The 57,671-nt window shown below is 71.7% G+C and carries 41 protein-coding genes and 2 tRNA genes (2 of these 43 cut by a window edge); 30 read left to right on the top strand and 13 right to left on the bottom strand.

Annotation, left to right across the window (positions count from 1 at the left end):
- On the bottom strand, window positions 1-1,031 hold the 5' portion of the coding sequence (locus ACIOC1_RS11430) for a mechanosensitive ion channel domain-containing protein (protein WP_391046747.1). 37 nt of this gene lie to the left of the window's left edge; only the first 1,031 of its 1,068 coding nucleotides appear in the window; its start codon is at window positions 1,029-1,031; the stop codon falls past the left edge of the window.
- A gap of 232 nt (window positions 1,032-1,263) precedes the next feature.
- Between ACIOC1_RS11430 and ACIOC1_RS11425 the strand changes: the two genes are divergently transcribed.
- Window positions 1,264-1,800 (top strand): HNH endonuclease, encoded by a 537-nt coding sequence (locus ACIOC1_RS11425; protein ID WP_075016193.1) that lies wholly within the window; start codon window positions 1,264-1,266, stop codon window positions 1,798-1,800.
- 135 nt (window positions 1,801-1,935) lie between these two features.
- On the opposite strand, the gene ACIOC1_RS11420 is transcribed toward ACIOC1_RS11425, so the two are convergent.
- Window positions 1,936-5,439 (bottom strand): beta-N-acetylglucosaminidase domain-containing protein, encoded by a 3,504-nt coding sequence (locus tag ACIOC1_RS11420; protein WP_401853445.1) that lies wholly within the window; start codon window positions 5,437-5,439, stop codon window positions 1,936-1,938.
- Window positions 5,440-5,812: 373 nt separating this feature from the next.
- On the opposite strand from ACIOC1_RS11420, the gene malQ reads away from it, so the two are divergent.
- Both malQ and ACIOC1_RS11410 read left to right on the top strand, forming a co-directional pair.
- Window positions 5,813-8,050, top strand: a complete 2,238-nt coding sequence (malQ, locus tag ACIOC1_RS11415) for a 4-alpha-glucanotransferase (RefSeq protein ID WP_401853443.1) — start codon at window positions 5,813-5,815, stop codon at window positions 8,048-8,050.
- A 48-nt stretch (window positions 8,051-8,098) separates the two neighbouring features.
- A complete protein-coding gene (locus ACIOC1_RS11410) occupies window positions 8,099-8,350 on the top strand; it encodes a hypothetical protein (protein ID WP_188282296.1) in 252 nt (83 codons plus the stop codon).
- Window positions 8,351-8,552: 202 nt separating this feature from the next.
- Here the strand turns inward: ACIOC1_RS11410 and ACIOC1_RS11405 are convergent, their stop codons facing one another.
- Window positions 8,553-9,068, bottom strand: coding sequence for a MarR family transcriptional regulator (locus ACIOC1_RS11405; protein WP_355337179.1), 516 nt, complete (start codon window positions 9,066-9,068; stop codon window positions 8,553-8,555).
- A gap of 137 nt (window positions 9,069-9,205) precedes the next feature.
- On the opposite strand from ACIOC1_RS11405, the gene ACIOC1_RS11400 reads away from it, so the two are divergent.
- Window positions 9,206-10,540: an MFS transporter gene (locus ACIOC1_RS11400; protein ID WP_355337181.1), complete on the top strand. Its 1,335-nt coding sequence runs from the start codon at window positions 9,206-9,208 to the stop codon at window positions 10,538-10,540.
- Between the two features lie 303 nt (window positions 10,541-10,843).
- Here ACIOC1_RS11400 and pepN (ACIOC1_RS11395) read toward each other — a convergent pair whose 3' ends face one another.
- Together pepN (ACIOC1_RS11395) and ACIOC1_RS11390 are read right to left on the bottom strand one after the other, a co-directional pair.
- Window positions 10,844-13,417, bottom strand: a complete 2,574-nt coding sequence (gene pepN / locus ACIOC1_RS11395) for an aminopeptidase N (RefSeq protein WP_401715539.1) — start codon at window positions 13,415-13,417, stop codon at window positions 10,844-10,846.
- A gap of 447 nt (window positions 13,418-13,864) precedes the next feature.
- On the bottom strand, window positions 13,865-14,164 hold the full coding sequence (locus tag ACIOC1_RS11390) for a hypothetical protein (RefSeq protein ID WP_401853439.1): 300 nt from the start codon (window positions 14,162-14,164) through the stop codon (window positions 13,865-13,867).
- 591 nt (window positions 14,165-14,755) lie between these two features.
- Between ACIOC1_RS11390 and ACIOC1_RS11385 the strand changes: the two genes are divergently transcribed.
- Both ACIOC1_RS11385 and ACIOC1_RS11380 read left to right on the top strand, forming a co-directional pair.
- Window positions 14,756-15,634, top strand: a complete 879-nt coding sequence (locus tag ACIOC1_RS11385) for an ATP-binding cassette domain-containing protein (protein WP_391046733.1) — start codon at window positions 14,756-14,758, stop codon at window positions 15,632-15,634.
- Complete coding sequence (locus tag ACIOC1_RS11380; protein WP_401853437.1) at window positions 15,631-18,231, top strand: ABC transporter permease; 2,601 nt, start codon at window positions 15,631-15,633, stop codon at window positions 18,229-18,231. Before ACIOC1_RS11385 ends, ACIOC1_RS11380 begins: the two co-directional genes overlap by 4 nt.
- 131 nt (window positions 18,232-18,362) lie before the next feature.
- On the opposite strand, the gene ACIOC1_RS11375 is transcribed toward ACIOC1_RS11380, so the two are convergent.
- The 3 genes from ACIOC1_RS11375 to pepN (ACIOC1_RS11365) all read right to left on the bottom strand — a co-directional run bounded on the left by ACIOC1_RS11375 (window position 18,363) and on the right by pepN (ACIOC1_RS11365) (window position 26,724).
- Complete coding sequence (locus ACIOC1_RS11375) at window positions 18,363-21,704, bottom strand: S8 family serine peptidase (RefSeq protein ID WP_401853436.1); 3,342 nt, start codon at window positions 21,702-21,704, stop codon at window positions 18,363-18,365.
- A gap of 196 nt (window positions 21,705-21,900) precedes the next feature.
- Window positions 21,901-23,061 carry a hypothetical protein gene (locus ACIOC1_RS11370; RefSeq protein ID WP_401853433.1) on the bottom strand — a complete coding sequence of 387 codons (1,161 nt, stop codon included), beginning with the start codon at window positions 23,059-23,061 and terminating at the stop codon, window positions 21,901-21,903.
- A gap of 1,074 nt (window positions 23,062-24,135) precedes the next feature.
- The gene (gene pepN, locus ACIOC1_RS11365) at window positions 24,136-26,724 is read right to left on the bottom strand and encodes an aminopeptidase N (RefSeq protein ID WP_401853431.1); all 2,589 of its coding nucleotides are present in this window, start codon (window positions 26,722-26,724) and stop codon (window positions 24,136-24,138) included.
- Between the two features lie 245 nt (window positions 26,725-26,969).
- Here pepN (ACIOC1_RS11365) and ACIOC1_RS11360 point away from each other — a divergent pair, with 245 nt between their 5' ends.
- From ACIOC1_RS11360 to ACIOC1_RS11340, 5 genes are all read left to right on the top strand, one after another.
- Window positions 26,970-27,635 (top strand): DsbA family protein, encoded by a 666-nt coding sequence (locus ACIOC1_RS11360; protein WP_355349500.1) that lies wholly within the window; start codon window positions 26,970-26,972, stop codon window positions 27,633-27,635.
- Between the two features lie 37 nt (window positions 27,636-27,672).
- On the top strand, window positions 27,673-28,062 hold the full coding sequence (locus ACIOC1_RS11355) for a VOC family protein (protein ID WP_355349503.1): 390 nt from the start codon (window positions 27,673-27,675) through the stop codon (window positions 28,060-28,062).
- 243 nt (window positions 28,063-28,305) lie between these two features.
- On the top strand, window positions 28,306-28,890 hold the full coding sequence (locus ACIOC1_RS11350) for a biotin transporter BioY (RefSeq protein WP_401853427.1): 585 nt from the start codon (window positions 28,306-28,308) through the stop codon (window positions 28,888-28,890).
- Between the two features lie 42 nt (window positions 28,891-28,932).
- Complete coding sequence (locus ACIOC1_RS11345; RefSeq protein ID WP_391160362.1) at window positions 28,933-29,421, top strand: ribose-5-phosphate isomerase; 489 nt, start codon at window positions 28,933-28,935, stop codon at window positions 29,419-29,421.
- 8 nt (window positions 29,422-29,429) lie between these two features.
- Window positions 29,430-30,254: an Fpg/Nei family DNA glycosylase gene (locus tag ACIOC1_RS11340; RefSeq protein ID WP_401853424.1), complete on the top strand. Its 825-nt coding sequence runs from the start codon at window positions 29,430-29,432 to the stop codon at window positions 30,252-30,254.
- A gap of 6 nt (window positions 30,255-30,260) precedes the next feature.
- On the opposite strand, the gene ACIOC1_RS11335 is transcribed toward ACIOC1_RS11340, so the two are convergent.
- Entirely contained in the window at window positions 30,261-31,490 is a 1,230-nt protein-coding gene (locus ACIOC1_RS11335; protein ID WP_391160360.1) for a GNAT family N-acetyltransferase, read from the bottom strand.
- A gap of 117 nt (window positions 31,491-31,607) precedes the next feature.
- Here ACIOC1_RS11335 and ACIOC1_RS11330 point away from each other — a divergent pair, with 117 nt between their 5' ends.
- Both ACIOC1_RS11330 and ACIOC1_RS11325 read left to right on the top strand, forming a co-directional pair.
- On the top strand, window positions 31,608-32,753 hold the full coding sequence (locus tag ACIOC1_RS11330) for a PP2C family protein-serine/threonine phosphatase (protein ID WP_355349518.1): 1,146 nt from the start codon (window positions 31,608-31,610) through the stop codon (window positions 32,751-32,753).
- A gap of 134 nt (window positions 32,754-32,887) precedes the next feature.
- Complete coding sequence (locus ACIOC1_RS11325) at window positions 32,888-33,082, top strand: hypothetical protein (protein WP_093715861.1); 195 nt, start codon at window positions 32,888-32,890, stop codon at window positions 33,080-33,082.
- Here the strand turns inward: ACIOC1_RS11325 and ACIOC1_RS11320 are convergent.
- Window positions 33,047-34,129: an asparaginase gene (locus ACIOC1_RS11320; protein ID WP_355349521.1), complete on the bottom strand. Its 1,083-nt coding sequence runs from the start codon at window positions 34,127-34,129 to the stop codon at window positions 33,047-33,049. The two genes, ACIOC1_RS11325 and ACIOC1_RS11320, sit on opposite strands and share 36 nt — an antisense overlap.
- A gap of 194 nt (window positions 34,130-34,323) precedes the next feature.
- Here ACIOC1_RS11320 and ACIOC1_RS11315 point away from each other — a divergent pair, with 194 nt between their 5' ends.
- On the top strand, window positions 34,324-34,776 hold the full coding sequence (locus tag ACIOC1_RS11315; RefSeq protein ID WP_355349524.1) for an Lrp/AsnC family transcriptional regulator: 453 nt from the start codon (window positions 34,324-34,326) through the stop codon (window positions 34,774-34,776).
- 117 nt (window positions 34,777-34,893) lie between these two features.
- Here the strand turns inward: ACIOC1_RS11315 and ACIOC1_RS11310 are convergent.
- Window positions 34,894-34,967: transfer RNA gene (locus ACIOC1_RS11310), tRNA-Gly, on the bottom strand.
- Window positions 34,968-35,087: 120 nt separating this feature from the next.
- Between ACIOC1_RS11310 and ACIOC1_RS11305 the strand changes: the two genes are divergently transcribed.
- The 5 genes from ACIOC1_RS11305 to clpX all read left to right on the top strand — a co-directional run bounded on the left by ACIOC1_RS11305 (window position 35,088) and on the right by clpX (window position 39,962).
- A tRNA-Pro gene (locus ACIOC1_RS11305) sits at window positions 35,088-35,164 on the top strand.
- A 208-nt stretch (window positions 35,165-35,372) separates the two neighbouring features.
- Window positions 35,373-36,767, top strand: a complete 1,395-nt coding sequence (gene tig, locus ACIOC1_RS11300) for a trigger factor (protein ID WP_401853419.1) — start codon at window positions 35,373-35,375, stop codon at window positions 36,765-36,767.
- Window positions 36,768-37,166: 399 nt separating this feature from the next.
- Entirely contained in the window at window positions 37,167-37,769 is a 603-nt protein-coding gene (locus ACIOC1_RS11295; RefSeq protein ID WP_355349570.1) for an ATP-dependent Clp protease proteolytic subunit, read from the top strand.
- Between the two features lie 69 nt (window positions 37,770-37,838).
- A complete protein-coding gene (locus ACIOC1_RS11290; protein WP_223187111.1) occupies window positions 37,839-38,513 on the top strand; it encodes an ATP-dependent Clp protease proteolytic subunit in 675 nt (224 codons plus the stop codon).
- Between the two features lie 165 nt (window positions 38,514-38,678).
- Window positions 38,679-39,962: an ATP-dependent Clp protease ATP-binding subunit ClpX gene (clpX, locus tag ACIOC1_RS11285; protein ID WP_188282316.1), complete on the top strand. Its 1,284-nt coding sequence runs from the start codon at window positions 38,679-38,681 to the stop codon at window positions 39,960-39,962.
- A 127-nt stretch (window positions 39,963-40,089) separates the two neighbouring features.
- Here clpX and ACIOC1_RS11280 read toward each other — a convergent pair whose 3' ends face one another.
- On the bottom strand, window positions 40,090-41,082 hold the full coding sequence (locus tag ACIOC1_RS11280) for a hypothetical protein (RefSeq protein ID WP_355349531.1): 993 nt from the start codon (window positions 41,080-41,082) through the stop codon (window positions 40,090-40,092).
- A 118-nt stretch (window positions 41,083-41,200) separates the two neighbouring features.
- Here ACIOC1_RS11280 and ACIOC1_RS11275 point away from each other — a divergent pair, with 118 nt between their 5' ends.
- The 11 genes from ACIOC1_RS11275 to ACIOC1_RS11225 all read left to right on the top strand — a co-directional run bounded on the left by ACIOC1_RS11275 (window position 41,201) and on the right by ACIOC1_RS11225 (window position 56,734).
- Complete coding sequence (locus tag ACIOC1_RS11275) at window positions 41,201-43,834, top strand: valine--tRNA ligase (RefSeq protein ID WP_391160356.1); 2,634 nt, start codon at window positions 41,201-41,203, stop codon at window positions 43,832-43,834.
- Between the two features lie 114 nt (window positions 43,835-43,948).
- Window positions 43,949-45,511: a bifunctional folylpolyglutamate synthase/dihydrofolate synthase gene (locus tag ACIOC1_RS11270; protein WP_401304554.1), complete on the top strand. Its 1,563-nt coding sequence runs from the start codon at window positions 43,949-43,951 to the stop codon at window positions 45,509-45,511.
- A 13-nt stretch (window positions 45,512-45,524) separates the two neighbouring features.
- On the top strand, window positions 45,525-45,896 hold the full coding sequence (locus ACIOC1_RS11265; RefSeq protein ID WP_355349537.1) for a DUF4233 domain-containing protein: 372 nt from the start codon (window positions 45,525-45,527) through the stop codon (window positions 45,894-45,896).
- Between the two features lie 206 nt (window positions 45,897-46,102).
- Window positions 46,103-46,516 (top strand): nucleoside-diphosphate kinase, encoded by a 414-nt coding sequence (gene ndk, locus ACIOC1_RS11260; protein ID WP_188282321.1) that lies wholly within the window; start codon window positions 46,103-46,105, stop codon window positions 46,514-46,516.
- 264 nt (window positions 46,517-46,780) lie between these two features.
- Entirely contained in the window at window positions 46,781-47,803 is a 1,023-nt protein-coding gene (locus tag ACIOC1_RS11255) for a rod shape-determining protein (RefSeq protein ID WP_355349577.1), read from the top strand.
- Between the two features lie 124 nt (window positions 47,804-47,927).
- On the top strand, window positions 47,928-48,914 hold the full coding sequence (gene mreC / locus ACIOC1_RS11250) for a rod shape-determining protein MreC (protein ID WP_391160352.1): 987 nt from the start codon (window positions 47,928-47,930) through the stop codon (window positions 48,912-48,914).
- A 6-nt stretch (window positions 48,915-48,920) separates the two neighbouring features.
- Window positions 48,921-49,577 (top strand): rod shape-determining protein MreD, encoded by a 657-nt coding sequence (gene mreD / locus ACIOC1_RS11245; protein WP_391047608.1) that lies wholly within the window; start codon window positions 48,921-48,923, stop codon window positions 49,575-49,577.
- On the top strand, window positions 49,574-51,784 hold the full coding sequence (gene mrdA / locus ACIOC1_RS11240; protein ID WP_355349546.1) for a penicillin-binding protein 2: 2,211 nt from the start codon (window positions 49,574-49,576) through the stop codon (window positions 51,782-51,784). Before mreD ends, mrdA begins: the two co-directional genes overlap by 4 nt.
- Complete coding sequence (rodA, locus tag ACIOC1_RS11235; RefSeq protein ID WP_355349549.1) at window positions 51,781-52,980, top strand: rod shape-determining protein RodA; 1,200 nt, start codon at window positions 51,781-51,783, stop codon at window positions 52,978-52,980. The genes mrdA and rodA overlap by 4 nt, the downstream gene beginning before the upstream one ends.
- 93 nt (window positions 52,981-53,073) lie before the next feature.
- On the top strand, window positions 53,074-54,672 hold the full coding sequence (locus ACIOC1_RS11230) for a CHAD domain-containing protein (RefSeq protein ID WP_401853410.1): 1,599 nt from the start codon (window positions 53,074-53,076) through the stop codon (window positions 54,670-54,672).
- A 136-nt stretch (window positions 54,673-54,808) separates the two neighbouring features.
- Window positions 54,809-56,734 (top strand): TIGR03960 family B12-binding radical SAM protein, encoded by a 1,926-nt coding sequence (locus ACIOC1_RS11225; RefSeq protein ID WP_355349555.1) that lies wholly within the window; start codon window positions 54,809-54,811, stop codon window positions 56,732-56,734.
- A 100-nt stretch (window positions 56,735-56,834) separates the two neighbouring features.
- Here the strand turns inward: ACIOC1_RS11225 and ACIOC1_RS11220 are convergent, their stop codons facing one another.
- A protein-coding gene (locus ACIOC1_RS11220; protein WP_391047585.1) for a CARDB domain-containing protein crosses the window boundary here: on the bottom strand, window positions 56,835-57,671 show its end. Its footprint extends 2,571 nt past the window's final position; 837 of the gene's 3,408 nt are visible here — the last part of the coding sequence; the start codon falls outside the window, past its right edge — the gene reads right to left on this strand; its stop codon occupies window positions 56,835-56,837.

Genomic DNA, 57,671 nt, shown 5'->3' with positions numbered 1-57,671 from the left:
GCGGGGCGCGCGTCCTCCACGGCGGTCTGCCGCCGCATCTCGGCCACCTCCGACGCGCCCTCGGGCACCGTCGCCTCGGTGACCTCCACCGTCGGCGTACCGCCGGAGATCACGATGCCCGCCTCGTCGAACGCCCGCTTGATCCGCCAGCGCAGCTCACGGGCGACATCGGTGGCCCGCCCCGGCATCGTCTTGGCGTGCGTCTGGATCACCACGAAGTCCGTGCCGACCGACTCCAGGCCGAGGACCCGTACGGGCTCCCAGAGCATCTCGTCCCAGGGGTCCTCCTTGCCCATGTCCTCGCCGGTGGCCGCAATCACCTGGCGCGCCCGCTCCAGGTCCTCGCCCGCGCCGACCTGCACGTCCACCACGGCCGTCGCCCAGCCCTGGCTGAGGTTGCCGATCCGCTTGACCTCGCCGTTGCGCACATACCAGATCTCGCCGTTGTCACCGCGCAGCTTGGTGACCCGCAGGCCCACCTCTATGACGGTGCCGCTGGCCACCCCCGCGTCGATCACGTCGCCGACGCCGTACTGGTCCTCCAGGATCATGAAGACGCCGGACAGGAAGTCCGTCACCAGATTGCGCGCGCCGAAGCCGATCGCGACCCCGGCGACCCCGGCGCTGGCCAGCAGCGGCGCCAGATTGATCTTGAGCACCGACAGCACGGTCAGCGCGGCCGTGCCCAGGATCAGGAAGGACGCCACACTGCGCAGCACCGAGCCGATCGCCTCGCTGCGCTGCTTGCGCCGCTCCGCGTTGACCAGCAGGCCGCCCAGGGCGGTGGAGGCCGCGGCCTCCGCGCCCCGGTTCATCCGGTCGATGAGTCTGCTGATCGTCCGCCGCACCACCGAGCGCAGCACGATCGCGATGGCGACGATCAACAAAATGCGCAGCCCCGCGCTCAGCCAGCTCGCCCAGTTCTCCTGTATCCAGCCGCCGGCCCGGTAGACCGACGAATCACGGTCTCCGGCGGCGAGCGGGAACAGGCGGGACGGTACGGCGGCGGCGGTGGACGTCGCGGTGGGCACTGCGGAACCTCCGGTGGGAAACAAGCCTCCACACTAACGGGACGACCGATGCCGTCTCGTTGCCGTGCGGGAGGAGGGGCAGGCCACGATCGTGGGGATGAACACAGGTGTGCTGCAAAACACCCTCGGTCCGTTACCCGGGCATGGTGGCGCCATGGGCCGCCTTCCGGAGAGACTTAGGCCAGATCGTCCCGGCGCGAGCCACGCGCCGCCGGCGTTAAAGGAGGCATCCGTGCCGCATGTCCTGGTCCTGAACGCGTCGTACGAGCCGCTCGGCGTCGTACCGCTCCGCCGTGCGCTTGTCCTCGTGCTCAACAACAAGGCCGTCTGCCTCGAGGAATCCGGCGCCTATCTGCACAGTGAGACACAGGCGCTGCCCGCGCCCAGTGTCGTGAAGCTCACCAAATTCGTGCGAGTCCCCTTTCGGGGCACCGTGCCGCTGACCCGTAGGGCGCTGTTCGCCCGCGACGGCGGCAAGTGCGCGTATTGCGGAGCCGCCGCCACCAGCGTCGACCACGTCATTCCGCGCAGCCGGGGCGGCCAGCACGCCTGGGAGAACGTGGTGGCCGCGTGCAGACGCTGCAATCACGTGAAGGCCGACCGCCATGTGGCGGAACTCGGCTGGCGGCTGCGTCATCAACCCGCCCCGCCGTCCGGGCTCGCCTGGCGGATCATCGGGACCGGACATAGGGACCCGCGCTGGTTGCCATACCTGCAACCGTTCGGCGCGGACGACGCCCTGGCCCGGATCGACGGCATATCAGCCTGAGATCCGGGCTTTCGTGCGTCTCGGGCGCTGTACGGCAACCGGGAGCACGTCCGGCGCGGCGCGGCGGTCCATGACGGGCCGGGGGTGCCACGCAGTGACCGAAACGGGTCACTGCGTGGCACCCCGTCACCGTGATCAGTCCGCCACCGCGTACGCCTCGACGCCGAACAGCGAGTAGCCGAATTTGGTCGCCCGGCGCTCGCCCTGCACCCGCACGTACCGGGTGCCCTCCTGCGCGTCGAGCCACACCGTCTCGGTCCCGCCGCCGCCGTCGGTCACCGTGGCCGCCGTGTGCCAGGTCACTCCATCGGCGGAGGTCCGCACCTGATATCCGGCCGCGTACGCGTCCTGCCAGTGCAGGACGACCCTGCCGACCCGGGCCGGGGCCGCCAGCTCCACCTGCACCCAGGCGTGGTCGTCCACCGGCGAGGACCAGCGGGTCTCCGGGTCGCCGTCGGCCACCGCGGAGGCCGGGAAGTCCGGGGTCTCGTCACCCGAGGACGTCGCCGCGCCGCCGCGCAGCAGATCGGGCCCCGCGGTCCGCACCCGCGCCCGTACGGTGATCCGCCGCTCCACGGTGCGGCCCGCCACGGTGATCCGCACCGGCAGGCTGTACGTGCCGGGCGCCGTACCCGCGGGCACCGACACGCTCAGCGGCACCGCTCCCGCCGCGCCGCGCCGCAGCGGGACCGACGCGGGCGCGGTCGCCGTCGCCCCGCCCTTCAGTGCGGCCACCGAGACCGCCGCCTTCTCGTCGCGCGGCAGCCCCGAGGCCACCGACGCCGTCACCGGGACGGCGGAGCCGCCGATCTCGGCGTCCACCTCCGGCTGGTCGAACGTGACCCGCGGCGCCCCGGCGAACCACGGCACCACCTCGTGCACCCCGGCGCCGTCCGACAGCCGTACCGCGTCGGCGACGACCCCCGCGGGCAGCTCCGTCCAGTCCCCGGTCAGGCTGCCGATCCGCTGCCAGCCGCCGCCCGGGGTGTGCACCTCCACGGCCGCGGGCGCCTTGGTCACCCGGCCGGTGGCCGTGCGGGTGGGCGGGCCCGTGTCCCGTACGGCGACCGGATGCGGGCCGAAGGGGGAACCCGCCATCGGCCCCGGCGTCGGATCGGCCGCGGCGGCGGGGGCGCCCGACCCCGTACGCGCACCGGACGCGGCGATCGTCACGCTGTCCAGCAGCCGCGCGCCGCCGAAGTCCACCGTCAGCGCACCCGCGTCGGAATCCGCGGCGGTCGAGGTGGAGAGGTCGCCGTCCACCACGGCCGACGCGTCGTCGGGACCGCTGGCCGTCGGAGCCACCTCGCCGCTCACCGACACGGTGAACTCCCGCACCGTCACCGCCCCCGACTGCCCGTCGCTCGCGCGCAGCCGCACCTGGCGAGCGCGGGTGCCCGCGGGGAGCGTCGCCGAGATCACCGCCTGGTCGTGGTACTCGCCGACCCGGTGCCAGCCGGTGCCGTCGTCCGCGGACAGTTCGAGGACCGCGTCGTGCAGGAAGTCGTCGGAGCCGCTGCCGTCGCCCATCGCGATCCGCACCGAGCCGACCTGCTTGGCCGTCCCGAGATCGACCCCGAAGGAGTCGTCGGGCTGCGGGGGAGCGTTGCTCGACCACGCCGTGGAATTCTTGCCGTCCACCATCGCCGACGGGTCGGTGCCGCGCCCCGAGGCGAGCGTGGCCGTCGCGGTCCTGCCGTCCGCGCGCAGCCCCGACCAGGCGTCGCCGTCGTCGACCGCCCGCGACAGGAAGCCGTCGAGCACGTCCTCGCCGACCTTCGCCGTGCCCTGCGTCAGCGCCGCCCGGCCGCGGTCCAGCGACTGCCGGGCCTTCCAGGCCGCCGCGCCGTCGCCCGCCGCCTGCGCCACCAGCATGTCGACCGCGTGCCCGCCCGCCGTCCCGTACGCCGACAGCCGGTCCAGCCACGGCCGCACCTCGGCGCCGAAGGTGCCGTCGGCGAGCCCGCGCAGGGCGTGCGGCGCGCCGCTCATCACGGTGAAGGCCGACCGCAGCCGGGCCGCCGCCGCCGTCAGCCGGGCCCGGTCGCCGGAGTCCAGCGCGGCCCAGAACTCCTTGGTCAGCGGGCGCAGATACGCCGACTCGTCGCCGCCGAGCGCCGACGACGCCTCGTTCCCCGCCAGCGCGCGCAGCGCCGCACGGGCCGCCTGATCCGGCCCCGCCAGGTCGTCGATCGCCGCCTGCCAGGAGGCCGCCGGGTCGTAACCGCGCGGATTCCAGGCGAAGTCCGCCGCCGTGAACAGCGGGATACGGGACGCGGCGGGCTGCTGCATCGCGCTCGCCAGCACCCCCGCCGAGACCGTCGCCACCGCGGGCTGACGGCCGGTGTACGGGCCGAGGAAGAGCCTGCCCGGCGCGAAGTCGTTCACCGGGTAGTTGTCCACCGTCACCAGCGGGTGCTTCAACGCGGCGGCTGCGTCCGCCACTTGGGTGCCGGTGATCCGCGCGGGCAGCACCCCGACACCGGTCCAGGCGACCGTCACGTCCGGGCTCAGCGCCTTCGCCAGCGCCGTGCGGTACGGGGTCGTGCCGTCCTGGTAGTACTCCGTGGGCAGCAGCGACAGATCGGCGCTGCCGTAGCGCCGCGCCAGATACGCGGCCACCACGTTGGCGACCTTCGCCTGGGCGCGCGCCGCCGCGTCGGGCCCCGAGCCGAACTCCCGCGCGTCCGCGCCGCAGTGCCACTCGCTGTAGCTCACGTCCTGGAACTGCAATTGGAACGCCCGCACGCCCAGCGCCCACATCGCGTCCAGCTTCCGCTCCAGCGCCCGCTGGTCGGACTTCGACGAGAAGCACATCGCCTGTCCGGGGGCCACCGCCCACGCCAGCGTCACATGGTCCCGCGTCGCCCGCTCCGCCAGCGCCCTGAAGTCCGCGCGCCGGGCCGCCGGATAGGGGTCGCGCCACTGCGCCTGCCGGTACGGGTCGTCGCCCGGCGCGTACAGATAGCGGTTCTGCTTGGTCCTGGCCAGGAAGTCCAGTTGCGACAGCCGCTGGTACTGCGTCCACGGCACGCCGTAGTACCCCTCGGTCACCCCGCGCACCGCCGCCGTCGGCCAGTCGCGTACGACCACGCCCGCGAAGCCGCGCTCGCCGCCGCTGTCGCCGGTGACGAGCTGACGCAGCGTCTGCGCCGCGTGGAACAGGCCGTCCTCGCCCGCTCCGGCCAGCGCCACCGTGCCGCCGTCCACCGCGAGCCGGTAGCCGCCGGACGCCAAGTCGTCCTGCTCGGGGGCCTTGAGCGCGGTCAGCCGGGGCTGCGCCGCGTCGCCCGCGTAGACGGTCAGCCCGGACCCCGGCGTGTCCGACCTGCGGATCTCCTGGGCGCCCGCGCCGCGCAGCGCGTCCTCGATCACATCGAGCGCGTACGGGTCGGCGTCCGTGCCCGCGACCAGCGTCACCGTCCTCGTCACGCGCGCGAACTGCCCCTGCGCGCGCAGACTCTGAGGGCGCGGCCACACCGCCGGGGGCCGCGGGGAGGCCGCGGTGTCCGTCCTGGTCCCGGCGGGCGGTGTGCTCGGCGGCGCGGGAGCGGCGGTCGCGGCGGGCGACTGGGCCAGCCAGCCGCCGATGAACGTGGCCGCGATGGCTGCGGCGGAACTCCTCCGGAGGGCCTGCACGGTTCCTCCTTGCGGAGTGCTGCACCGACGACGGACGTCGAGCCCATCACTCCTCGCGGTGCGGTGTCAATGTGGCTGGAGTTTCCTCCGCTTTGCCGCCGGATTCCGTCCGCCTCCCGGTCGCCTCGCCGCCGCCTTCCGCCGCCTTCCGCCGCAGGCAGGGGGCGGGAGGGCCACGGGCGGCCCTTTCGGCGCGTCGCGGACGGGCCGCGGGCCGCCTTCCGGAACTCCCCTCGAACGAGCGGCGCGGCGCGCCTCCGGGTACAGCGCGCGGCGTCGGGGTAGGGGTCAGTGCGGCTCCCGGGACAAACCCGTGCGAGCGAGGACGCGTGACCGACCGATCAACCCCTTGACTGACGAATGCGGAGGCCCGATGGACCGGGTGCGGCTTGCCGGGCTCTATGGCGTGGACGTGACGTACCGGCCGGCACCCGGGCGGGAGGTCCCGGTGCCGGAGGAGACGGTCGTCGCCGTCCTCGCGGCGCTCGGCGTGGACGCCTCGACGCCCAGCGCGGTCAAGTCCGCCCTCACGGCGTACGAGACGCGCCGGGCCAACCGGCTGCTCCCGCCGTGCACGGTGCTCAGATCGGGCCGCGGCACACTCGCGCAGGCGCTGCGCGCACTGCCCGAGGACACCCGGCTCACCGTCGAGACCGAGACGGGCGAGGCGCTGGACCCCGCCGTGACGCCCCCGCCGGGGCGGTACGCGCTGCGCGCGGCCACCGCCGACGGACGTACCTCCAGAGGCGACCTGATCGTGGCGCCCGAGCGGCTGGCGGGCCCGACGGGACGCGCCTTCGGCTTCATGGCGCAGCTCTACTCCACGCTCTCGCAGCGCTCCTGGGGCATGGGCGACCTCGGTGACCTCGCCGACCTCGCCGCCTGGTCGGGACGGACGCTGGGCGCCGGATTCGTCCAGATCAACCCGCTGCACGCGGCCGTCCCCGGCCCGCCCACCGACCCCTCCCCGTACCGCCCGTCCTCCCGCCGCTTCCCCGACCCGGTGTACCTGCGGATCGAGGAGGTGCCGGAGTACGCGTACCTGTCCGGCGAGGCCAGGGAGAAGGCCGACGCGCTGTCCCGCAGGGCCGCCGCGCTGCGCGACACCGTGCTGCTCAAGGACGCGCTGATCGACCGGGACGCGGTCTGGGCGCTGAAGGCCGAGGCCCTGGAGCTGCTGCGCGAGGTGCCGCTGAGCCCCGGCCGCCGCGCCGCCTACGTCGACTTCCTCGCCGAGCAGGGCCAGGCACTCGACGACCACGCCACCTGGTCCACCCTGGCCGAACTGCACGGCGCCGACTGGCACAAGTGGCCCGCGGGGCTGCGCGACCCGCGCTCGCCGCAGGTCGCGCGGGCCCGCAGCGAGCACATGGACCGGGTCGACTTCCACTGCTGGCTGAGCTGGCTGACCGACGCCCAACTCGGCGCCGCGCAGCGGTCCGCGCGGGACGCGGGCATGACCATCGGCGTCGTGCACGACCTGGCCGTGGGCGTGCACCCCGCCGGTTCCGACGCCTGGTCCATGCAGCACGTCCTGGCCACGGGCATGTCGGTGGGCGCACCGCCCGACGCCTTCAACTCCCGCGGCCAGGACTGGGGTCTGCCGCCCTGGCGCCCCGACGCGCTGGCCGCGACCGGCTACGCGCCGTACCGCGACCTCATCGCGCGGATGCTGCGGCACGCGGGCGGCCTGCGGATCGACCACGTCATGGGGCTGTTCCGGCTCTGGTGGGTGCCGGAGGGCCGCCCGCCGACCGAGGGCGCCTACGTCCGCTACGACGCGGAGGCGATGCTCGGCCTGCTGGCCCTGGAGGCGCACCGCGCGGGCGCGGTGGTGATCGGCGAGGACCTGGGCACCGTCGAGCCCGGCGTACGCGAGGAGTTGGCGGGCCGCGGCATCCTCGGCACCTCGGTGATGTGGTTCGAACGCGATTACGAGGGGACCGGGCCCGAGGGCGGCGACGGCCGTCCGCTGCTGCCCGAGGCGTGGCGCGAGTCGTGCCTGGCGACCGTCACCACCCACGACCTGCCCAGCACGGCGGCCCGGCTCACCGGCGAACACGTCGAGCTGCGGCACCGGCTCGGGCTGCTGACCCGCCCGCTCGCGGAGGCGGAGGCGGCCGACGCCGCCGAGGTCGCGGAGTGGCTGGCGCTGCTCGGCCGGCTCGGGCTGCTGCCGGAGGGCGCGGTCGACGAGGAGGCGGTGGTGAAGGCCGTTCACCGCTTCCTGGCGCGTACGCCCGCGAGCATGGTCGGCATCTGGCTGCCGGACACGGTCGGCGACCGCCGCCCGCAGAATCTGCCCGGCACCTGGGACCAGTACCCGAACTGGCGGCTGCCCGTCGCCGACGCCGACGGCACCCCGCTCACCCTGGACCGGATCGCCGTCTCGCCGCGGCTGTACGCGCTCGTGGACGACGTACGGCAGGCGATGGCGGAGGCGGGGGACACGGCGGTCGCGGCGGCGGCCGGGAGCGCGGCGACCGCCGGGACCGGGGCCGGGGCGGCCGTCGCGGCCGGAGCCGGTGCGGCCGACGAGGCCGGGAGCGGGCCGGCCGTCGTGGCCGGGGCCGGGGCGGCGGAACACCCGGAAGGCCCGGAACACCCGTAAGGACACCCCGGGCGCGCGGCCCGTGAGGGGCTTCACTACATTGAGGGCGTGGACAAGAAGCTCACCAAGAAGGCCGTGCGCGCCGGAGTCATCACCGCCGGTACGACGCTCATGCTGCTCATGTCGACCCCGGCGTTCGCGCTCGCCCGCGACGACGGCGACGACCCGGGTTCCGGCCTGAGCGTCATCGAGACGCTCAGCCTGTTCGTGCTCGCCCCGCTCGTCCTGTTCGGGGTCATCGCGGGTCTGGTCATGGTGACCGACAAGACCCGCAAGGAGCAGGAGCACCCGAAGCAGTAGCCGCGGCACTCGGCCCTCGGGCCCCTTCGCCCCCTCGGCGCCGGACTTCCCGGCGCGCCAGGGGGCTTTGTGCTGCCCGCGCGGCGTCGGGCGCGCGGGCGGGAGACGGGTCTGCGGGTGGCGGGTCTGCGCGTGGCGGGTCTGCGCGTGACGGGTTTGGGGGTGGCGGGTCTGCGCGTGACGGGTTTGGGGGTGGCGGGTCTCAGCGCCGGGCGCCCGGTTCCGCCGACGCGGCCAGCAGCAGCCGCAGCAGGTCGGCGAGCTGTTCCGCCTGCGCCGGTTCGACGGCGTCGAGCGTCGCCTTCTGGAGGGCGAGCCCGGCGCCGACCGCCTGGTCGATCACCCGCAGCCCCTTCTCGGTGAGGGAGACGCGCAGACCGCGGCGGTCGTTCGGATCGGGCGCGCGGTCCAGCAGCCCGGCCCGCTCCAGCTTGTCCAGCCGGCCGGTCATCCCGCCGGTGGTGAGCATCAGGGCGGCCGAGAGCTGCCGGGGCGAGAGGGTGTACGGCTCGCCGGAGCGGCGCAGCGTCGCCAGCACGTCGAACTCGCCGCGGCCGATGCCGTACCGCTGGTACTCCTTCTCCATCCGGTCGCCCATCAGGCGCGCGATCCGGTAGATCCGGCCGAAGACGGCCATCGGGAGCGTGTCGAGGTCCGGGCGCTCGGACTTCCACTGACCGGTGATGGCGTCGACGACGTCGAGGGGTTCCTGAGTCATGGCCTCAGTATCGGGGCGGGGTCGCTCGACGGCAAGAAAGTAGCTTACAAGTAAGTAGCTTAGTGCTAAGCTATCTTCTGTCGACCTGACCGGTCGGCCTTCGTTCGGAACCGGAACCGGGATCGGGGAGCTTCACCATGTCGCTGCCGCGTACGCGAGCCACCACCGCACGACCCGCCGCCGCCCGGATTCCGGGGGAGCGGGCCCTGCTCGGGGCGATGGGCGTCGACTCGGTCGGCTCCGGGATGTACATCCCCTTCAGCCTGGTCTTCTTCCACCACATCACCGGGCTCTCCTTCGCCGTGGTCGGCGCCGTCCTGACCGTCGTCGGACTCATCGGCATGGGCGCCCTGCCGCTCGCCGGGACCGCCGTCGACCGCTACGGCGCCCGCCGCGTCCAACTCCTGCTCTACGGGGTGCGCGGCGCCGGATTCGCGCTCTATCCCTTCGCGACCTCGCTGCCCGCCTTCGCTGTCGTGGCCCTCGGCACCGCTTTCGGCGACCGCGCCTTCCCCGCCGTCCAGCAGGCGTACATCGGCGAGGTCGCGAGCGGCGTCGACCGCGACCGCCTCCAGGCCGCCGCCCGCGCCCTGCGCAACGCCGGGCTCGGCGCCGGGGCGCTGCTCGCCTCGCTGGTCATCACCGTCGCCGGTGACCGCGGCTTCACCGCTGCCGCCTGGCTCAACGCGCTGAGCTTCGGCGTCGCCGCCCTGCTGATACGGAGTATCCGCGCCTCGCGGGTGCCGGACGGTTCCGCGACGGCCGAGCGGCCCGCCGCCGCCGGTTACCGTCTCGTCCTCGCCGACCGGGCCTTCCTCGGCCTCACCGCCGCCAACTTCCTCACCGCGCTGGGCTATTCGGCCCTCGCCGTGCTCTTCCCGCTCTTCATCGCGGGCACCCTGAACGGCCCGCAGTCGCTGACCGGCGCGGCCTTCACCGTCAACACCGTGCTGTGCGCCGTCGGCGGCGTCCACGTCGCCGGGCGCGTCCGCGGGCGCGGCGCCCGCCGCACCCGGTCCGCCGCGCTCGGCGCGGTGATCTTCGCCGCCGCCTTCGTGGGGCTCGGGGTGTTCGGCGCGGTACGGCCGCAGGCCGGATGGGCCGTCGCCGGTGGGGTGTTCGCACTGGTGGCGCTCTACACGGTCGCCGAACTGGTGCACAATCCGTCCTCCAGCGCGCTCGCCGTCGCCGCCGCCCCCGAGGCTCTGCGCGGGCGCTACATGGCCACCTACCAGCTCTCCTGGTCCCTGGCCGCGACCCTCGCCCCTTCCCTCTTCACGGCCCTCTTCGCCGCCGACTCCCGCCTTCCCTGGGCCCTGCTCACCCTCACGGCGCTCTGCGCCGCCGCCCTTCTCCTCCGCCTCGAGCCCCGCCTTCCCGCTGCCGCGGTCCGCCTCGCCCCCCTCCCGGCGCCCCCTTGCCCAGTGCCTCCCTGCCCGACGCCCACCCCGACCCCGGCCCTCGCGGCCTAGCCATGGGTTCACCTTGCGCGGGACGTGGCTTTTAGGGGCGCGGCCCCGGTGCGTTCACCTTGCGCAGGGCCTGGCTTTTGGGGGCGCGGGGAACTGCGCGACAAGCCCCCACCGGCGGGTGGTCCGGCGACAAGCGAACTGCCCCGCCGGGGCGGGTGGTGACCCGCAGGAGGGCGGCAGCCGCACAGCGAACGCAGCCCCGTACCCCCTGAAAGATGGGGCCGCCGCCCTGGCGGAAGAACCGTACCGGGGCCCCGGACCGCGAAGGCGGTCCGGGGCCCCGGTGGCGAGAAGCCCGGACGGTCAGCCAGCGGCGGCGGCGTCGGCAGCCTGGGCGCGCAGCGAACGCTCCACACTGGAGCGGGACTCCACGACCAGGCGACGCAGCGCCGGGGCCGGGTCGGCCGACGCCAGCCAGGCGTCGGTGGCGTCCAGGGTGGCCTGCGAGACCTGGAGGGCCGGGTAGAGGCCGACCACGATCTGCTGGGCCATCTCGTGGCTGCGCGAGTCCCACACGTCCTTCACCGTCGCGAAGTACCGCTCGGTGTACGGGGCCAGCAGCTCGCGCTGGTCGGTCTGCACGAAGCCGCCGATCACCGCCTCCTGCACGGCGTTCGGCAGCTTGTCGTCCTCCACGACAGAGGCCCAGACCGCCGCCTTGACGTCGGCGCTCGGCCGCGCCGCCCGTACCGCCGCGGCGTGCTGCTCGCCCGCCGAGGTCGGGTCGAGCGCCAGCTCCGCGTCGATCGCCTTCTCGTCCGCGCGGCCGGTCGCCGCGAGCCGGGACAGCAGCGCCCACCGCAGATCCGTGTCGACGGCCAGTCCCTCGTACGTCACCGTGCCGTCCAACAGCCCGGCCAGTACGTCCAGTTGGGCGTCGGTGCGGGCCGCGAGGGTGAACGCGCGTGCCCAGGCGAGCTGGTGGTCGCTGCCCGGCGCCGCCGTCCGCAGGTGCTCCAGCGCCGCCTCGGTCCACCGCGCCAGGCCCGTGTCGCGCCACGCCGGGTCGGCGTACAGGTCGAGCGCCAGCTTCGCCTGCCGGTGCAGCGACTGCACCACGCCGATGTCGGTCTCCTTGCCGATGCCCTGCAGCACCAGCTCCAGGTAGTCACGGGCGGCCAGTTCGCCGTCCCGCGTCATGTCCCAGGCCGACGCCCACACCAGCGCGCGCGGCAGCGACTCCGTGAAGTCCCCGACGTGGTCGCGGACCACGGCCAGCGACTGCTCGTCCAGCCGCACCTTCGCGTACGACAGGTCGTCGTCGTTGAGCAGGATGACGGCCGGGCGCGGCGTCCCCGCGGGGAACGGCACCTGCGTCGACTCGCCAACGACGTCCAGCTCGACGCGCTGGGTCCGTACCAGCTTGCCGTCCACCAGGTCGTACGCGCCGACCGCGATCCGGTGCGGGCGCAGCACGGCCTCGCCCTTCGCGCCGACGGGCAGCGCCGGGGCCTCCTGCCGTACCGCGAGCGAGGCGACCGTACCGTCCTCGGCCACCGTCACCTCCGGCCGCAGCACATTGATGCCCGCCGTCTCCAGCCACGCCTTCGACCAGGTCTTCAGGTCGCGCCCCGAGGTCTCCTCCAGCGCGCCCAGCAGATCCGCCAGCCGCGTGTTGCCCCACGCGTGCCGCTTGAAGTACGCCTGCACGCCCGCGAAGAACTCGTCCTCGCCCACGTACGCGACGAGCTGCTTCAGCACCGAGGCGCCCTTGGCGTACGTGATGCCGTCGAAGTTGACCAGCACGTCGTCCAGGTCGTTGATCTCCGCCATGATCGGGTGCGTGGACGGCAGTTGGTCCTGCCGGTACGCCCACGTCTTCATCGAGTTGGCGAAACTCGTCCACGAGTGCGGCCACTTCGAGCCCGGCGCGTACGCCTGGCAGGCGATCGAGGTGTACGTGGCGAACGACTCGTTCAGCCACAGGTCGTTCCACCACTCCATGGTGACCAGGTCGCCGAACCACATGTGCGCCAGCTCGTGCAGGATCGTCTCGGCCCGCGTCTCGTACGCGGCGTCCGTGACCTTCGACCGGAACACGTACTGGTCGCGAATCGTCACCGCGCCCGCGTTCTCCATCGCGCCCGCGTTGAACTCCGGCACGAAGAGCTGGTCGTACTTCGGGAAGGGGTACGCGTACGCGAACTTCTCCTCGAACCAGTCGAAGCCCTGCCGGGTGACCTCGAAGATCGCCTCGGCGTCCAGGTACTCCGCCAGCGAGGGACGGCAGTAGATGCCCAGCGGCACGCTGCGGCCGTTCCCCTCCCAACTGCTGTGCACCGACGCGTACGGGCCGACGATCAGGGCCGTGATGTACGACGAGATGCGCGGGGTCGGCGCGAACACCCACACGCCGTCCGCCGGGGGCTCGGGCGTCGGGGAGTTCGAGATCACCGTCCAGCCGGCCGGGGCCTGGACCGTGAAGGCGAAGCTCGCCTTCAGATCCGGCTGCTCGAAGCTGGCGAAGACGCGGCGGGCGTCCGGTACTTCGAACTGCGTGTACAAATATGCTTGCTTGTCGACCGGGTCGACGAACCGGTGCAGGCCCTCGCCGGTGTTGGTGTACGCGCAGTCCGCGACGACCCGCAGCTCGTTCTCGCCGGAGCGCAGGCCGGGCAGCGCGATCCGCGAGTCCTTGAACGCGGCTGCCGCGTCCAGGGGCTCGCCGTTGAGCACCACCTCGTGCACGAGGGGGGCGACCAGGTCGATGAACGTTTCCGCTCCCGCCTCGGCGGCCTCGAACCGTACGGTGGTCACCGACCGGAAGGTGCCGCCCTCCTGGGCGCCGCGCAGGTCCAGCTCGATGTCATAAGCGTCCACGGTGAGCAGGCGCGCACGCTCCTGCGCCTCCTCACGCGTGAGGTTCGTACCAGGCACGGTGGCCCACTCCTTCTCGTCAGATGAGACGCCCATCCTCGCACGGCACGTTTCCGTTCCACGGCTCGCCGCCAGGGCTTTGTCTTTTCCCGCCCTCCCCCTACCTTCGGCGGGGGGACCCCCATGCCGTGCGGGTGCTTTGTCGTCTGCGGGTGCCGCTTGTGCCTGGTCGGTGCCGGTCCGGGGCACCTCCTCGAAATGCGGCTGCCTGCCCCCGCGTATCCGGCACCCTCCCTGTCACCGCATTTCTGCGGGGGCACCCCGGCCCGTCCCCTCCCGGTCCGTCGGCGTCCGCCTGCCGGTGGGGGTTGCCGGGGGAGGGGGTGGGCGTAGGTATGTCGACGTCCGGCGGTCCGGTGGGGGTGGCCGGGGGAGGGAGGGAGGTAGTGGGGGGTGGGGCCCGTCGGCGGTGGTCTCTCCGCTGTGGTGGCGGGGAACGGGGGTGGGCTACTGGATGGTGTCGGGAAGGTCTGGGGCAGCGGTGTCGGCTACGAGTTCGGCGAGCTCGATGCGGTACTCGAATTGCTTCATGTAGCCCTCGACGCGGAGAACGTACGTCCGCTCGGAGCACTTGAACGCCTGCCTGCGCCGGGGTTTGCGGACATCGCGGTCGAAGGTGTTCACCAGGTTGAGGAAGACGCCCGGCGCCTCCTCATGGCTGGCCTCGAACTCGGTGAGGGTGTCAACCCGATAGGGCCCGTGAGGCGAACCGCCGACCGGACTTATCAGGACCATCCATCGGGCCACGCCAGCTCCTCGCCCATCGCATGAGAGTGATCAACACCCCCCATTCCACCCGACCCTGCCAACGATCATCAACGACCCCCCAGCCCCCACCCGCCAGCAGCCCCTTGGCCCCCACCGACGCACCCGAGCCCACCCACCCCCCCACGGCCAGGCGGACGCCGACGTACCCGAGCCCACCCACCCCCTCCCGGTAACCCCCACCGGCAGGCGGGCGCCGACGTACCCGAGCCCACCCACCCCCCTCCACCACCCCCACCGGACAGTCGGACGCCGACGGACCGGGAGGGGACGGGCCGGGGTGCCCCCGCAGAAATGCGGTGACAAGAAGGGCACCGGATACAGGAGACCAGGTAGCCGCATTTCGAGGAGGTGCCCCGGACCGGCACCGACCCAGGCACAAGCGGCACCCGCAGACGAAGAAAACACCCGCACGGGTGGGCGGGGCGGGAAAGACAAGACAACGGCGGCAGCCGGCACGCCGGGACGGGGGTTGTCCCCACCATGGGGACGCCAGGGGACGCCATGGTTCGGGGGAGCGCGGCTCCGTAGCGTCGAGAGGGTCGGGAAACGGACTGAGCTGAGGGGAAAGAAATGGCGTCGCGGCGCGAACGAAAGCGGGCACAGAAGGCGGCGGACGCCGAAACGACAGGCACGCCGGCCACGGCGGACGCGGCGTACGCGCCGTACGCGGTGGAGCTGAGAGGAGTGCGGCGCACATACGGCCGCGGCGAGGCCGCGGTGCACGCGCTGCGCGGCATCGATCTGGGGCTGCCCCGCGGCAGCTTCACGGCGGTGATGGGCCCCTCCGGCTCGGGGAAGAGCACGTTCCTCCAGTGCGCGGCCGGACTGGACAAGCCGAGCGCCGGGCAGGTGCTGCTGGGCGGGGTGGAGATCACCGCGCTGAGCGAGAAGCGGCTGACGGAGCTGCGGCGCAGCCGCATCGGGTTCGTGTTCCAGTCGTTCAATCTGCTGCCGTCGCTGACCGTGCAGCAGAACGTCCAGCTCCCGCAGCGCCTGGCGGGCGAGCGCCCCGACCGGCGCCGGGTGGCGGAGCTGCTGGCCCAGGTGGGCCTGGAAGGCCACGGAAGGCGCCGCCCCGGCCAGCTCTCCGGCGGGCAGCAGCAGCGCGTGGCCATCGCGCGGGCGCTGGTCACGGAGCCTGACGTGATCTTCGCGGACGAGCCGACGGGGGCGCTGGACACGGGGACGGCCCGCGAGGTGCTGGGGCTGCTGCGGCACGCGGTGAACGGGCTCGGCGCGACCGTGGTGATGGTGACGCACGACCCGGTGGCGGCGTCGTACGCGGACCGCGTGCTGTTCCTGGCGGACGGCTCGTTCGCTGACGAGCTGTGGCACCCCGAGCCGACGGCGGTCGCGGACCGGATGGTGGCGCTGACCCAGCGCGAGACCCAGCGCGAGACCCAGCGCGAGACCGGGCGCGGCGCGGGACGGGTGGGGGCGGCGGCATGAACGGCCTGGCCCGCGCCTCCGTGCGCTTCAGGCCCGCGTCCTTCGTGGGCACCTTCGTCGCGCTGCTGTTCGCGTCCGCCGTCATCACGGCGTGCGGCAGCATGCTCCAGACCGGGATCACGGCGCATGTGAAGCCGGTGCGGTACGCGGCCACGCCCGTCGTGGTGGCGGCCGACCCGTCGGCGCGGATCACCACGGGGCACGGCGACGACGCCGACAGCGACGCGGCGTCGCTGCCGGACCAGCCCCGCGTGGACACGGCGCTCGCCGACCGCATCGCCCGCGCGCCGGGCGTGTCGGCGGCCGTACCCGACACGGCCTTCCCGGTGCAGTCGAAGACGCTGCCGCCGCTGACCGGCCGCGACTGGTCGGCCCACGCGATCGACGCGAGCACGGTGGTGCGGGGGCGGGCGCCCGGTACGGGCGAGGTCGCCCTGGCGGCGGCCACCGCCCGGGCGGCGCACGTCGGCGTCGGCGACACCCTCACGCTGACCGCCCCGACGGGCGCGACCACGTACAAGGTCTCGGGCCTGACCGACACGGAGACCAGCACCGGCGCCGGCGCGAAAGACGGCACCAAGGCAAGCGCTACAGCAAGCGCTACAGCAAGCGCCACGGCCGGCGCCTCGGCCTACTTCGCCGACCCCGTCGCCGACCGCCTGTCGGGACACCCGGGCCGCACCGACGCCATCGCCGTGCTGCCCGCCAAGGGCGTGAGCACGGACGAGCTGGCCCGGCAGGTGGAGGCCGCGGTCAAGGGCGCCCCCGGCGACCCGGCGAAGGTGCGCACCGGCGACGGCCGCGGTCTCGCCGAGCACCCGGAGCTGGCCGAGGGCAAGGAGATGCTGACGGCCATCGGCGCCTCGTTCGGCGGGATCGCCACGGCGACGGCCGTGTTCGTGGTGATGGGCACCGTCGCGCTGGCGATCGGCCAGCGCGGCCGGGAGATCGCGCTGCTGCGCGCCGTCGGCGCGACCCCGCGGCAGATCCGCCGCACCGTGGCGACCGAGGCGATGCTGGTGGCGCCGATCGCGGGCGCCGCGGGCATCCTGCCCGGCGTGGCGCTGGCCCGCTGGTGGGTGAGGCAGCTCGTCCACCGGGACGCCATCCCGGCCGGGGTGACGCTCAGCACCGGCTGGATCCCGATGGTGAGCGCGGTCGGCGCGGGCCTGCTCGCGGCGCTGGCCGCCGGATATCTGGCCGCCCGCCGCCCGTCGAAGGCCCGGCCGAGCCAGGCGCTCGGCGAGGCCGCGGTGGAGCGCCGCAGGCCCGGCGTCATCAGGACCGTGCTCGGCGCCGCGGCCGTCGCGGGCGGCTGCGTCCTGGCCGCCGTCGCCGCGCACACCACGGGCGAGGACGCCGCGAACGTCGCCCTCGGCATCGTCTTCTGCTTCATGGTCGGCGTGGCCTTCCTCGGGCCCGTCGTGGCCTGGGCCGCCGCCGCGCTGCTCGGCCTGCCGCTGCGCGCGGGCGGTGCCGCCTCGCAGCTCGCCGCCGCCAACAGCCGGGCCAACGCCCGCAGGCTGGCCTCCGCGATCACCCCGATCGTGCTGGTCACCGCCTTCTGCGGCACGCTCCTGTGCATGCAGGGCTCGCTCAAGCACGAGGCGGCCCACCAGATCGAGGACGGCGTCGTCGCCGACCAGGTGCTCGGCTCGTCCGGCGCGGGGGTGCCCGCCGACACCGCGCAGCGCGCCGCGAAGGTGCCCGGCGTGGACGGCGCGGTCGGCGTCCTGCGCACCGGCGCGCTCTACCGGGCTTCCGGCTCGCTCAACTCCGCGTCCCTGCTGGGCGTTTCCGGAGACCCGGGCAAGCTGCCCGACGTCCTCCAACTGGGCGTCAAGACCGGCTCGTTGAGCGCGCTGACCGGTGACGGCCGGACCGTCGCCGTGGATTCGCTGCTCGCCGGTACGGCGAAGGTGAAGGTCGGCGACCGGATCCCGCTGTGGCTCGGCGACGGCACCCGGGTGCGGCCCACGGTCGTGGCGACGTACGAACGCGGCCTGGGCATCGGCCAGTTGCTGATGCCGCGCGCGGCGGTGGCCGACCACGCGCGGACGGCGTACGACACGCAGGTGCTGGTGCACGACGCGCCCGGCGCGGACTGTACGGCCGTCGCGCGGGACCTGTCGCGGCTGGGCGTCGCCGGGCTCACGGTCACCGACCGCGCCGGGTACCGCCAGCAGGCCGACAAGGAGCTGGAGTTGAACGCCTGGGCGAACAGCGTCATGGCCGCCGTCCTCGGCGGATTCGCCGCGGTCGCCGCCGCGAACACACTGGTGATGACGGTGCTGGACCGGCGCCGCGAGGTCGCGCTGCTGCGGCTGGCGGGCACCACGCGCCGCCAGGTGCTCGGCATGGTCCGCCTGGAGGCGCTGCTGGTCGCCGCGGCCGGGCTGCTGATCGGCGGTGCCATCGCGTGGATCACCCTCGTCCCGATCGCCCGCGGTCTGACCGGCGCGAGCCCGTACATCCCGCCGGGCACCGCTCTCGGCCTCGCGGGCGCCGCGACGGTCATCGGCCTGCTCTCCACCGCCCTTCCGGCCCGCGCGCTGCTGCGCGCCAACCCGGCGGCGGCAGGCGCGGCCCGCGAATAGCCCACCGCACACGGTGAGTTGAACGCGTTCGGTGCAGCGGACAGGGCGGCCGTCAGGAGACGGCCGCCCTGTTCACATACGTACCGGGGGTGCGAGGCCGAGAGCCCCGCACCCCCCGAAGGACAACTCCGTTACGGCGTCGTCTTCGTGATGATCACGCTGCCCTTGCCCGCGACCGAGCCGCGCGCGTTGAGCAGTTGCACCTCACCGAAGAACTTGCGTCCCTCGGGCGCCGCGGCCGAGGCCAGGAGCGAGGCCGAGACCTTGGCGGAGGCGCCGTGCGGCAGGTTGACCGTGGTGGTGTCGTCCACCGTGACCGTACCGAGGGCGTCGGAGAAGTAGACGTCCTCGTAGTCGTAGGTGGTCGTCCCCGCCGGTACGGCGTAGGCGTCCACCTCGAAGGTGTACGTGCCCGCGGGCGGGTTGGCCAGGCTGACCCGCTCGTCGGAGCCGCCGCTGGCGGACTGCGCGACGAGCACCCCGTCCCGGTAGACGTACAGGTCGAGGTCGGCGGCCGTGTCGGACGTCCCGCCGATCGACACGTCGAGCCGGGAGGCGCCGGGGCCGAGCGTCAAGGTGGTGGTCTGCGTGTCACCGTCGGCGATCGTCGGCTTGGCGGTGAACGCCGAGCCGAGCGGGCCGCCCTTGAGCTTGCCCTGGATCGGGGCGAAGCCGTTGGTGACCGTCCAGTCGACCGGGGTCGGCGTGCCGACCTTGGCCTCGGGAACCGTCTTGACCGCCGGGTCGAAGGCCACGCCGAGCAGCGTCACCGACAGGTTGTACGGGTTGTCGAGCTGCGGCGAGGTGCGGCGCGCCTCGACCGCGATCTCCCACACGCCCGGCATCGGGTTGGCGTAGGAGCGCACGTCCGGGCGGCACTTGTTGTTGGGGTTGTCGTAGTTCGGGTAGCAGTCGATGGTCTGGGTCGAGTCGAGCGGCACACCGTACGGGTGCATCGTCAGGAACCGGGTCTGGCTGCCGGTCTTGAGCCCGTCCATGGCGACCTCCAGCGAGGTCGCGCCCGCCGGGACCTTCACGAAGTACGACCTCGTGGTGTCGCGCTCGATGCTGCCGGAGCGGGTCAGCGTGTACGACGGGCCCGCGACCGGGGTGGAGACGAGCACCGCGGCCGACATCTGCGAGTCGATGCCGCGGGTCAGCGGGTCGTCGATGTTCAGCAACGCGCTGTGCGCGCCCACCGACTTCGGCTTCGCGGTGACCTTCACGGTGACCGGCTTGTTCAGCGGCAGCAGCACCAGCGGGCTGGCCACCTTGAACGTGCCGTCGTTGTGCGCCCAGGTGAGCGTGTGCAGTTGGGCGTAGACCGGACCGCTGGTACGGGTCACGGTGACGTCGTACGTCCGCGACTGCCCGGCCTGGAGGCCGCCTTCACGGTCGTACACGCCGGTGCCGAAGCCCGGGGTGACGAGGTAGTCCTTCAGCACCGTGTTGACCGGCGCCTTGACCGTGTACGTGTTGGTCTTGCCGCCCTGCTTGAGCAGGTTCCAGGCCGGGCCGACGGCGATGAGACCGGCGCCCTGGTCGATGGTCTGCGTGCCGGGGATCGACTTGGCGGTGCTGGTCAGCGCGGTACGGAGCTGCGCGGGGCTGACCGTCAGGTGCTTGGCCTTGGCCGCGGACAGCAGCAGCGCGGAGGCTCCGGCGGCCTGCGGGGACGCCATCGAGGTGCCCTGGAGCATCGCGTAGCCGGGCGGCAGGGTGTAACCCGCCTCCTTCACCGGCCCGCCCGGCTCCCAGGTCGGGATGGTGTTGATGGACGCGCCGGGCGCGGTGATGACCGGGGCGAGGCCGCCGTCCTCACGCGGGCCGCGCGAGGAGAAGGGCATCATCGAGTACGGAACGGTCATCTGCGAGCCGTAGTTGGCCGCCCAGGTCTCCTTGGAGATGGACGCGCCGACGCTGAGCACGTGGTCCGCGAGGCCGGGGTCGCCGATGGTGTTGACGCCGGGGCCGTCGTTGCCCGCGGAGATCACGAGCTGTATGCCGTAGGTGTCGATCAGCTCCTTGTAGAGCTGGTCGCGGGCGCTGGCACCGTCGTTGAGGGCGCCGAGACCGCCGATGGACATGTTGACCACGTCCACGTGCCGGTTGACGACCAGGTCGATCATGCCCTCGGTGAGCGCGATGCTGGTGCAGCCGCCGCTCCAGGTGCAGGCGCGCGAGGAGACGATCTTCGCGCCGGGCGCCGCGCCGTTCATCTTGCCGCCGAACAGGCTGTTGGCGGAGGTGATGCCCGCCACGTGCGTGCCGTGCTCGGACTCCACGAGGCCGAAGTTCACGAAGTCCGCGGTCTTGCCGACCCAGGTCCCGCCGTAGGGGTCCATGGGCACGTTCTTGCGGATCTCGACGGTGAACGGGATCGACTCGGAGATCGGCGTCGCCGGGTTGTCGGTGCCGAAGTGGCCGATCTGGAAACCGTCCTTGTACGGCTTCATCGCGGTGTCGTCCGTGAAGTCGCCGTTGTCGTTCAGGTCCACGCGGACCGTACCGGCGGCCGGGTCGTACAGCACGCCCCACTTGTCGGTGGTGTCGCCGTCGCGGTTCAGGTCGCCGTTCATGTCGCCGCCGATGGTGGCGGATTCGGCGAACGTGCTGAAGTAGTAGTTCCCCGCGGGCGCCTTCCAGGTGCGTCCCGAGGAGGTGAAGGCCGGGCCGGAGACCGCGGTCACCATCGGGCGCCAGGTGGCGTCGCCGTCGAGGATCGGGTCGGTCGCGGTGATCCAGTCGACGATCTTGCGCTCACCGGTGGTGGTCTTCTGGAGCGCCGGGTGGCCGATGTCCACACCCGAGTCCAGGATGCCGATGGTCACGCCGCGGCCGTCGTACTTCGGGTTGTCCTTGACGAAGTCGACCGCGCCGGTCTCGAACGCCGGCTGGTACGGGTTCTTGGCCGGGGTGTCCTTGCCGGGACCGGGGTACGTCGTGGCCGACGCCTTCCCGTTCTTGGCCGCCGCCGCGGTGGTGTCCGCCGCCGGGGTCGGGTCGTCGAGCTTGATCTCCTGCTTGAGGTCGATCGCGATGACCGAGGACAGCTTCTGCGCCGCCGCGATGGCCTGGTCCGCCTTGCCGGTCGGCACGGTGGCCCGCACATAGCCGATCTTGTCGTACCGCAGACCCACGCTGGCGCCCTGCGCGTCCAGCTTGTCGGCGACCTGGCCGGTGCTGCCGGGCTTGGTGGCGACCATGAAGGTGACGTTCTTGTCGCCGTCCGCCTTGGCCTTGGCCAGCAGCGACGCGTCCGCGGACCCGAGTTTGTCCGCGGCTCCGCCCTTGTCGGCGGCGCCCTTGTCCGGCGAGCCGGGGCCGGGCGCGGGGGTGGAGGAGGGCAAGGCGGGCGCGTCCGCGATCGCGAGCGCGGGCCCGGCGGCCGACAGCGCGGCAACCAGACCCGCGGCCAGCGCGATACGGGCCGCGCGTCTCTTGCCGGGAATGTGAGCGAGTGGCATGGGCATCCCTGTTCGGACCGAGGTGGTCTGTTCGGAAAACGGAGCCGGTCGATCGCTCACATTGCTGGAATTGACTCCCCTTTGGGGAGTGTTGACCGTCCAATGGTCTGGGCATGACGTGTTTCCGCCAACCGCCATCAGGACGAATACGGTACGGGTCGGGGTAAATCGCCGGGACCCCGCTTCCTCGTGTGACGGGTGGTCACCTCGGGGTGACCACCACATACGCGGCGGGTGTCCGGTCGGCGGACGCCATCAGCGCGGTCCTGACGATCGCCGCCTGCTGCTCGGCGAAGTCCCTCAGTTTGGCCGGAGTGAGGTGGATGACGGTGATGCCCAGCGCCTCCAGCCGCTCCCGCTCACGGGCGTAGCGCGACCACACCGCGTCGTCCTCGGCGTTCTCGAAACCGTGCTCGAAGGCCCGGTCGAAGAGCTGGTCGAAGGCGCCGCCGGGACCGTACGTGCCACCCGGTCCGTACGCGTCCCCGTCCCCGTACGCGTCCGTCGCGTATACGTCGTCGTGGCCGTCCCCGCCCGCCGCCGGGCCCGGCCGTACGGTGCGCGCGTCGATCTCCACCGCCACCGCGTGCTCCGGCCAGTACGCGTCGACCCCGCCCAGCGGCGGGCCGCCCGGCAGCCGCAGGTCGACGTTCCACACCGGGTCGGGCAGCGCGTGGCGGCGCACCATCGCGATCAGCCGGTCCTCGGCGACCGACCGGCCCTCGGCGAGCAACGCGTCCAGCGCCGCCGCCACCTGCGGCCGGTCCAGCAGCCGCGCGTGCTCCAGCTCCTCCAGTACGGCGCCCGCGTCGCAGTGCCCGCCGCGCACCGCCTCGGTCAGCAACCGCCGCACCGTCTCGGCGTCGTCCAGCTCCGCGACCGCGTCGGCCAGGGCGCGCGGCACCGGCGCGCAGGGCAGTCCGGCGACCTCCTGCGGGCGGGGCAGCGCGTTGGTCCTGCGGATCGCCACGTCGCCCGCGTCGCGCAGCCTGCGCTGCCGCGGCACCAGGACGTCGATCCGGGGCAGCCCCGGCAGCGGCGGCACCGAAGAGAAGCGGTGCAGGGCGAGGGCGGCCAGCCCGGTCACCATCGCCTCCCGGCCGCCGCCGAGCGGGCCGTGCGCTCCCGGATCGCGGCCCGCGTACAGCAGCGCCGCCTCCAGGCGCTCCGCGCTGTTCGGGGGCCCGGAGTGCAGCAGGTACACCTGCGGCAGCACCTGCTGCCACGGCCCTCCCGGGCGGCACCGCTCCGCGATCACGCCCGGCGTCACGCCGCGCTCCCTGAGCTGACGGACCGTCAAGACGCTGTGGCCGGTGCGGAGGTGGTCGGCGGTGCGGTGTGAGTGGGGGTTCTCGATGCTCATGCCGTGGTCGTTCCCGCCGCCGGCCCCGTCACTAACCGCTGTTACACGCCCGTCGACAAACCCGGACAAGCCTGGGCTAAAGTCCACGTGTTCGGATGCCGAGCTTACCTTTTCACCTATTCGGGTGACCCCCTCCGGGGGGGGGGTGTCTTTGCCCGCCCGCCCACCCGTGCGGGTGCTTTTTCGTCTGCGGGTGCCGCTTGTGCCTGGGTCGGTGCCGGTCCGGGGCACCTCCTCGAAATCCGTACCACCTGGCCTTTCGGCATTCGGTACCCGGCCGTCAACGTATTTCTGCGGGGGCACCCCGGCCCGTCCCCTCCTCGCTCGTCGGCGTCCGCCTGCCGGTGGGGGTTGCCGGGAGGGGGTGGGTGGGCTGAGGTGCGGGGAAAGCCGACGGTCCGCTGTGGTGCCGGGGCGGGAGTGGGTGGGTCACGGTCCGTTGGCCTCCGCCTGGCCAGTGGGGGCGGCGAGGGGGTGGGTGGGCTCCATTACGTCGGCGTCCGCCCGCGCGCTGTAACCGGGGGAGGTGTCCCTCCGCTGTGGGCATCAGCGGAGACCGCCTGTCTCCGCCCCGGCTGGACGTCAGGGGGGCGCAGGGCCCGCACCCCCCACTCACCGCGTTTCGCCCACCCCGCCGGGAGGTCGGGGGCGCAGGGCCCGCACCCCCACTCACCGCCTTTCGCTCACCCCGCCGAGAGGTTGGCGGGGCGCAGGGCCTGGCCCCCACCCACCGCCTTTCGCCACCACAGCGGACAGGCGGACGCCGACGTACCCGAGCCCACCCACCCCCTCCCGGCAACCCCCACCGGCAGGCAGACGCCGACGTACCCGTACCCACCCACCCCCCTCCCCGGCACCCCCACCGACCGTCGGACGCCGACGTACCGGGAGGGGACGGGGCGGGGTGCCCCCGCAGAAATGCGGTGACAAGAAGGGTGCCGGATACGCGGGGCCAGGTAGCCGCATTTCGAGGAGGTGCCCCGGACCGGCACCGACCCAGGCACAAGCGGCACCCGCAGACGGAGAAAACACCCGCACGGGTGGGCGGGGCGGGCAAAGACACCCCCTGTCAGCTCACCGCAGGGACTGGGCGCGGAGCGCCCGCGCGAGGTCGTCGCGCGACTCAACGACCAAGCGCCGCAAGGCGGGCGCCGCGTCGGCGCGGGAGGAGAGCCACGCGTCGGCCGCGGCCAGCGCCTCAGGACCCTGGTGGTGCGGGAACAGACCCCGCACCACCGCCATGCCGATCTCGATCGACCGCTCGCCCCAGACGCGCTCGATCGAGGCGAAGTACGGCTCGACGTACGGCGCCGTCAACCCCCGCTGCCCCGGCTGCGCGAAGCCCGCGATGGTGGCCTCGACCAAGGCGTTGGAGAGCCGGTCGGAGTCCACGACATCGGCCCAGGCCGCCGCCTTGACCTGCGCGGAGGGCCGCGCGGCCAGGCAGCGCACCTCGTGCCGGTGACCGGAGGCGGTGTCGTCGCGGGAGCGCTCGGCCGCGACCGCCGCCGCGTCCGCGTCGCCCTCGGCGGTGAGGGTCTCGAGGAAGGTCCAGCGCAGTTCCTGGTCGACGTCGAGCCCGTCGATCTTCGCCGAGCCGTCCAACAGCCCGCGCAGCAACTGGAGATCGGCCGCCGACGAGGCCACGGAGGAGAAGAACCGCGCCCACGCCAACTGGTGGCCGCTGCCCGGCTCCGCCTGCCGCAGCTCCCGCAGCGCGCCCTCGGCGAGCGACCTGGCGGCCTCCTCGCGGTGGTCGGGCGCCACGTAGTGCGACAGCGCGGAGCGCGCCTGCTGGTGCAGCGACTGGAGCACCCCGATGTCGCTCTCGGAGCCCGCGAAGAGCAGCACGAGACCGAGGTAGTCACGGGCGGGCATCAGCCCGTCACGGGTCAGATTCCACACCGCCGACCACGCCAGCGCTCGCGCCAACGGATCGGTGAGGTCGCCGAGATGGGCGCGGAGCGTGTCCAGTGACACCTCGTCGAAGCGGATCTTGCAGTACGTCAGGTCGTCGTCGTTGACCAGCACCAACTCGGGCCGGTCCTGGCCGGTCAGGCCGTCCACCACGGTCACCGGGCCCGACACGTCGGTCTCGACCCGCGCGTACCGTTCGAGCGCGCCGCCCGGCACCCGCCGGTACAGGCCCACCGCGACGCGGTGCGGGCGCAGTTCGGGGTGCGACTCGGCGGCGGTCTGGAGCACCGACAGCTCGGTGATCTTCCCGTCCGCGCCGTAGACCACCTGCGGGGTCAGGGAGTTGACGCCCGCCGTCTCCAGCCACGCCCGCGACCACTGCGCCATGTCGCGGCCCGAGGTCTCGGCCAGCACCGCCAGCAGGTCGGCGAGCGTGGTGTTGCCGTACGCGTGCCGCTTGAAGTACCGGCGCGCCGCCTCCAGGAAGGCGTCCCGGCCCACGTACGCCACGAGTTGCTTGAGCACCGAGGCGCCCTTGGAGTACGTGATGCCGTCGAAGTTCAGCTTCGCGTCCTGGAGGTCGCGGATGTCGGCGACCACCGGGTGCGTGGAGGGGAGTTGGTCGGCGCGGTACGCCCACGCCTTGCGCCGGTTGGCGAAGGTGATCCACCCGGCGTCGTACTGCGTGGCCTCCACCATCGCGAAGGCGCCCATGAAGTCCGCGAAGGACTCCTTCAGCCACAGGTCGTCCCACCAGCGCATGGTGACCAGGTCGCCGAACCACATGTGCGCCATCTCGTGCAGGATGACGTTGGCCCGGCCCTCGTACGACGCGCGGGTGACCTTGCCGCGGAAGACGAACTCCTCCCGGAAGGTGACACATCCGGGGTTCTCCATCGCGCCGATGTTGTACTCGGGCACGAACGCCTGGTCGTACTTCCCGAAGGGGTACGGGTAGTCGAAGTTGTCGTGGAAGAAGTCCAGGCCCTGCTTGGTGACCGTGAAGATCTCGTCCGCGTCGAAGTGCCGGGCCAGCGACCTGCGGCACAGCGCGCTCAACGGCACGTCGAGCACCGCCCGGTCCTCGAAGGTCCGCGAGTAGTGGTCGTGCTCCACGTGGTACGGGCCCGCGACGACCGCCGTGATGTACGTCGAGATCGGCTGCGTCGGCAGGAAGCGCGACACCGCGCCGCCGCCGTCGCCCTCGTACGGCACCGGCTCGCCGTCCCGATCGCTGTTGCTCAGCACCGTCCAGCCCTCGGGCGCGGTCACCTGGAAGGTGAACGGCGCCTTCAGGTCGGGCTGTTCGAAGTTGGCGAAGACGCGGCGCGCGTCGGCGGGCTCGTACTGCGTGTACAGATAGACCTCGCTGTCCTCCGGGTCCTCGAAGCGGTGCAGCCCCTCGCCGGTCCTGCTGTACGCGCAACGCGCGTCGACCACGAGGGTGTTGCGCTCCGCGAGGTCGTCCAGCGCGATCCGGGTGCCGTCGAAGACGGCCGCCGGGTCCAGCTCCCGGCCGTTGAGCCGGACGGAGGTGACGGCCGGGGCGAGCAGGTCCGCGAAGGACGAGGCGCCGGGTCGCGAGCACCGGAAGTCGATCACGGTCGTCGACCGGAAGGTGCGGTCCCCGCCCGCGTCGGCCGGGTCCACCGCCGACCGTACGTCGAGGGCCACGTCGTAGCGCTCGACGGACAGGATCGAGGCCCGCTCGCGGGCCTCCTCGCGGCTGAGGTTCTCGCCGGGCACGGGCGACTCCTTTGTCTGTTCTCACAGGCCCAGCGGGTCTGTGGGCTCATGGGCGGCCCCGGGGGTCTCCCGGGTGGTCACAGCGTCCCGCATCCTCCCACGGGGGGCGTACGGGGGAGGGGTACGGGGAATGCCGTCGCGCCGGTCGCGCGTTGTGCGTGACAGAGGACTCATGTCCCCGTGAGCCCACATGCCCCCCCGTGCCGCCCGGCACGCCCCGGCACGATCCGTTCGAGGAGTACGCAGTGACCGCGACCGCCCCCGAGACCGACAACCGGCCAGGCAACGACAAGACCCCGGCCGACTTCTGGTTCGACCCGCTGTGCCCCTGGGCGTGGATGACCTCCCGCTGGATGCTGGAGGTCGAGAAGGTCCGCCCGGTCGAGGTGCGCTGGCACGCCATGAGCCTGGCGGTGCTCAACGAGGACAAGCTCGACACGCTGCCCGAGGAGTACGCCACCTTCCTGCGCGACGCGTGGGGCCCGATCCGGGTCGTCGTCGCCGCCCAGCAGAAGTACGGCGAGGAGTACGTGGGCCGGCTCTACACCGCCCTCGGCACCCGCTTCCACAACCAGGGCCTGCCCAAGACCCGCGAGACCCTCGTCGCCGCGCTCGAAGAGGTCGGCCTGCCCGCCGACCTCGCCGACTACGCGGACTCCGACGAGTACGACACCGAGCTGCGCGCCTCCCACAAGGAAGGCATCGACAAGGTCGGCCAGGAGGTCGGCACCCCCGTCATCGCCGTCCCCGGCGACGACGGCGAGCAGATCGCCTTCTTCGGCCCGGTCGTCACCCCCACCCCGCGCGGCGAGGAGGCCGCCAAGCTCTGGGACGGCACCTTGCTGGTCGCCTCGATCCCCGGCTTCTACGAGATCAAGCGCACCCGCACCAAGGGCCCGAGCTTCGAGTGAGCGCGGGGGACCGGGTTCGGGACGGGGTGCCGCGCCGATGGCACATCTAGGGCTGGTGGCGCTCGTCGTGCGTGACTACGACGAGGCCATCGACTTCTACACCCGCGCGCTCGGCTTCGAGCTGCGCGAGGACACGCCCCGCGCGGACGGCGGCCGGTGGGTGGTGGTCGCACCGCGCGGCTCGTCCGAGACGGCGCTGCTGCTCGCCCGCGCGGGCAACCTCGCCCAGGCGGACCGCGTGGGCGACCAGACCGGCGGCCGGGTCGGCCTCTTCCTCACCACCGACGACTTCGACGGCGACTACAAACGGATGGTCGCCGCCGGGGTCGTCTTCGAGGAGGAGCCGCGCTACGAGCCGTACGGCGCGGTCGTGGTCTTCCAGGACCTCTACGGCAACCGGTGGGATCTGATCGAACCCCACAAGTGACGTTGACCGGCACGGCAGTCGGGGCGGGCCCGCGAGGTCCCGCCCCGACGCATGTCACGGACGTGAGATGCCTCACGCGACCTGCCGAAACTCCCCGACTCCCCGGACCGCGCCGATAACTTGACGGTGCACGGAAGTCTCCAACCGGTCGCTCGCGGCTTTGTTCCCTTCTCACGATGATCACGCTCGGCCGCTGCGTTAGCGTCACGGTGTCCCCGACCGTCCTCACCCCGCGGAGTACCGATGACCACCGCCGAATCCGTCGCCGTTTCCCGAGCCCCCGGAGCGGTCCTGGCCGACCTGCTGCCCGCCTCGCGCGTCCGCGACACCGCCCTGGTCGTCGGCGGCGCGGTGCTCACGGGCCTGGCCGCGCAACTCTCGGTCCCGGTGCACGGCTCGCCCGTCCCGGTCACCGGCCAGACCTTCGCCGCGCTGCTGGTCGGCACCGCCCTCGGCGCCCGCCGCGGCTTCGCCTCCCTCGCCCTGTACGCCGCCGCCGGTGTCGCCGGGCTCCCCTGGTTCTCCGAGGGCGCCTCCGGCTGGTCCATGCCCAGCTTCGGCTACATCCTCGGCATGCTCCTGGCCTCCGGCGTGGTCGGCGCCCTCGCCCGCCGCGGCGGCGACCGCACCATCGCGCGCACCGCGGGCGTCATGGTCCTCGGCTCCGCTGTGATCTACGCGATCGGCGTCCCCTACCTCGCCTGGTCCGCCCATCTGTCCGCGTCCCAGGCCGTCTCCCTCGGCCTGACCCCGTATCTCCTGGGCGATGCGCTCAAGGCCGTCCTGGCGATGGGCCTGCTCCCCGCGGCCTGGCGGCTCACCCGGTAGGGCACTCCCGCTCCGGCCCGCCGGACATGCAAAACTCATCGCATGCGCGTTTACCTCGGGTCCGATCATGCCGGTTTTGAACTCAAGAACCACCTCGTGGAGTGGCTGACCGTCCACGGCCACGAGCCCGTGGACTGCGGGCCGCACATCTACGACGCGGTGGACGACTACCCGCCGTTCTGCCTGCGGGCGGCCGAGGGCGCGGCGGGGGAGCCGGGCAGCCTCGGCATCGTGATCGGGGGGTCGGGCAACGGCGAGCAGATCGCCGCGAACAAGGTCAAGGGCGTCCGCGCGGCGCTGGCGTGGAGCGAGCAGACCGCGTCGCTGGCGCGGGAGCACAACGACGCGAACGTGCTGAGCATCGGCGGCCGGATGCACACCGAGGCGGAGGCCACGAAATTCGTGGAGATCTTCCTCACCACCCCGTACTCGCACGAGGAGCGCCACCAGCGCCGTATCGACATGCTGAGCGCGTACGAGGCCACCGGAGAGCTGCCGCCGGTCCCGGACCACCACCCCCGCCAGGGCTGACACGGGCGATGCCGGAAGGCCACACGATCCACCGCCTGGCCGCCGACCACCGCGAGCGGTTCGGCGGCGGGGCGGTCCGGGCGAGCAGCCCGCAGGGCAAGTTCTCCGACAGCGCCGCGCTCGTCGACCGGCAGGTGCTGGAGAGCGCCGAGGCCCACGGCAAGCACCTGTTCCTGGGCTTCGGCGCGACCGGCTGGGTGCACATCCACCTCGGCCTGATCGGCAAGGTCACCTTCGGCGACGGCAAGGCGCCGCCGCCGACCGACACCGTACGGCTGCGGCTGGCGAACCGCGCGCACTGGGCGGATCTGCGCGGCCCGGCCGCCTGCGAGCTGATCACCGAGCCGGAGAAGCGGGCGATACACGACCGCCTCGGCCCCGACCCGCTGCGGCCGGGCGACGACCCCGAGCGGGTGTGGCAGCGGCTGTCCCGCTCCCGGATCAGCGTCGCCGCGCTGCTGATGGACCAGAAGGTCATCGCGGGCGTCGGCAACGTCTACCGCGCCGAAGTGCTCTTCCGGCACGGCGTCGACCCGTTCCTGCCGGGGCGTGAACTGCCGCGTCAGCGGTGGGACGCGATGTGGTCCGATCTGGTGACGCTGATGCGCGAGGGCGTACGGACCAACCGGATCGACACCGTGCGCCCCGAGCACACCCCTGAGGCGATGGGCCGCCCGCCGCGCCAGGACGACCACGGCGGCGAGGTGTACGTCTACCGGCGCACCGGACAGCCCTGCCTGGTGTGCGGCACCGGGATCAGCACCCGGCCGCTCGCGGCCCGCAATCTCTTCTGGTGCCCGGTCTGCCAGCCCGGGCATCCGCCGGTGAGCTGACCGGTCTCAGAAGCCGTGCGGCAGCCACGGCTCGACGTCCCCGCGGAACGCCCTGGACGCCTCCGCCAGCGCCCCCGGCCGCAGTTCACGTACCAGCCCCGCCTCCGCCTGCCCGCGCAGCGTCGGGCCGCCCAGGTAGGCCGCGCCCAACTCCTTGACGGACAGCGCCAGGTCGGCCGCGTCCGCGGTCCGCTCGCACGTCGCGCCCTTCGCGTCGCCCGACAGCCGCCAACGCCCGGCGTTCCAGGGGCAGAAGGCGTCCTCCACCTCCAGCACCACATCCACCGGGGCGGTGTACGTCCGCGCCTCCAGCGCCTCGCCGAGATTCACCAGACGCACGTGCAGGCTGTCGCGGAAGGCCAGTTCACCGCGGCGTACGTCGGACAGGAGGTGCAGCAGCGGGTCGTCGACCGGCCGGTTGTAGAACGCCACCCGCGAGGTGAGGTCGATGGAGGACAGATAGCGCCACAGCGCCGCGTAGACCACCGGGTCCAGCGCCTCGACGTCGCTCAGCTTCACGATGTTGTCGGGACCGAAGGAACTCCACGACAGCTTCACCGAGTAGCGCGCGTAACCGCGTACCTCACCGTCCACCTCGGCCACCACGCACAGCCGCTCGCCCGCCCCGTCCCGGCTCGCCGGGGCGTCGAGGAGCGGCACCCGCTCCCAGCCGGGCCGCCTGGCCAGCATGCCGGGCCGGGTCGGCACCACCCGCGCGTAGACGGCCTCGCACGCCTCGCCCGCCGCCTCCAGCGGCACCAGCCGCAGCCGTACGTCGTCCACGCCCGGCAGGGCCCTGACGGCGGTCCTGGTCGTGTCGACGTTGCCGCGGAGCTGCAACGTGCCCGTGCCGTAGCCGAACCGGCCGTAGATCGCCGGTTCCGACGCGGTCAGCACGGCGAGCGGTTCGGGTCCCTCGCGCACGTCGTCGAGCTGCCTGCGCATCATCGAGGTCAGCACACCGCGGCGGCGGTGCGTCGGCTGCACGCTCACCATGGTCACGCCCGCGGCGGGCAGCGACGCCCCGCCGGGCACCGTCACACGGAACGAGAAGGCGCCCGCGGTGCCGACGATCTCCCCGCCGTCCCACACCGCCAACGACCTTTCCAGCTCGGTCAGTTCACGCCACAGCCCCCGCTCCTCCGGGGGCTCGGCCGGCCCGCCGAAAGCCCGCTCCAGGCGGCCGTAGAACTCTTCCCAGTCGTCCCGTTCCAGCACCCGCAGTTCCGTCGTCATAGGCCCTGCCTACCAGCCGCGCCGTCCGCGGGCGAACGTATTTCCGCCGTCTACGTGACAGGTCGGGGGGTATCCGCCCTGCACGGCGGGGCGAACGGTCGATAGGGTCGCCAAGACATGGCAAAGGGCGTCGCGGGCGAGGGGCTCGGGCTGCGGTGGAGCAGATGGCTGCACCGGGCCCGGCTCGGTGTGCGCAGGGCCGGGGTCGACTACTTCCGCGGCGGCGCCTCCGACTGGGTCGGCCTCACCGTACTGATCCTCACCGTCCCCGCGCTGGCGTACACCACCGTGAGCCTGCCCGTCTGGTGCCCGCCCAGCTCCCTGGTCCTGCCGATCCTCACCGGCGGCCTGCTGCTGCGCCCCTCCAGCCTGCTGCTCCTCTACGCGGCCTCCGCCGTCGCGCTGGTCGCGGAATCCGCGGCGCTCGGCCCGTACCGCGAGGGCCCGGCCCGCGTCACGCCCGGCACCGTCCTGGTGGTCACCGCGGTGGCGCTCACCGGCCTGGTCATCGCCCAGTTCAGGGCGCGGGTCGGCGTGCCCTGGCGGGGCGGCCACACCATGCTCTTCGACCTCAGGGAGCGGATCAGGGTCCAGAGCAGACTGCCGCGGCTGCCCGCGGGCTGGCACGCCGAGATGGCGCTGCGCCCGGCGGGCGGCCAGTCCTTCTCCGGCGACTTCGTGGTGGCCACCCGCGGTTCGGTCGGCGGCCGGACGCTGGAGGCCGTGCTCACCGACGTCTCCGGCAAGGGCATGGACGCCGCCTCCCGCTCGCTGCTGCTGTCCGGCGCCTTCGGCGGCCTGCTCGGCTCGCTGCCGCCGCACTCCTTCCTCACCGCCGCCAACGGCTATCTGCTCCGGCAGAATTGGGACGAGGGCTTCGCCACTTCCGTGCACCTGGTGCTCGACCTGGAGAGCGGCGACTACGAACTGCTGTCCGCCGGGCACCTCCCGGGGGTGCAACTGCACGCGGGCAGCGGCCGGTGGGAGGAGAAGGCCGCGGAGGGCCCGCTGCTCGGGGTCTACGACGGGGCCGAATTCCACGGCGTGAAGGGGACGTTGCGCTCGGGGGACGTCCTCATGCTGTTCACGGACGGCCTGGTGGAGACGCCGGACAAGGACATCTCCGAGGGCATCGACCGGCTGATCGGCGAGGCGGACCGCTTCGTGGCGACCGGATTCCGGGGCTCCGCCTGGCGGTTGATCGAAGCGGTCGCCAAGGATGTCAACGACGACCGGGCGCTACTCGTGGTGTGCAGGGACTAGCCGACGGGAATGGGACTATGGGCCTTCGGGTCCAACTGTCGTTCCCCGATGGCACCATGGGACCGGGCGGGGCGGGGGCGCGGCTCCATGCTCCCGGACCGGCGAGGCGTACCGTGAAGAGGAAGTGAACCGCTGTGGCCATCTCCCTGTCCGTAGTGCTGTTGCTGGCGATCATCCTGGTGGTCATGATCCGGGGGAAGAGCATCAAGGTGGGTCCGGCGATAGTGGCGGCCCTCTTCGGTTTCTTCCTCGCCTCCACCAACATGGCGCCGTCGGTCAACCGATTCCTGACCTCACTTGCCGACACCATCAACCAGATAAAGCTCTGACGCGGGCAGCGCCTGCGGGGCCGCCTCCAGAATCCGCCGCAACGCGGCGGTGGCGGTGCCCGTGCCGGACCGTCCGTCCTGCTCCGAGGGCAGGCGGGGGAGGTCCGAGGACGGCGACGTGAGCGAAAGCAGCGTCGCCAGCACCGCGATACGTGTCTGGCCGGGACGCAGAGTGCCCGCCAGCAGCCCGCCCGCCGCCACCAGGTCGACCGCCCCGCCGCCGGTGTAGAGCGGCGCCACCGCGCCCGCCGCGACCCGCGTGCTGACCGCGACCAGGACGCCGTCCGCCGTCGCCTTCCGTACCGCCTCCGCGACCTGCGGATTCGCGTTCCCCGCGCCCGTGCCGACCACGACGACGCCGCGCGCGCCCGCGCCCAGCGCCGCCTCGAAGAGCACGGTGTCGCCGTCGCTGTGGTGCATCAGGACGTCCACCCGCGGCGGTACGGCGCCGGGCGCGGGCAGCGGCAGCGGCTCGGGGCGCGGACGGCGGCGGCCCCACGTCACCCGGCCGAACTCGACGCGGCCCAGCGGCAGTCCGTCCGGCGCGCCGAAGGCGTGCGCGTCCACGGTGTGCTGCTTGACGGTGCCGCGGGCGGCCCAGACCTGGCCCGCGAAGACGATCACCGCGCCGATGTCGCGGCCGGTGGCCGCGGTCAGCAGCGCGTCGTACAGATTGCCCGCCGCGTCGCCGTCCTCCGCGTCCAGCGGCTTCTGCGCGCCGGTGAAGACCACCGGGCGGCGGTCGCCGTGGAAGAGGTCGAGGAAGAAGGCGGACTCCTCCAGGGTGTCGGTGCCGTGGGTGACCACCACGCCGTCCACCGCCGGATCGGCCAGCACCTCGTGCACGGCGTGCAGCAGCCGCAGCTGGTGGTCGGTGGTCAGGCGCGAGCTGTTGACGGTGAACAGGTCCACCACCCGGACCTCGACGCCCTCGGGCACCGCGCCGGCGGCGAGCACTTCCTGCCCTGCCGCCTCCGCCGCGTACCCGTCGCCCTGCCATCGGCTGGCTATGGTGCCCCCGGTGCTGATGACCACGACGTGTCGCACGATGCCTTCGCCTCCGTCTGATTGTGCGCGTCCGGTGCGTTCGCGCGGGGCTCTCCGGACGCCGCCGGATGTCCCCACTCCTCGGGGTGACACTTACCCACTCTGCACCCGGTGCAATGATATGCGCGTAGACCTGACATTTGATTGCTCGTACCGACCGGTATTCGGCCCACCGAGTGGTAGGTATTGCCACCATGGACGCCATCGACAGACGAATCTTGCGCGAGCTCCAGGCCGACGGCCGGCTGAGCAACCAGGAACTGGCCCAGCGGGTCGGCCTCACGCCCTCCCCGTGCCTGCGCCGGGTGCGGCAGCTGGAGGACGACGGAGTGATCGAGACCTACCGCGCGGTCGTCGCCCCGGCCGCCGTCGGCCGCGGCTTCGAGGTCTTCGCCTCCGTCGAGGTACGCCGCGACCGCGCCTCCGTCGCCGCCTTCGAGGCCGAGGTCCAGTCCACCCCCGACGTCGTCGAGGCCTACCGCCTCTACGGCGCCCCCGGCTGCCTCCTGCGCATCGCCGTCGCCGACTCCGACGCCTACGAGCGCTTCTGGACCGACCAGCTCATCGACCTGCCGGGCGTCAGCGACGTCAACTCCCAGATGATCATGAAGCGCATCAAGTCCCCCCAGGGCATCCCGGTCGACTAGAAGGCCGCGACCCGGGCCGATCCGGGCCGACCCCGGCCGACCCGGCGCCGGTCGCGGCCCGGGGAAACAGAAAGCCCCCGGACGCCGGTCGAGTGGTACCGACCGGGCCGGAGGCCGTGGAGCGGGCGACGGGAATCGAACCCGCGTAGCTAGTTTGGAAGACTAGGGCTCTACCATTGAGCTACGCCCGCGGGAGTGTGATGCGCCAGTGATTGTGGCACATCGGATAGTAGCCGGTCGAACCGGTGAACCGGCGGGGGAATACCGGCTGCCCACGCGTACGGGGGCATGTACTCTACGTGTCGCACCAGCGGGGTGTGGCGCAGCTTGGTAGCGCGTCCGCTTTGGGAGCGGAAGGCCGTCGGTTCGAATCCGGCCACCCCGACCAGCGGTTCCGCGATCCCGAGGGGATTCTGGGGGCCGGGGCACGAAGGCCCGGACCGTGCGCATTGTGGTACCGGTAGGATGGGCCGCTGGCGACCGAGCGCGCGGCATGCCGTGTACTGCTTGCCGGACGAGATCACCGGACGATCCGGCGAGATCACCGGATGATCCGGCCGCCCCCATCAACGTAAAGCCCCCAAGGAGACCCAACCGTGAAGAGCGCCGTCGAGACTCTGAACCCGACTCGGGTTCGACTCACTGTCGAGGTGCCCTTCGAGGAGCTCAAGCCCAGCCTCGACGCGGCGTACAAGAAGATCAACCAGCAGGTCACGGTGCCGGGCTTCCGCAAGGGCAAGATCCCTGCGCGCGTCATCGACCAGCGGTTCGGCCGTGGCGCGGTCCTCGAAGAGGCCATCAACGACGCGCTGCCGAAGTTCTACACGGAGGCGGTCAACGAGGGTGAGCTGAACGTACTCGGCCAGCCCGACGTCGACATCACCGAGTTCAACGACGGTGACGAGCTGAAGTTCACCGCCGAGGTGGACATCCGCCCCGCGATCGAGATCCCGGACTACTCCGGCATCGAGGTCGTCGTGGACGCCGTCGAGGTCACCGACGAGGACGTCGACACCTCGCTGGAGCAGCTCCGTGACCGCTTCGCCTCGACCACCACGGTCGAGCGCGCGGCGGCCGAGGGCGACGTCGTGATCGTCGACCTCGAAGCCTCCGTCGACGGCGAGGTGCTGGAGGACGGCGTCGCCAAGGGCGTCAGCTACACCATCGGCTCCGGCCAGCTCCTCGACGGCATCGACGAGGCCGTCATCGGCCTGGAGGCCGGTGGCTCCGCCACCTTCACCTCCGAGCTGAAGGGCGGCTCCGCCGCCGGCAGCGCCGCCGAGGTCAAGGTCGACGTCTCCGACGTACAGGCCCGCGAACTGCCCGCCCTGGACGACGACTTCGCCCAGCTCGCGAGCGAGTTCGACACCCTTGAGGAGCTGCGCGCGGACAGCCGCAAGCGCCTGGAGCGGATGAAGCAGTACGACCAGGCGACCGCCGCCCAGGAGAAGGTCCTCGACGCGCTCATCGAGCTGTCCGAGGTGCCGATCCCGGAGAAGCTGCTCAAGGACGAGATCGAGACCAGGACCCACAACCTGGAGCACCACCAGTTCCCGCAGATGGGTCTGGACTGGGACACGTACCTGGAGCGCGAGGGCAAGACGCGCGAGGAGTACGACGCGGAGCTCGAGGCCCAGGCGGTCAAGGGCATCAAGACCCAGTTCCTGCTGGACGAGCTGGTCAACAAGGAGAAGCTCTCCGTCAACCAGGAGGAGCTGACCGAGCACCTCATGCGCCGTGCGGCGACCTCCGGGATGTCTCCCGACCAGTTCGCCCAGGCCGTCGTCGAAGGCGGCCAGGTGCCGATGCTCGTCGGCGAGGTCGCCCGCGGCAAGGCGCTCGCGGTCGTCGTGGAGTCCGTCAAGGTCACGGACACCAACGGTGAGGTCGTGGACCTCGAGGACGAAGAGGACGAGGACGGCGAGACGGTTGAGGCCGTCGAGGCCGCCGAGGCCGCCGACGAGAAGCCGGAGCCTGTCGAGCAGGCCTGAGCCCCGTCAGGGGCGCGGGGAACCGCGCGATCAGCCACGACGACGGCTGCACGTCACCACCGGCCCTGGAGGGGGCAGTCACGGTTGTTCTCGGACCACCGGCCGGTGGGGACGTGTCGCGCGGTTCCCCGCGCCCCTCGAAGCACCCGCCTCCGCGAGGTGAACGCGCAGGCACGTCCGGGCCGGGCCACCAACCCCCTGTGCCGGCGCGGCGTCTTGGTCTCCGCTGGCAGCGAACAGTTCCGCGTAGGGGATTGCTGGGCCCCACCTGCGCGTTAGGGTCCGTAAGTAGGAGGGCGGGGGCTCGGCACCAGAAGGGGTCGGCCCCGGCCCGGACGAAGACCCTGTGACGGCTTCACGGCCGTCCGACAACGAGCAGGTGGATACGTGACGACTCCGATGCCTTCCGCCGCCGGCGAGCCGACTCTCGGTGGCCTCGGCGACCAGGTCTACAACCGACTGCTCGGCGAGCGAATCATCTTCCTCGGCCAGGCGGTCGACGATGACATCGCCAACAAGATCACCGCCCAGCTCCTTCTCCTGGCAGCCGAGCCGGACAAGGACATCTTCCTCTACATCAACAGCCCCGGCGGCTCCGTGACCGCCGGTATGGCGATCTACGACACGATGCAGTTCATCAAGAACGACGTCGTGACGATCGCCATGGGCATGGCCGCCTCGATGGGCCAGTTCCTGCTGACCGCGGGCACCCCCGGCAAGCGCTTCGCCCTGCCGAACACCCGCATCCTGATGCACCAGCCCTCCGCGGGTCTCGGCGGCTCCGCCACCGACATCAAGATCCAGGCCGAGCAGTTGCTGCACACCAAGCGCCGCATGGCCGAGCTGATCGCCCAGCACTCCGGGCAGAGCTTCGACCAGATCACCAAGGACTCCGACCGCGACCGCTGGTTCTCCGCCGAGGAGGCCAAGGAGTACGGCCTGCTGGACGGCGTCATGCTGTCCGCCACGGAGGTCCCGGGCGGTGGCGGCACCGGCGCCTGATCCGTTCAGGAACCCCAGCCGACAGCACCCAGCTTCCGCATCATCACCAGGACGGTGGACGTGAACAGCATGAACTTCCCCGGCAGCGGCCTGTACGAGCGCACCGAGGCCGAGCGGCCCGGTGTGTTCGGTGCCGAGGCCCGCTACATCATTCCGCGCTTCGTCGAGCGCACCTCGCAGGGCGTGCGCGAGTACGACCCGTACGCGAAGCTCTTCGAGGAGCGCGTGATCTTCCTCGGCGTGCAGATCGACGACGCGTCGGCCAACGACGTCATGGCGCAGCTCCTGTGCCTGGAGTCCATGGACCCCGACCGGGACATCTCGGTCTACATCAACAGCCCCGGCGGCTCCTTCACCGCGCTGACGGCGATCTACGACACGATGCAGTTCGTGAAGCCGGACATCCAGACGGTCTGCATGGGCCAGGCGGCGTCCGCCGCCGCGGTCCTGCTGGCCGCCGGCAGCCCCGGCAAGCGGATGGCGCTGCCGAACGCGCGGGTGCTGATCCACCAGCCGTACAGCGAGACCGGCCGCGGGCAGGTCTCCGACCTGGAGATCGCCGCCAACGAGATCATCCGGATGCGGCAGCAGCTCGAAGAGATGCTGGCCAAGCACTCCACGACGCCGATCGAGCAGATCCGCGACGACATCGAGCGGGACAAGATCCTTACCGCCGAGGAGTCGCTGGCCTACGGGCTGGTCGACCAGATCGTCTCGACCCGCAAGACCTCTGTGACGGTCTGAACACAGTCGGACAACGGACCGGTCGCGCGGGTGGCCCTCCTTGGACTCCACTGAGTGAGTACGTCCAAGGGGGGCCCACACGGGGGTCGCGGCAAGGTACCGTCGATGAGAGAAGCACCAGGCTCCGTTGATCTCGGCGGATCCCAGGCGAAGGGGAAACACCTCGTGGCACGCATCGGTGACGGCGGCGACCTGCTGAAGTGCTCATTCTGCGGAAAGAGCCAGAAGCAGGTGAAGAAGCTCATCGCAGGCCCTGGTGTGTACATCTGCGACGAGTGCATCGATCTCTGCAACGAGATCATCGAGGAGGAGCTGGCCGAGTCCTCCGAGGTGCGCTGGGAGGACCTGCCCAAGCCGCGGGAGATCTACGAGTTCCTCGAGGGCTACGTGGTCGGGCAGACGCCCGCGAAGAAGGCCCTGTCGGTCGCGGTGTACAACCACTACAAGCGGGTCCAGGCGGGTGAGAACGCCGGCCGCGGGCACGACGACGCGATCGAGCTGGCGAAGTCCAACATCCTGCTGCTCGGCCCGACGGGCTCCGGCAAGACGCTGCTGGCCCAGACGCTGGCCCGCATGCTCAACGTGCCGTTCGCCATCGCGGACGCGACCGCCCTCACCGAGGCCGGTTACGTGGGCGAGGACGTCGAGAACATCCTGCTGAAGCTGATCCAGGCGGCGGACTACGACGTCAAGAAGGCCGAGACCGGGATCATCTACATCGACGAGATCGACAAGGTCGCCCGCAAGAGCGAGAATCCGTCGATCACCCGCGATGTGTCCGGCGAGGGCGTGCAGCAGGCGCTGCTGAAGATCCTGGAGGGCACGACGGCCTCGGTGCCGCCGCAGGGCGGGCGCAAGCACCCGCACCAGGAGTTCATCCAGATCGACACCACGAACGTGCTGTTCATCGTGGGCGGTGCCTTCTCCGGTCTGGAGAAGATCATCGAGTCCCGCGCGGGCGCCAAGGGCATCGGCTTCGGTGCGACCATCCGCTCCAAGCGCGAGCTGGACATGGCCGACCAGTTCTCCGAGATCATGCCCGAGGACCTGGTCAAGTTCGGCATGATCCCCGAGTTCATCGGACGGCTGCCCGTCATCACCAGCGTGCACAACCTCGACCGCGAGGCGCTCCTCCAGATTCTGGTCGAGCCGCGCAACGCGCTGGTGAAGCAGTACCAAAAACTCTTCGAACTCGACGGTGTGGAGCTGGAGTTCGAGCACGGCGCGCTGGAGTCCATCGCGGACCAGGCGATCCTGCGGCAGACCGGCGCCCGCGGTCTGCGGGCCATCATGGAGGAAGTCCTCCAGTCGGTGATGTACGAGGTGCCGTCCCGCAAGGACGTGGCCCGGGTCGTCATCACGGCCGATGTGGTGCACTCCAACGTCAACCCGACGCTGGTGCCGCGTGAGCCGCGCATCGTCGGCAAGGGCGAGCAGAAGAGCGCGTAGCGCCACAGTACGAGCACACGCGAAGGGGGCGCCCGGTGGATCCGGGCGCCCCCTTCCGTCTGCGCGGAACGGCTCCGCGGAACGGCTGACCGCGGAACGCTCACGCCGAACGCGTCGGCGTACGGCGTCAGTTGAGCGGGACGCGCACGTCCTTGCGGACCTTCGCGGTGAGCGCCGCCGCCTCGTCGATCGGCATGCCGCTGCCGACGCCGGTGGTGGCCGTCGCCAGGTCGACCGGCAGGGTGTAGCCGACGGTGCTGTAGTCGGCCCACAGGCAGATCGGTGTGGTGAACGACTTGCTGCCCTCGGTGTACTTGGTGTTCTGGCACGACATGACGGCGTCGTCCATGCCCGCGGGCTGCACCTTCTGCGGGCTGCCGACCAGTTCGGTCTTGCCGCCGCCGGATTCCTTGTCGTCGGCGGCCTGCTTCTTCAGGTCGGCGAACATGCCGTCGACCACCTTCTGCGGGTCCGCGACCTTGCCGTAGACACCGCTGAACTCCAGCAGCTTGCCGGTGAGTTGGGACCCGCTGGTGTAGCCCGAGCTGACCTGCTGGGGGTCGGTGACGCCGAGCGTCTTGAGCAGCGTGACGTCCTTGGCGTCGAAGCCGTCGCCGGTGTCCGCGTCCTTCGACTTCTTGTACGTCTCCGCGACGGTCTCGGGCGTGATGAGCTTGTACTGCTTGCCGTCGTTCTTGACGGTGCTCTTGCCGCCGCCGCCCTTGCCGCCGTTGGCGCTGTTGTCGCCGTCACTGCCCTTGGTGAGGAAGAAGACCCCGGCGCCGATCGCGACCAGCGCCACCACGGCGCCGATGATGATCCCGGTGCGCTTCCCGCCGCCACCGCCCTGCGGCGGGACGGGCGGCTGGCCGCCGTAGCCGTAGCCCGGCTGCTGCTGCGGCTGCCCGTACGGCGCCTGCTGCGGCGGGCCCTGCTGGGGGTAGCCGTAACCGGGCTGCCCCTGGGGCTGGCCGTACGGCTGCTGCGGCGGCTGGCCGTAACCACCTTGCTGCGGCTGCTGCCCGTATCCGCCCTGCGGCTGCTGCGGCTGCGGCTGCCCGTATCCGCCCTGCTGGGGCTGGTGCCCGTACGGGTTCGGCGGCGGCTGGTTGTCACTCATGTCAGGTGGTCCCCTCGTTTACGACCGTCGGACCATCCTCGCCGATCCTTTATCGGGTTCTTACAGCGGGGGCGATACGGATTCGTAACGGGATGGTCCGCCACCGTAGAATCGTGCCGTGACCGACAACTCTCAGCAGAGCCCCGACCGCGGGCCGCACAGCACCCCCGAACTGCCGACGACCTACACGCCGGCCGAGGTAGAGGGGGCGCTGTACGAGCGCTGGGTAGAACGCGGCTACTTCGAGGCGGACGCGAAGAGCGACAAGCCCGCGTACACCATCGTCATCCCGCCGCCGAACGTCACGGGCACGCTCCACCTGGGTCACGCCTTCCAGCACACGCTGATGGACGCCCTCACCCGCCGCAAGCGGATGCAGGGTTACGAGTCGCTGTGGCTGCCCGGCATGGACCACGCGGGCATCGCCACCCAGAACAAGGTCGAGCAGCAGCTCGCCGACGAGGGCAAGTCCCGGCACGACATCGGCCGCGAGGCGTTCGTCGACCGCGTCTGGCAGTGGAAAGAGGAGTACGGCGGCCGGATCCTCGGCCAGATGCGCCGCCTCGGCGACGGCGTGGACTGGTCCCGCGAGCGCTTCACCATGGACGAGGGCCTGTCCAAGGCCGTCCAGACCATCTTCAAGAAGCTGTACGACGACGAGCTGATCTACCGCGCCGAGCGGATCATCAACTGGTGTCCGCGCTGTATGACGGCGATCTCGGACATCGAGGTCGACTACCAGGACGACGACGGCGAGTTGGTCTCGCTGAAGTACGGCGAGGGCGACGAGACGGTCGTCGTGGCGACCACCCGCGTCGAGACGATGCTCGGCGACACCGCCGTCGCCGTCCACCCGGACGACGAGCGGTACCGGCACCTGGTCGGCAAGCGGATCAAGCTGCCGCTCACCGACCGGACGATCCCGGTCGTCGCCGACACGCACGTCGACCCGGAGTTCGGCACCGGCGCCGTCAAGGTGACGCCCGCGCACGACCCGAACGACTTCGCGATCGGCCAGCGGCACGGCCTGGAGTCGCTGACCGTCATGGACGAGCGCGCGGTCATCACCGCGCCCGGCCCCTTCCAGGGCCTGGACCGCTTCGAGGCGCGGTCCGCGATCGTCGAGGCGCTGCGCGAACAGGGCCGGATCGTCGCGGAGAAGCGTCCTTACGTCCACTCCGTCGGCCACTGCTCGCGCTGCAAGACCACCATCGAGCCGCGGCTGTCCCTCCAGTGGTGGGTCAGGGTCGAGCCGCTGGCGAAGGCGTCCGGCGACGCGGTCCGCGACGGCCGGGTCAGGATCCACCCGCCGGAGCTGAACAAGCGGTACTTCGACTGGGTCGACAACATGCACGACTGGTGCATCTCGCGCCAGTTGTGGTGGGGCCACCGCATCCCCGTCTGGTACGGGCCGAACGGCCAGCAGATCTGCGTCGGACCGGACGACGAGGTGCCGTCCGGCGAGGGCTGGACGCAGGACTCCGACGTCCTGGACACCTGGTTCTCGTCCGCCCTGTGGCCGTTCTCCACGCTGGGCTGGCCCGAACAGACGCCGGATCTGGAGAAGTTCTATCCGACCGACGTCCTGCTCACCGGGCACGACATCATCTTCTTCTGGGTCGCCCGGATGATGATGTTCGGCCTGTACGCGATGGACGGCACCCCGCCGTTCCACACCATCGCGCTGACCGGCCTGGTCCGCGACGAGTTCGGCAAGAAGATGTCCAAGTCCAACCCCAACTCGGTGGACCCGCTGGACTGGATGGACAAGTACGGCTCGGACGCCGTCCGCTTCACCCTGGCCCGCGGCGCCAACCCCGGCGCGGACGTGCCGATCGGCGAGGACTGGGTCCAGGCGTCCCGCAACTTCGCCAACAAGATCTGGAACGCCACGCGCTTCGCGCTGATGAACGGCGCCACGGTCCAGGGCCCGCTGCCCGCGCCCGAGGAGCTGTCGGCCACCGACCGGTGGATCCTGTCCCGGCTGAACACGGTCGTCGCCGAGGTCAACGGCCTGTACGACGACTACCAGTTCGCGAAGCTCAGCGACAGCCTCTACCACTTCGCGTGGGACGAGGTCTTCGACTGGTACGTGGAGCTGTCCAAGACCGTCTTCTTCGCGGGCGGCGACGGCGCCCGGGTCTCCGGGCGGGTCCTGGGCGAGGTCCTGGACGTGATGCTGCGGCTGCTGCACCCGATCGTCCCCTTCGTCACCGAGACGCTGTGGACGACGCTGACCGGCGGCGAGTCGCTGGTCGTCGCGGACTGGCCGAGCGACAGCGGCTTCCGGGACGCGGCGGCCGAGGCGGAGATCGCCGAGGTCCAGCGGGTGGTCACCGAGGTCCGCCGCTTCCGCTCCGACCAGGGGCTCCAGCCCGGCCAGAAGGTCCCGGCGCTGCTGACCCTGGACGGGACGCTGCTCGCGCCGCACGAGGACGCCATCCGCCAGGTGCTCCGGCTCCAGCCCGCGGGCGAGGACTTCCACGCCACCGCGACGCTGCCGGTCGCGGGCGCCACGGTCGCGCTCGACCTGTCCGGCACGATCGACGTTCCGGCCGAGCGCAAGCGGCTCACCAAGGATCTCGGCCTGGCCGAGAAGGAGAAGGCCGACGCCGAGAAGAAGCTGGGCAACGAGGCGTTCCTCGGCAAGGCGCCCGAGCCGGTGGTGGCCAAGATCCGTACGCGGCTGGCGACCGCCGAGGCCGACATCGCCCGGATCACCGCGCAGATCGCGGCCCTCCCTTCGGCCTGACCGCACCGAGGGCCGCCCGCCCCGAAGGGCCACCGTGTGCCACGGGCCCGGACCGCGCACCCGCGGTCCGGGCCCGTGGCCGTTTCCGCTCGCGGGCTCCGTAGACTGGGCGCTGTGAGCGAGCACCCGCACAACGGCGACGGCCCCGAAGACGACGCGTACGAAATCCAGGACACCGCCTACGACGTGGACGACGACGTCGAGGACGCGGACGGGGCGGCCGACGGTACCCTCCGCGAGGCCGACCTGGCCGTCATCGAGGCGGGCAGCCGGACGCTGCGGGCCGGTGTGAGCCCGGTCGCGGCCGAGGACGACGTACCGGCGCGGCCCGCGGACCCCGCCGTCGACCGGGAGCTGCGCACGGTCGAGGAGGAGCTGCTCGGCCGCTGGCCCGAGACGAAGCTGGAGCCCTCGCTCGACCGGATCACGGCGCTGATGGACGTCCTCGGCGACCCGCAGCGCGCCTACCCGGCGATCCACATCACCGGCACCAACGGCAAGACCAGCACCGCCCGGATGATCGAGCGGCTGCTGCTCTCCTTCGACCTGCGCACCGGCCGCTACACCAGCCCGCACGTGCAGTCCGTCACCGAGCGGATCAGCCTGGACGGCGCGCCGATCTCCGCCGAGCGGTTCATCGAGACCTACCGCGACATCCAGCCCTTCGTCGGCATGGTGGACGACGCGCAGCCGCACCGGCTGTCGTTCTTCGAGGTGCTCACCGGGATGGCGTACGCGGCCTTCGCGGACGCGCCGGTCGACGTCGCGGTGGTCGAGGTCGGCATGGGCGGCGGCTGGGACGCCACCAACGTGGTGGACGGCCAGGTCGCCGTGGTCACCCCGATCGCGCTCGACCACACCGACCGGCTGGGCTCCACGCCCGGCGAGATCGCGGTGGAGAAGAGCGGCATCATCAAGAAGAACGCCACCGCCGTCCTGGCCCAGCAGCCCGCCGACGCGGCGCAGACGCTGCTCAAGCGGGCCGTGGAGGCGGACGCGACGGTCGCCCGCGAGGGCATGGAGTTCGGCGTCGTGCACCGCGAGGTCGCCGTCGGCGGGCAACTGCTGACGCTGCGCGGCCTGGGCGGCGAGTACGAACAGGTCTTCCTGCCGCTGCACGGCGAGCACCAGGCGCACAACGCGGCGGTCGCGCTGGCCGCCGTCGAGGCGTTCTTCGGCATCGGCAGCACCCAGTCGCGCACCCTCGACATGGACACCGTGCGGGCCGCGTTCGCCTCGGTCACCTCGCCCGGCCGCCTGGAGGTGGTGCGCCGCAGCCCCACCGTGGTGCTGGACGCGGCGCACAATCCGGCGGGCGCGGCCGCCGCGGCGGCGGCGGTCGGTGAGGCGTTCGGCTTCACGCACCTGGTCGGTGTGGTCGGGCCGAGCGGCGACAAGGACGTACGCGGGCTGCTGGAGGCGTTCGAGCCGGTCTTCTCCGAGGTCGTCGTCACCCGTAACTCGACGCACCGCGCGATGGACGTGGACGAATTGGCGGCGCTGGCCGTCGAGGTGTTCGGGGACGACCGGGTGCAGGTCGAGCCGAGGCTGGACGACGCGCTGGAGGCGGCGATCACGCTCGCCGAGGACGAGGGCGAGTTCTCCGGGGCCGGAGTGCTGGTCACCGGTTCCGTCATCACCGTCGGAGAGGCCCGGCTGCTGCTGGGCCGCAAGTGAAGGGGGCGGGACGATGCGGACGCTGTGTGCGAGCACGCTGATCGGCGAGTTCTTCGTCATCGGCTTCGCCGGTCTGGTCGCGATGAAACATCCCGACCTGTCGATGGGCACCGTCTGGACGGTGTGCGGGATCGCCATGGCGCTGTGCGTGCTGCTGTGCGGGATGCTCACCCGGCCGGGCGCGCTGACCGTCGGCTGGGTGCTCCAGGCCGCGCTGGTGGTCAGCGGGTACTGGGTCGGCACGATGTTCTTCCTCGGCGTGATCTTCGCCGGTCTGTGGTGGGCGGCGATCCACTACGGGCGCAAGGTGGACGTCCTGAAGGCCCGGCACGCGGCGCAGGCCGAGGCGCGGGCACAAGACCGTGCGCGGGCCCAGGAAGCGTGACCCCAGCGGCACCGTCCGTCCCGTCCGTCCCGGCCCGGTGTCCGCCGGGCACCGCCCGCCCTTGTAGGCTCGTCATACTTCGCACCCCGCCGGCCGGAGCCCATACGGCCGCGCCCCCCGCGGCCGCACCCCGCCGGCCGCACGCCGCACCCGTACAGAGAACCCGTACACCGAACCCGTAGACCGCACACAGCAGGAGCCGTCCCGTGTCGCAGCGCACCCTTGTCCTTCTCAAGCCGGACACCGTCCGCCGCGGCCTGATCGGCGAGGTCGTCGGCCGCATCGAACGCAAGGCGGGCTGGACCGTCGCCGCGCTCGAACTGCGCACCCTGGACCGCGGCACGCTGGAGCAGCACTACGCCGAGCACGTCGGCCGCCCGTTCTACGAGCCGCTGATGGACTTCATGGCGTCGGGCCCCGCGGTCGCGATGGTCGTCGAGGGCGAGCGGGTCATCGAGGGCGTCCGCGCGCTGGCCGGTCCGACCGACCCGATCGCCGCCGCGCCGGGCTCCATTCGGGGGGACTTCGGGACGATTGTCCGGGAGAATCTGATCCACGCCTCGGACTCCGAGGAGTCCGCCGAGCGCGAGATCAAGATCTTCTTCCCCGGTCTGGCCTAATCCCGGGACCTGGCTGTTCGGGTACGGAGTACCGTTGCTGACGCCCCGTCGGACCAGGCGCCCGGGGGAATCCCGCCGCCCCGGGCATATGCCGTCGGCGATCGGGAACCAAACACCCCGACACGGCGTCACCATTACAGAGGTCCGCTGTGTGTTCTGATGACAATGACGTCGGAACCCCGACCCCGTGCCCCGCCGGGCGCGACTACGATGGAATCTCCGCTCAAGCTCGGGAAGGCCAGACGTATCCACATGGCGAACAACATGTCGTTCATCGGCCGTGACATGGCAGTCGACCTTGGGACGGCCAACACGCTGGTGTACGTCAGGGGCCGCGGGATCGTCCTGAACGAGCCGTCGGTCGTGGCCGTCAACACCAACACCGGCGGCATCCTCGCGGTCGGTTCCGAGGCCAAGAAGATGATCGGCCGCACCCCCGGCAACATCGTCGCGGTGCGCCCCCTGAAGGACGGCGTCATCGCCGACTTCGAGATCACCGAGCGCATGCTGCGCTACTTCATCCTCAAGATCCACAAGCGGCGGTACCTGGCCCGCCCGCGGGTGGTCGTCTGCGTGCCCTCCGGCATCACCGGAGTCGAGCGACGCGCCGTCATCGAGGCGACCACGCAGGCCGGCGCCCGTACCGTGCACATCATCGAGGAGCCGATGGCGGCGGCGATCGGCGCCGGGCTCCCGGTGCACGAGGCCACCGGCAACATGGTGGTGGACATCGGCGGCGGCACCACCGAGGTCGCGGTGATCAGCCTCGGCGGCATCGTCACCGCCCAGTCCATCCGCGTCGCGGGTGACGAGCTGGACAACGCGATCATCCAGCACATCAAGAAGGAGTACAGCCTCCTGCTCGGTGAGCGGACCGCGGAGCAGATCAAGCTCACCATCGGCTCCGCCTTCGCCTCCAAGGACGACGACGAGCACACCGAGATCCGCGGCCGTGACCTGGTCAGCGGCCTGCCCAAGACCGTGGTGATCTCCGCGGCCGAGGTGCGCAAGGCCATCGAGGAGCCGGTCAACGCGATCGTCGACGCGGTGAAGACCACCCTGGACAAGTGCCCGCCCGAGCTGTCCGGCGACATCATGGACCGCGGGATCGTGCTGGCCGGCGGCGGCGCGCTGCTGCGCGGCCTGGACGAGCGGCTGCGGCACGAGACGGGAATGCCCATTCACATCGCCGAGTCGCCGCTGGACTGCGTGGCGCTGGGCGCGGGCAAGTGCGTCGAGGAATTCGAGGCACTCCAGCAGGTGCTCGACTCCTCGCCACGCAGATGAGGCACGGGCAGCACACGGGCTCACCGGTCGCCCGCAGCGACGGCGGGAACCCGCCCCACAAGCTCTGACCGGCCGCGGTGCACAGCGGCGGCAGGTCCGATGAGGAAGGCACGGACTGGCGCCCGTGAGGGACACACGAGAGAGCCGGCTTCTGCTGGTGCTGCTGGTGGTGATCGCGTTCGCGCTGATCACCGTGGACATCAGGGGCGGTGAGGACTCACCGCTCGACCGGCCACGGCAGGCGGCGCAGTCCGTCTTCGGCCCCGTCGAGAACTCCGTGTCAGGCGTTGTCGACCCGGTGGGCAACGCCATAGACGCGGTCCGCGACTCCGGCGGACGCAACAGCACCATCAGCCGCCTGCAACGCGAGAACGAGGCGCTCAAGCAGCAGCTCGGCAGCAAGGACGTCACCCGTAACCGGGCGGCGGAGCTGGACAAGCTGCTGAAGACCGCGGGCGCCGGGCAGTACGCCATCAAGGGCGCGCAGGTCATCGCGATAGGAGCCGCGCAGGGATTCTCCTGGACGGTCACCATCGACGCGGGCAGCAAGGACGGCGTCACCCGCGACATGACGGTCATCGACGGTGACGGCCTGGTCGGCCGGGTCACCACCGTCGGCCCCTCCACCTCCACGGTGCTGCTCGCCAACGACCCGGACTTCACCGTGGGCACCCGCATGGAGGGCTCCATGGAGCTGGGCTTCGCCACCGGCCAGGGCAACCAGCCGATGCGCGTGCAGCTCCTCAACGGCAAGGCCACGGTGCACAACGGCGACCGGCTGGTCACCTTCGGCTCCGAGGCGGGCAAGCCGTTCGTGCCGGGCGTGCCGGTCGGCAAGGTCGTCGGCGTCGACCCCTCGGGCGGCAACCTCACCAAGACCGTCCAGGTGCAGCCGTTCGTCGGCTTCACCCGGCTGGACATCGTCGGTGTCGTCGTCCAGGGCCCGCGTGCCGACCCGCGCGACAGCGTGCTGCCGCCGAAGCCGACCCCGTCGCCCAAGCCGAAGCCCACATCCACGCCCAAGCCCGGCTCGACCCCGACCGGCGGCGCCACCCCCGGCACCACGGCCGGCACCACGGAAAATACGACAAGCAACGGCAAGAGGGGCTGAGACACCGTGCGCCTCAACCGGATCGTGCTCTCCACCGTCCTCGTGGTGATCGCCATGGTCGCCCAGGTCAGCGTGCTGGCCCGGCTGCACCTGCCCGGCGCGGTCCCCGACCTGCTGCTGCTGACCGTGCTCGGCTTGGCCATCGCCTACGGCCACGTCGGCGGCTGCCTGGTCGGCTTCGGCGCGGGACTGCTCGCCGACCTCGCGCCACCGGCCGACCACGCGGTCGGCCGCTACGCGCTCGTGCTGTGCGTCATCGGCTACCTGGCGGGACTCGCCAAGCCCGAGAGCGGCCAACTGCGCACGGCCGCCGGACCCATGCTCGTCGTGATCGGCGCGGCCGTCGGCACCACGCTGCTGTACGCGGGCGTCGGCAGCCTCGTCGGCGACACCGCGGGCGCCCACGTGGGCCTGCCCAAGCTGGTGTTCACCGCGACCGTCTACGACCTGCTGCTCGCGCCCTTCGTGGTGCCGCTCGTGATGGCCCTGGCCAGACGCTTCGACCACGATCCGCTCACCGAGGACCCGACCGGCGGCTTCGGCGGCAGCGCGCTGCGCACCCGGCCCACCCGTACCAGGACCGGTTCCGGGATCAGCCCGCAGCGCGGCCTGTTCGGCCGGGCCAAGACGATGGCCTCGATGCCCAGGGGGGCCAGAAGGTGAGCAACATCCCGGAGACCGGGCGCACCTCCCGGGTCACGATCCGCCTGGTGATCCTCCAGATCCTCGTGGTGTCCCTGCTGCTCACCCTCGGCGGACGCCTGTGGTATCTCCAGATCCGCAACGGCCAGGAGTACGACCAGAAGGCCGCGAACAACCACATCCAGCAGGTCGTCACCCCGGCCGTCCGCGGCTCGATCCTCGACGACCGCGGTGTGCCGCTCGCCGACAACCAGACGCGCCTGGTGGTCTCCGCCTCCCGTACCGACCTGCTCAAGCAGCGCGACGACGGCCTGGCCGTACTGACCCGGCTCGCCGGTGTCCTCGGGCTGACCCCCAAGGAAGTCACCGACAAGGTGCGGCTGTGCGACGCGAAGACGCCCAAGCCGTGCTGGAACGGGTCGCCGTACCAGCCGATCCCGATCACCGACGAGGCCACCACCCAGCAGGCGCTCCAGATCATGGAGCGGCGCGAGGACTTCCCCGGCGTCACCGCCGAGCCCACCGCCGTACGCCGCTACCCCAGTCCTTCCAAGGCGAACACCGCGCAGGTACTCGGCTATCTGTCGCCGGTCACCGACGCGGAGCTGACCGCCTCGGAGAAGACCGAGGCGCCGCTCCAGCGCTCCGACCAGATCGGCCGCTCCGGCCTGGAGAGCGTCTACGACGCCCAGTTGCGCGGCAAGGCGGGCGTGACCCGCTACGAGGTCGACAACCTCGGCCGGGTGATCGGCAAGGCGGGCGACACCCCGGCGCAGCCCGGCGCGAACCTGGTGACCAGCATCGACTCCAAGGTCCAGGCGCTCACCGAGAAGGAACTCGCGCAGGCCATGGCCGACGCGCGCAAGACGTACGACAGCATCACCCACCAGAACTACAAGGCCGACTCCGGCGCGGCCGTCGTCCTGGACAACAACACCGGCCAGGTCATCGCCATGGCCAGCGCCCCCACCTACGACCCCAACGAGTGGGTCGGCGGGATCTCCGCCAAGGACTACAAGGCGCTCAACGAGACCGAGTCCAACTACCCGCTGCTCAACCGCGCCACGCAGGGCCAGTCGGCGCCCGGCTCCACCTTCAAGGTGGTGTCCACCTCGGCGGCCGTCAACGCCGGTTACGACATCAACGGCGGCTACCCCTGCACCTCGTCGATGACCATCGGCAACCAGGTCTTCAAGAACTTCGAGAACGAGAGCTTCGGCGACATCTCGCTCGGCCGCGCCCTGGAGGTCTCCTGCGACACCGTGTTCTACGGCATCGCGTACGACCAGTGGCAGAAGGACGGCGGCACCGACCCCAAGCACCCCAAGGACTGGTTCTACAAGACCGCCCACCAGTTCGGCCTCGGCGCCAAGACCGGCATCGACCTGCCGGGCGAGGTCACCGGCCGCGTCCCCGACCGTCAGTGGAAGCAGAGCTACTACGACGCGATGAAGGACTACTGGTGCAAGCTCAAGAAGACCAGTAAGAAGAACGACCTGGCCACCGCCATCGCGCGGGAGAACTGCACCGACGGTTACGTGCTGCGCGCCGGTGACTCCGTCAACTACGCGATCGGCCAGGGCGACACGCTCGTCACGCCGATCCAGATGGCCCGGATCTACGCGGCGCTCGCCAACGGCGGCACGCTGTACCAGCCGACCATAGGGAAGGCCGTGGTCAGCGCGGACGGCAAGACCGTCACGCCGATCAAGCCGAAGGTGGCGGGCAAGCTGCCCGACTCCAAGTCGACGCTGAAGTACATCAACAAGGCCACCGCGGGCGTCGTCACGGACGGTACCGCCAACTGGAAGTTCGCCGGCTGGCCGCAGGACAAGATCACGCTGCACGCCAAGACCGGTACCGCCGAGGTCTCCGGCAAGCAGACGACCTCGTGGCTGACCACGTACACCAAGGACTACACGATCGTGATGACGATCTCGCAGGCCGGTACCGGCTCCGGCGCCTCGGGCACCGCGGTCCGCCGGATCTACGAGGCGATGTACGGCATCGAGAAGGACGGCCCGAAGATCGACGCGAGCAAGGGAATCATGCCCAAGCCGGTCGCCGCGCTGCCGAAGATCTCCGGTGACGGCGTCGTCGTGCCCGCCTCCGACACCACCTTGACGCCGTCGCAGCACGGCACGCCGGGCGACCCGGGCCCGGTGCTCGCGGCCCTCACCCCGACCCGCACCGAGAAGCTGCTGCAGGGCAGGAAATCCTGGTCATGAGTGCCACCAACAGCTACTCGATCCGCCGCTTCACCCCCGAGCGGTCCACGCTGGGCAAGCTCTTCGCCCGCGACTCGATAGCGCGCCGGATGGACTGGGTGCTGCTCTTCGCGTCCCTCGCGCTGACCGCCATCGGCACGATGCTGGTGTACTCCGCGACCCGCAACCGCACCAATCTCACCCATGGCGACCAGTACTACTTCCTGATGCGGCACCTGATGAACGCCGGGATCGGCGCGGGTCTCGCGATCGGTGTCGTCGTCATAGGGCACCGCAGGATGCGCGGCATCGTGCCGTTCTACTACGTGCTGGCGATCCTCGGCATCCTCGCGGTGCTCAGCCCGCTCGGCTCGACCGTCAACGGCGCGCACTCGTGGATCGTGATCGGCGGCGGCTTCTCGCTCCAGCCGTCGGAATTCGTGAAGGTCGCGATCATCCTCGGCATGGCGATGGTGCTGTCCGCGCGGGTGGACGCGGGCGACCGCGAGCATCCGGACCACCGGACCGTGCTCCAGTCGCTGGGCCTGGCCGCGCTGCCGATCCTGATCATCATGATGATGCCGGACCTCGGCTCGGTGATGGTGATGGCGGCGATCGTGCTCGGGGTGCTGCTCTCCTCCGGCGCGTCCAACCGCTGGGTGTTCGGCCTGATCGCCGCCGGGATCGGCGGCGCCCTCGCCGTCTGGCAGCTCGGCATCCTGGACAAGTACCAGATCGACCGCTTCGCGGCCTTCGCCAACCCCGCCCTGGACCCGGCGGGCGTCGGCTACAACACCAGCCAGGCGCGGATCGCCATCGGCTCCGGCGGCCTGCTCGGCAAGGGCCTGTTCCACGGCAGCCAGACCACCGGGCAGTTCGTGCCCGAGCAGCAGACGGACTTCGTCTTCTCGGTCGCGGGCGAGGAACTGGGCTTCCTCGGCGCCGCCCTGATCATCGCGCTGATCGGCCTCATCCTGTGGCGGGCCTGCGCCATCGCCCGCAATGCCACCGACCTGTACGGCACGATCGTCGCCGCCGGAATCGTCGCCTGGTTCGCCTTCCAGTCCTTCGAGAACATCGGCATGACGCTGGGCATCATGCCGGTCGCGGGTATCCCCTTGCCCTTTGTGTCGTACGGCGGATCATCGATGTTCGCCAACTGTGTGGCCATAGGTCTGTTGCAGTCCGTACGGATGCAGCGGCCGATGTCGGCGTGACGCGCGGGCCCGGCCGGTCGGAAGGGGTCCGCGGATCCCGTCCCGGCCGGCCGCGCCATTGCTCGCGGGCGGGGTGCCCGGTTACCGTCGAGCATGGGTCAGCGAGTGCGCGAGACCGAACGCAAGTACGAGGCCGGTGACGGCCCCGGCCGTTCCCTGACGCCTCCCGACCTCGAAGGACTGCCGTCCGTCGCCGGAATCCGGCGCCTGGACCCCGTCCTCCTCGACGCCGTCTACTACGACACCGCCGGCCTCGCGCTGGCCGCCCACCGCACCACGCTCCGCCGCCGTACCGGGGGCGAGGACGCGGGCTGGCACCTGAAACTGCCCACCGGCGAGCCCGACACCCGCACCGAGGTCCGTGTCCCGCTGGGCGCCGCCGACGACGCCCCGCCCGAGGAGCTGCGCACCGAGGTCGCCGCGCTGCTCAGGGGCCGCCCGCTGAACCCGGTGGTCCGGCTGCGCACCACCCGGCACCGGACCCTGCTGCTGGACGCGGAGGGCGGCGCGCTCGCCGAGATCGCCCACGACGAGGTCACGGCGTACGTGTACGCGGCGGGCGCGTACGAGGCGGGTGCTTACGAGGCGGGTGCCGACGAGACCGGTGCGTACGAGACCGGTGCCGACGAGACCGGTGCCGACGCGGGGGCGGACGGCCCGAGCTGGACCGAGACCGAGGTCGAGCTGATGCGCGGCCCGCCCGCCCTGCTGGACGCCGTCGAGGAGCGGCTGACGGCGGCGGGACTGCGCCGCTCGGCCTCCCGCTCCAAACTGGCCCGCGCGCTCGGCGACCGGCTCGCCGAACCGCCCGCGCCGCCCGGCACCCCCGCCACCGCGGGCGAGGTCGCCACCGGGTACCTGCGCGAACAGCTCACCGCGATCCTCGCGCTCGACCCGCTGGTGCGGCGCGACCAGGAGGATGCCGTGCACCGGATGCGGGTCGCCACCCGCAGGGCCCGCAGCGCCCTCAAGAGCTTCCGCAGGGAACTGGACCGCGGTGCCACCGACCCGCTCGGCGCGGAGCTGAAGTGGCTGGCCGCCGTCCTCGGCACCGAGCGCGACCGCGAGGTCCTCGCGGACCGTGTGGACGGGCTGCTCGCCGAGGCCGACCCCGCGCTGGTCACCGCGGCCGTACGCGACCGGCTGCGGGGCCTGGCCGCCGACAGCCACGCGCGCTCCCACGCGGCCCTGGTCCGGGTGCTGAACGGGGCCCGCTACTTCGCGCTGCTCGACCGCCTGGAGGCGCTGCTCGTGCTGCCGCCGTTCCTGGTGTCGGCCGCCGCGCCCGCCCACGAGGCCGCCACCGCCGCCGTGGGCCGCGACCACCTGCGGCTGCGGCGGCAGATCCAGGCCGCGCTCGCGCTGCCGCCAGGCGACGACCGCGACATCGCGCTGCACGAGGCCCGCAAATCCGCCAAGCGCGCCCGCTACTGCGGCGAGGCCGCGCAGCCGGTGCTCGGCAAGCGGGCCGCCGCCCACACCGGCCGGATGAAGTCCGTCCAGCAGCTCCTCGGCGAGCACCAGGACAGCGTGATGTGCCGGGCGGCGCTCGGCCGTACCGCGCGGGAGGCACGGGCGGCGGGGGAGCCCACCGAGGCGTACACGGCGCTGATCGCGGCCGAGCGGGCCAGAGCGGCGGCCGTGGAGGCGGAACTGCCGGATGTCTGGCGGTCGGCGGACCGCGACATCTGAGCCGGGGCCCGGGCGCGGTGGGGCCGTGACGGATGAGCGGGACCGGGCCGCCGCGAGACACGGGTACCCTTGAGGGTCACCCAGCCCCCACGCCGCCGGCCGGGGGAGTCCCAGCCGTCTGATGAGAGTCGCCGAGATGCCTGTCGAGTCGGTCTTCCCGCGCTTGGAAGCACTTCTCCCGCACGTCCAGAAGCCGATCCAGTACGTCGGCGGCGAGCTGAACTCCACCGTCAAGGAGTGGGACAGCACCGACGTCCGCTGGGTGTTGATGTACCCGGACGCGTACGAGGTGGGCCTGCCCAACCAGGGCGTCATGATCCTCTACGAGGTGCTCAACGAGCGCGAGGGCGTCCTGGCCGAGCGTACGTACAGCGTGTGGCCCGACCTCGAAGCGCTGATGCGCGAGCACGATGTGCCGCAGTTCACGGTCGACGCGCACCGCCCGGTCCGCGCCTTCGACGTGTTCGGCCTCAGCTTCTCCACGGAGCTGGGCTACACCAACATGCTCACCGCGCTCGACCTGTCGGGCATCCCGCTGCTCGCCGCCGACCGCACGCTGGACGACCCGATCGTGCTGGCGGGCGGCCACGCCGCGTTCAACCCCGAGCCGATCGCCGACTTCATCGACGCGGCCGTCATCGGGGACGGCGAGCAGGCCGTCCTGGAGATGACCGAGGTCATCCGCGCGTGGAAGGCCGAGGGCCGCCCCGGCGGCCGGGACGAGGTGCTGCTGCGGCTGGCGAGGACCGGCGGGGTGTACGTGCCGCGCTTCTACGACGTGGAGTATCTGGCCGACGGCCGGATCTCCCGCGTCGTGCCCAACCGCAGCGGCGTGCCGTGGCGGGTGTCCAAGCACACCGTGATGGACCTCGACGAGTGGCCGTACCCCAAGCAGCCGCTGGTGCCGCTGGCCGAGACCGTGCACGAGCGGATGTCGGTGGAGATCTTCCGCGGCTGCACCCGCGGCTGCCGCTTCTGCCAGGCGGGCATGATCACCCGCCCGGTGCGCGAGCGGTCCATCACCGGGATCGGCGAGATGGTCGAGAAGGGCCTGAAGGCCACCGGCTTCGAGGAGGTCGGCCTGCTCTCGCTGTCCTCCGCCGACCACACCGAGATCGCCGAGGTCGCCAAGGGCCTCGCCGACCGGTACGAGGACGACAAGATCGGCCTGTCCCTGCCGTCCACCCGCGTCGACGCCTTCAACATCGACCTGGCCAACGAGCTGACCCGCAACGGCCGCCGCTCCGGTCTGACCTTCGCCCCCGAGGGCGGCTCCGAGCGGATCCGCAAGGTCATCAACAAGATGGTCTCGGAAGAGGACCTGATCCGTACCGTGGCCACCGCGTACGGCAACGGCTGGCGGCAGGTGAAGCTCTACTTCATGTGCGGGCTGCCCACCGAGACCGACGAGGACGTCCTCCAGATCGCCGACATGGCGAAGAAGGTCATCGCCAAGGGCCGCGAGGTCACCGGGCAGAACGACATCCGCTGCACGGTCTCCATCGGCGGGTTCGTGCCCAAGCCGCACACCCCCTTCCAGTGGGCCCCGCAGCTCGGCGTGGAGGAGACCGACGCCCGGCTGGAGAAGCTGCGCGACGCGATCCGCGGCGACAAGAAGTACGGCCGCAACATCGGCTTCCGCTACCACGACGGCAAGCCCGGCATCATCGAGGGCCTGCTCTCCCGCGGCGACCGCCGGGTGTCGGCCGTCATCCGGGCCGTCTACGAGGACGGCGGCCGGTTCGACGGCTGGCGCGAGCACTTCAGCTACGACCGCTGGCTGCGCGCCGCCGAGGCCGAGCTGCCCGCCTTCGGCGTCGACCTGTCCTGGTACACCACCCGCGAGCGCACCGCCGAGGAGGTCCTGCCCTGGGACCACCTGGACTCCGGTCTCGACAAGGACTGGCTGTGGGAGGACTGGCAGGACGCCCTGGACGAGACCGAGGTCGACGACTGCCGCTGGACGCCGTGCTTCGACTGCGGTGTCTGCCCGCAGATGGACACCCACATCCAGGTCGGCCCGACGGGGCAGAAGCTGCTGCCGCTGTCGGTCGTGAAGTGACGGTCGGCGCCGCCGCGAGGTAGCGCGACACGGCCCGTGGCCCCGCACGCAGGACGCGTGCGGGGCCACGGGTTTTTTCTCGGGGGGCGAGAGCCTTCGGTTACGAGCCGTTGATCACGTACTGCGATCCGGGCTCGATGAGGACGCTGCCGTTGGCGGAGTTGGTGATGGTGACGTGGGACAGATTGGCGCTGCCCCGCGCGCCGCCCTGGGCGCGGATCCCGGCGCCGTTGTTGGACTTGTCGATGGTGACGTTGCTGATGGTGACGCCCGGCATGGCGCCGCCGCCGTTCTTGAACTGGATCCCGTCGTAGGTGGAGTCGGCGATGTCGGTGTCCCGGATGGTGACGCCGGTGATGTCACTGGTGGAGGCGAACAGGGTGATGGCCCCGAACTTCTGCGCCTCGCCCCAGAAGACGCCGCCGCCGCGCTGGATGCCGTTGTTGGCGATCAGCGTCTGGCCGGAGAACGGCAGCGGGTCGTGGTCGGTGGCCAGCATGATCGCCGGGTAGTTCATCGTGTCGTAGACGAGGTTGTTCTCGATGGTGTTGCCGTAACCGCCGTAGATCGCCAGGCCGTTGGCGCGCCAGGGCAACTGGATGGTGTTGTTCACGAAGTGGTTGTCGTGCGCGATGTCGACGGACTGGTCCTTGACGTACTTGTTGGCCCAGACCGCGAGCGAGTCGTCGCCCGTGGTGCGGAAGGAGGAGTTGAAGACCTTCGAATTACGGGTGCCGTTGGTGAAGTTGATGCCGTCGGCGTAGGTGTCGCGGATGCGCATCCCGCTGAATTCGAGGCCGTCCGCCGGTCCCCACAGGGCGGGGATGTTGTCGTAGTCGCGGCCGACCCAGACACCGACGTTGGCGTGCTCGATCCACACGTTGCTGATCTTGGTGTTCTTGCCGAACCGGCCGTTGAGGCCCACGCCGCCCTCGGC

The organism is Streptomyces sp. NPDC088197, from assembly GCF_044741185.1.
Classification (GTDB): Bacteria; Actinomycetota; Actinomycetes; order Streptomycetales; family Streptomycetaceae; genus Actinacidiphila.
This window is presented reverse-complemented; position numbering and strand designations above follow the sequence as displayed.

Coding starts and splice junctions, on each gene's coding strand:
- ACIOC1_RS11230 (WP_401853410.1), top strand. CDS start 53,074: ATGGGTCAGCGAGTGCGCGAGACCGAACGCAAGTACGAGGCCGGTGAC.
- ACIOC1_RS11380 (WP_401853437.1), top strand. CDS start 15,631: ATGAACGGCCTGGCCCGCGCCTCCGTGCGCTTCAGGCCCGCGTCCTTC.
- ACIOC1_RS11290 (WP_223187111.1), top strand. CDS start 37,839: ATGAACTTCCCCGGCAGCGGCCTGTACGAGCGCACCGAGGCCGAGCGG.
- ACIOC1_RS11225 (WP_355349555.1), top strand. CDS start 54,809: ATGCCTGTCGAGTCGGTCTTCCCGCGCTTGGAAGCACTTCTCCCGCAC.
- ACIOC1_RS11375 (WP_401853436.1), bottom strand. CDS start 21,704: ATGCCCATGCCACTCGCTCACATTCCCGGCAAGAGACGCGCGGCCCGT.
- ACIOC1_RS11255 (WP_355349577.1), top strand. CDS start 46,781: ATGTCGTTCATCGGCCGTGACATGGCAGTCGACCTTGGGACGGCCAAC.
- ACIOC1_RS11400 (WP_355337181.1), top strand. CDS start 9,206: ATGTCGCTGCCGCGTACGCGAGCCACCACCGCACGACCCGCCGCCGCC.
- ACIOC1_RS11335 (WP_391160360.1), bottom strand. CDS start 31,490: ATGACGACGGAACTGCGGGTGCTGGAACGGGACGACTGGGAAGAGTTC.
- ACIOC1_RS11295 (WP_355349570.1), top strand. CDS start 37,167: ATGCCTTCCGCCGCCGGCGAGCCGACTCTCGGTGGCCTCGGCGACCAG.
- ACIOC1_RS11315 (WP_355349524.1), top strand. CDS start 34,324: ATGGACGCCATCGACAGACGAATCTTGCGCGAGCTCCAGGCCGACGGC.
- malQ (WP_401853443.1), top strand. CDS start 5,813: ATGGACCGGGTGCGGCTTGCCGGGCTCTATGGCGTGGACGTGACGTAC.
- ACIOC1_RS11355 (WP_355349503.1), top strand. CDS start 27,673: ATGGCACATCTAGGGCTGGTGGCGCTCGTCGTGCGTGACTACGACGAG.
- ACIOC1_RS11280 (WP_355349531.1), bottom strand. CDS start 41,082: ATGAGTGACAACCAGCCGCCGCCGAACCCGTACGGGCACCAGCCCCAG.
- ACIOC1_RS11265 (WP_355349537.1), top strand. CDS start 45,525: ATGCGGACGCTGTGTGCGAGCACGCTGATCGGCGAGTTCTTCGTCATC.
- ACIOC1_RS11385 (WP_391046733.1), top strand. CDS start 14,756: ATGGCGTCGCGGCGCGAACGAAAGCGGGCACAGAAGGCGGCGGACGCC.
- ACIOC1_RS11370 (WP_401853433.1), bottom strand. CDS start 23,061: ATGAGCATCGAGAACCCCCACTCACACCGCACCGCCGACCACCTCCGC.
- rodA (WP_355349549.1), top strand. CDS start 51,781: ATGAGTGCCACCAACAGCTACTCGATCCGCCGCTTCACCCCCGAGCGG.
- ACIOC1_RS11350 (WP_401853427.1), top strand. CDS start 28,306: ATGACCACCGCCGAATCCGTCGCCGTTTCCCGAGCCCCCGGAGCGGTC.
- ACIOC1_RS11405 (WP_355337179.1), bottom strand. CDS start 9,068: ATGACTCAGGAACCCCTCGACGTCGTCGACGCCATCACCGGTCAGTGG.
- ACIOC1_RS11345 (WP_391160362.1), top strand. CDS start 28,933: ATGCGCGTTTACCTCGGGTCCGATCATGCCGGTTTTGAACTCAAGAAC.
- ACIOC1_RS11340 (WP_401853424.1), top strand. CDS start 29,430: ATGCCGGAAGGCCACACGATCCACCGCCTGGCCGCCGACCACCGCGAG.
- ACIOC1_RS11330 (WP_355349518.1), top strand. CDS start 31,608: ATGGCAAAGGGCGTCGCGGGCGAGGGGCTCGGGCTGCGGTGGAGCAGA.